We start from the raw sequence: 56391 nt of genomic DNA, 5'->3' as shown, positions 1-56391 counted from the left end.
CGAGGGCTTCCAGGGCCTCTCCCTGCCGTCGGATGCGTTCCCGCAGGCCGAGGTTGCCGCCGGCCAGGCCGATGACACGGTCGATCGTCCAGGAGTCGGACGCCAGGCGGTTGTCGTAGGTCGTGATCGCTCCGGCGGCCACGGACGAGACCGCGGCGATCGTGGCGGCGTTGACCAGCGCCACGTGGGCCAGGATCTGGTCGGCGTTCCACCCGTCGGGCGGCCGGACCGAGGTGCCGGCCACCGTGGCCGCGGCGTCCAGCAGCGTACGGAAGGCATGTCGAAGTTCGCCGGTGTCCGTCATGTTCGTCTCCCTTGTGGCAACCATTTGGTTGCTATAGTATCGCAACCAAGCAGTTGCTACTAGAGGGGAGACCCTGATGCTTGCCCTGGCCACGCTGTTTCTCGGCATGTTCGTGATCGGCAGCACCGAGCTGCTGGTGGTCGGCGTGCTCGATCTGATCGCCACCGATCTCGGGGTGTCGATTCCGGCGGCCGGGTCGCTGGTGACGGCGTACGCGCTGGGGCTGGCGATCGGCGGGCCGATCCTGACCGCGGCGACGATCCGGGCGAACAAGCGCAGCCTCCTGGTCGGCGCGCTCGCCCTGTTCCTGCTGGGCAACCTGGTCGCGGTATTGACCGACAGCTACGGGCTGTTCCTGGTGGCCCGCACCCTCATCGGGGCGATCCAGGGGCTGTTCATCGCGGCGGCGTTCGCGGCCGCCACCGCGATCGTGCCGCCGGAGCGTGCGGGGCGGGCGATGGCGGTGGTCATCTCGGGCACGGCGGTCTCCGGCGCGGTGGGCGTGCCGCTGGGCACGCTGGCCGGTCAGGCGCTGGGCTGGCGCGGCACGTTCATGGCGGCTGCGGTGCTCGCCGCCGTCGCGCTGGTCGCCACGCTGGCGCTGGTGCCGTCCGTGCCGAGCACCGGTGAGGGCGCGGCCGGCCAGGCGCGGTACGCGTTCGCGCCGCGGGTGCTGGCTGTGCTGGGCGTGACCGTGCTGATCTTCGCGTCGGTGTACGCGGCGCTGACCTACATCGTGCCGTTCCTGCAGACCGTCACGGGCATCTCCGGCGGGCTGATCAGCGTGTTCCTCTTCGCCTACTGCGGGGCGGCGGCGGTGGGCTCGTTCGGCGGCGGCCGCTTCGCCGATCTCGACGCCGGGCGCGCCCTCACCATGGGGACCATCGGCCTGGCGGCCAGCCTGCTGGCGCTGTACCTCGTCGGCGCGGTCGCGGTCCTGGTGGCGCTGGCGCTGCTGGCCGTGGGCGGGTTCGCCATGGGGATGGCGCCGTCGATGCAGTACCGGGCGATCACCCTGGCCGGGCCCGGCGGCGCCCTGGCGCAGTCGCTGCCCGCTTCGGCGGCCAACGCGGGCATCGCCCTCGGCTCGTTCGCCGGCGGCGTGGCGGTCGGCGCCTTCACCGTCTCGGCCGCGGTGACCGCCGGACTGGTCATCGCCGTGATCGCGATTCCGGCCGCCTGGGCCACGAGTTTCCTGAAGCCAGTGCCAGCTCCTTGCGCTGCCTGAGTGCCTATTTGGAAAGGAGAACGTCATGAACGCCTAGGTGGACAAGCCGTACGTCTTCGACGGCGCGGACTAGGTGGAGCGGGGAGCAGCCCGGGCTGAGCGCATTTCTCACGGTCGGCGGTCGGATCTTTCACACCTGTTTCTCGTACGGCCGGGGGCTCGACCTTGAACTAGGGTCAGGCCGCGGCCAGGGCGAGCGTCAGGCAGAAGCCGAGGAGCGCTACTCCCTGGAGAGCCGCGCGCAGGTTGATGATCGAGTCCCACCGCTCCTGGAGCCGGCGCGCGTCGGCCGGCACCCGGCCGGACTCGGCCGCCTCGATGAAGACCTTGTTGATCGGCAGCGAGATGCGGTTGAACAGGACCAGCCAGGTCAGCAGCAGGAGCAGGGCGATCGCGGCGGTGACCCCGGCGGCGGAGCGGCCGGTGAGGAACGCCGTGAGAACGGTCACGGCGCCGGCCACGACGCTGAGGATGCCGGGCACCGGCATGCGGGCGTTGCCGTAGCGGTGGGACAGGCCGACCACCCGGGTCATGGTGGCGTCGTCGACGCCGGCGTACGTCGGGCGCATGACCAGCGCGCCCAACGTGTCGGTGCCGAAGATGACGGCCGTGGCCAGCGCGGCGACGATGGCGAGGACGTCCACGAGCACGATCATGATTCCTCCAAGTATCTAGCAGTGCTAGAAATCTAGCACTGCTAGACTGAATTCGTGAAGGCCCCTACGAAAGCGCAATTGGCCCGCGCCGCGCGGCGGGATCGGATCGTCGACGCGGCGCGGGAGATCGCCGAGGCGGACGGGTGGGCGGCGGTGACCGTCCGGCGGCTCGCCGACACGATCGGGTTCAGCCAGCCGGTTCTCTACGGCCACTTCCCCGACGGCCGGGACGGCATCGTCCGGGCGGTCGCCCTCGACGGGTTCGCGCACCTCGCCGAGCACCTGACGGCGGCGGGCGACCTCGGCGGCGTCTGCGGGGCGTATCTCGACTTCGCCCGCTCGCAGCCGGCCACCTACGAGGCGATGTTCTCGATGCCGACCGACCTGGAGTTCGCCCGGCCGGCCACGCCCGAGCCGCTGCGCGCCGCGTTCGGCCCGCTGCTGTCCGCCGCGGGCGACGAAACGCGGGCGGAGGTCTTGTGGAGCGCGCTGCACGGCCTCGCCGACCTGTCCCGGCACGGCCGGCTGCGGCCCGACTACGCGACCGCCCGCGTCGAAACGCTGATCGGCCTGCTGCGGCGCTGACATCGGGGTGAGAGCGGCCTCTCGCCCGGATGTCCCTGGAACCGGGCCCGTAGATTGATAGCCCTGATTGGCGATCGACGGGGCGGGGCGGTGGGGGACGGTCGAGATGCGCGGCGGGAGGCCGCGGTTCGGCGGCTGGTGCGGCTCGGTACGGCCGGGCCATTGCCGGCCTGGCAGGTGGAGCAGGCCGCGCGGGAACTGGGCGTGTCGGCGCGCACGGTGTGGCGGTGGGTGGCGCAGGCGTCGGGGCGCGCTCAACCGGCGGTGCGGCGAAGGTTCACTGTGGACGACGAGGTGCGCCGGCTGCTGGAACTGAGGCGCGGGAACGTGGCGGCGGTGCACCGGGAGCTGGTCGAGGCCGCGGCCGCCGGGGGACCGCCGGCGCCCAGCCTGGCCACGCTGCACCGGGCGGTGGCGCGAGACCTGCCGGCGGAGAAGCGGGAGGCGATCCGCGAGGGCGAGGCGCCACCGGACCCGGGGGCGGCCACCACGCTCGACGAGCTCGTGGAGCAACTGCGACTGCTGAAGGCGTGGGCCGGCGATCCCTCGTACGAGAAAATCAAGAAGCTGGTCAATCGCGAGGCGGGGGAGCTGGCGGGCCGCACGACGGTGGCGGATTGCTTCCGGCTCGGGCGGCGGCGCCTGGACACCGAGCTGGTGGTGGCGGTGGTCCGGGCGCTGCACCCGGACGTGGGCTACGTGGCGCAGTGGCGGCAGGCGCTGCCGGTGGTGGGCGGCCGGAGCAGGGCGGCGGCACAGGTACGGGTGCAGGACGAGCTCCCGCCGGATCTGGCCGGGTTCACCGGGCGAGCGGTCGAGCTGGACCGGCTTCGTCGCGTTGCCACAAGTGGCGCGGTGGCGATCGAGGGTATGGCCGGCGTCGGCAAGACCCAGCTCGCGATCCACGTCGCCCACACGCTCATCGCAGAGGGGCTCTTCGATCGGGTGCTGTTCGTCAACCTCCGCGGCTTCCATCCGGACCCGGCCCAGCCGCCGGCGGATCCGGCCGCCGTTCTGGAGGGCTTTCTGCGCCTGCTCGGCATGCCCGGCCAATCCATACCGTACGACTTGGACGGTCGCGCCGCCGCGTACCGTGACCTGCTCGCCCGCGGCCGTGCGCTGGTGATCCTGGACAACGCGGCCGGCGCCGATCAGGTCCGTTCGCTGCTGCCCGCGACGCCGGGCAACCTCGCGCTGCTCACCAGCCGGCGGCGCCTGACCGGGCTGGGCCCGGCGACGCACCTGGCGGTGGACGTGTTCAGCCCGGCCGAGGCCACGCGATTCCTGACCCGGGCCACGGCGGGAACACCGGTGGGCGACGACCGGGACGCCGCCGCGCGGATCGCCGAGCGCTGCGGCTACCTGCCCCTCGCGCTCGGGCTGGTGGCCGGCCACACGCGGGCCAAGCCGGGCTGGACGCTGACCGACCACGCCGACTGGCTCGACGAGCGCCACCGCGACCGGCGCCTGGACACCGGCGTCGAGCTGGCCCTCGACCTGTCCTATCAGGACCTCCCGGCCGACCGGCAGCGCCTGTTCCGCTTGCTGGCGCTGCATCCGGGGCAGGACCTCGAGCCGTACGCCGCCGCGGCCCTCGCCGGGATCGACCTCGAAACCGCGCGGGACCACCTCGGCCGGCTGCGCTCGGATCACCTGCTGCAGCAGGGCGTTCCGGGCCGGTACGCCTTCCACGACCTGATCCGCGCCTACGCCACGAGCCGCGCGCACGACCAGGATCGCCCGGCCGAGCGCCGGGCCGCGCTGACCCGGCTGTTCGACCACTACCTCGCCGTCGCCGCCACCGCCGTGGAAGCCCTGAACCCCGGCGAGGCCCACCTGCGGCCCGCGGTCTCCCCGGCGGGCGGCCCCGCGCCGGACGTGACCGGGCCGGACGCGGCGGTCGCCTGGCTGGACGCCGAGCGGCCCACGCTGGTGGCGGTCGCCGCGCACACCGCCGCCCACGGCTGGCCGGCCCACACCACGCGACTGTCCCGCACACTGTTCCGCTATCTCCACGGCGGGCACAGCACGGACGCGCTGGCCGTACACCAGCACGCCGTTCAGGCCGCACGTCTCGGCCGTGACCCGGACGCCGAAGCGCACGCCCTCACCGACCTCGGGGTCGTCCATTGGCGGCTGGGCCGGCCGGAGCCGGCCGCCGCCCACTACCGGCAGGCGCTGAGCCTGTTCCGGCTGACGGGCGACCCGGCCGGTCTGGCGCGGACCCTGAACAACCTCGGCAATCTCGAGGCGCAATGCGGTCGCTACCGGCCGGCGCGCGAGCAGTACGAGGAGGCCATGGCCATGTACGGCAAGGCCGGCGACGGCACCGGCGAGGCGCGCACGATGAGCAATCTCGGCTTCATCGACCGGCGGCTGGGCCGCTACGCGTCCGCGATCGACCACTACCTGCGGGCGCTGGAGCTGTTCCGGCGCACCGGCGACCGGGACAGCGAGGCCCACACGCTGAACAACCTCGCCGACGCGGAGATGCGGTCCGGCCGGTACGCCGAAGCGGCCGACCACCACGAGCAGTCGCTGGCCCTGTCCCGCCGGCTCGGCAGCCGCAGCGGCGAGGCCAACGCGCTCGACGGCCTCGGCCTGCTCCACACCCGCCAGGGCCGGCCCGGCCGGGGCGCGGAGTGCCACCGGCGGGCCCTGGCCGTCACGCGGGAGATCGGCGACCGGTACGTCGAGATCTGGGCGCTCAACGGACTCGGCGAGGCCGCGCACGCCGCGGGGCGGCCCGCCGACGCGATCGGCCACCACGCCGAGGCGCACGCGGCCGCCGTCGTCATCGAGTTCCGCGACCAGCAGGCCCGCGCGCACACCGGCCTCGGGCACGCGCACCGCACCCTCGGCGAGCCGGCGCTCGCGCGGGAGCACTATTCGCGGGCCCTCGCCCTCTACACCGAGCTCGACATGCCGGAGGCCGACGAGATCCGCGCGCACCTCGCCGCGCTCGGATCGGGCGCCTGAGCGCGTCCGGATTCGGCCGGGATGCTCCGGGCTCGACCGGCGGCCGTGCCACGGTCCAACTGGTCGGCAGGAGCCGACGGGGGACACGACGAAGGGGTACGGACGATGATCCGAAACTCACGACTCGCGGTGGCGCTTTCCGCGACGCTCGCGGTGGCGGGACTGGCGGTGGCGGCGCCCGCGCAGGCCGCTCCCATCCCGGCGCAGCTGCGCTGGGCCGGCTGCCCGGTCGGCCCGAAGACTTACGACATCGGCTTCGGCGACAGCGGCACCGCCGTCTCCGAGGTGCAATGCCTGCTGAACAAGACGGTCTCGTGGAACGCCTACCCGCATTCGCAGCCGCAGACCGGCTACTACAGCGCGGCCACGGTGGCGGTGGTCCGGGTCTTCCAGACCTGCGCCAACAACCTCGGCGCCGGCATCGCGGTGGACGGGCGCGTCGGCCGGCAGACCCTGCCGCACCTGCGGTGGTGGGGCCAGCACACCGTCGAGACCGGCCAGGTGATCTGCTGACCGCCTGAGCAGTTCAGCCCGGCTCCGGCGCGGCGCCCCGGGCGGCCAGCTCGGGGTGGCCGGCCGGGGTCGTGCCGGGCAGCCACAGCGCGAGCCGGTGCGCGGCGAACAGCTCGTCGACGACCAGGTGCACCGCGCCGGTCAGGCCGGTCGCCTCGTGCAGCGCCGCGGGCTCGATGCGCAGCGTCCGGGTGGCGAGCGGCAGCGACCGGCGCTGCACCGACTCCCGGATGGCCGCGATGACGAAGTCGCCGGTCCGCGACACCTCGCCGCCGAGCACCACCAGCGCCGGGTTGTAGAAGCTGACCAGGGTGGCGAGGGTACCGCCGACGAGCTGCCCGGCCCGGATCAGCAGCGCCTGCGCGGCCGGATCGCCCTCGTGCGCGGCCGCCGTGACGTCGGCGGCGCGCAGCGTCCCCTTCGCCGCCAGGATGGCGGCCATCGCCGGGCTGCCGCCGGTCTCGGCCAGCCAGCGCCCCTCCCGCGCGAGCGCGGCGCCGCCCGCGGCGGCCTCCAGGCATCCGGCGTTGCCGCAGCGGCAGATCACCCCGCCGGTCTCGGCCGCGGCGACGTGGCCGATGTCGCCGGCGCAGCCGTTGGTGCCGCGGTGCAGCCGGCCGCCGGAGATGAGCCCCGCGCCGATGCCGGTGCCGATCTTCACGTAGAGGAAGTCCCGGGCCGCCGCCGCGGACGGGTTGGCGTGCAGCTCGCCGAGGGCGAGCAGGTTCACGTCGTTGTCGACCCAGGTCGCCGCGCCGTACCGCTGGGCGAGCCGGTCGCGGATCGGGTAGCCGTCCCAGCCCGGCATGATCGGCGGGGCGACCGGCAGGCCGGTGGCGAACTCGACCGGGCCGGGCACGCCCACGCCGACGCCCCAGAGCGCGCGTCCCTCCGCGTGCCGCGCCAGCAGCTCGTCGACGACCTTCTCGGCGTGGCCGAGCACGACCTCGGGGCCGTCGGCCACCTCGATCTGCTCCTCGGATCGGGCCAGCAGCCGCCCGGCCAGGTCGGCGACGCCGATCTCCATCCGGGTCGCGCCGATGCCGATGCCGGCGACCAGCCCCGACTCCGCCCGCAGGCGCAACTGCCGGGGCGCGCGCCCGCCGGTGGAGGGGCCGATGCCCGCGGTGGTGACCAGGCCGGCCGCTTCCAGCTCGCTGATCCGGGCCGCGACGACGCTGCGTCCCCAGCCCACCCGCTCGATCAGCGCCGGCTGGGTGATGCCGTGGTTGCCGCGGATGGCCCGCAGCACGGCGGCCAGGCTCTCGGTTCGTTCGATCGCCACGACGGTCCTTTCCCACGCGGTTTCGCCCGGATCACGAAATGCGTCCGTTCCTCCGATGACCGGCGAAAGTTCTGGCGGCAAACGCCCGTGCGCGCCGCCCAGAGGCGCCGGAGACGCATTGAAGATAACCCATTGACCTGGCTTATGTCGGTTATCAGCAAAACTTATGTTGTTTTTCAACGAAACTCATGTGACGCTCAGCACGCAGGACCGGACAGCCATCCGCGTCACACCGAAGGGCTCACCATGACGTTCCCGATCGCACGGCACCGCCGCCCCGCAGCCGCCGTGGCGCTGCCCGTGGTGGCCGGACTCCTCCTCGCCGCCTGTGGTGGTGGCGGCAGCGAATCCGGCGGAGCCGAGTCGCAAACCATCAACTTCTCGTACGCGAGCGCCAACACCACCGAGATGGCGTACGAGACCCTGGCGAAGGACTACATGGCCGCGCACCCCGGCGTCACGATCAAGACCAACCGGGTCGCGCTGAACGCGTACAACAGCACGCTGACCACCCAGATGCAGGCCGGCAACGGCCCCGACGTCATGTACATCACCGCCGGCACCGGGCAGGCCGCCTCGATCGGCCAGCTCGCGAAGGCCGGCCACCTGCTCGAGCTCCCCGACGCCGCCACCGGCATCCCCGAGGCCGAGATGGAGGGCTATTCCTACAACGGCAAGGTGTACGGGGTGCCGAGCGCGACCGCGATCAGCGGCATCGTCTACAACGACGTGCTGGCCAAGCAGAGCGGCGTCACGATCACCGCGACCTCCACCCTGCAGGACGTCATCGGCCAGTGCGGCAAGGCCAAGGCGGCCGGCAAGTCGATCTTCGGGCTGGCCGGCTCGATCCCGGAGAACACCGGCATCCTGGCCATGGAGATCGCGTCGTCCACCGTCTACGGCCCCACGCCCACCTGGAACGCCGACCGGGCCGCCGGCAAGGTCAAGTTCGCCGGCACCCAGGGCTGGAAGGACGCGCTGCAGGCGGTCGCCGACCTCAACGCGGCCGGGTGCTTCCAGGACGGCGCGGCCGGCGCCGGCTTCGACGCGCTGACCAACGGCGCCTCACAGGGCAAACTGTTCGGCTTCTTCGCGCCCAGCGGCGCGACCAAGGACATCATGGACGCCGCGCACGGCGCCGTGAAGCTCGTGGCGCTGCCCTTCCCGGCGCCGACCGGCACCAAGACCTACATGGCGGTCACCTCCGACCTCGGTCTGGCCGGCAACAAGAAGACCAAGAGCCCGAGCCTGGTGCAGGACTTCATCAAGTTCTCGGTGACGCCGGCCGAGGCCAAGAAGTTCGCCGAGGCGCAGGGCAGCATCCCGATCGGCGCGACCGAGGCGTCCGACCTGCTCCCGCAGTACGCGGGCGTCGCCGACCTGCTCTCGAGCGAGCAGTACCGGCCCTACGGCACCGACGGCTGGCCCAACGGCCAGGTCTACGCGGCCCTCGGCCAGGGCGTCACCGGCCTGCTGACCGGCCAGAAGTCGATTGACGACGTGCTCAAGGCGATGGACTCGGCCTGGGGATGAGTCTCATGACCACGATGGAACGAACAGCCAAGCCCGTGATCGCCACCGCCGAAACCAGCAGGAAGAAATATCGGGTCGGTTACGGCCACTGGTGGTGGGCTCTTCCCGCCGTGGTCCTGATGCTCGCGCTGATCTACGCCACGACCGCGGGCGGCGCCTTCTACGCCTTCACCAACTGGACCGGCATCGGCGAGTTCGACTTCACCGGCCTGGAGAACTTCCGCAAGATCTTCCAGGGCGAGGAGCTCACCGGCTCACTGATCAACACGCTGGTGCTGGCGTTCGGCTTCCTGGTGCTCACCAACGTGCTGGGCATGCTGTTCGCGCTCGCCCTCAACCGCGGGCTGAAGAGCCGGTACATCCTGCGGACGCTGCTGTTCATGCCGGTGGTCATCGCGCCGATCGCCGTCTCGTACATCTGGAAGTTCATCTTCGCCTACGAGGGCCCGCTGAATCAGACGCTCGGCGCGGCCGGCCTCGACAGCTGGAAGCACGACTGGCTGGCCAGTCCCAAGCTGGCGCTCGCCTGCGTGCTGGTCGTGATGGTCTGGCAGAACATCGGCTTCGTGATGGTCATCTACCTGGCCGGGCTGGCCACCGTGCCGGTGGAGCTGGAGGAGGCGGCCGCCCTCGACGGCGCGGGCAAATGGCGCCGGTTCCGGGCGATCACGGTGCCGATGATCCAGCCGTCGATCGCGATCGCCACGACGCTGATGCTCATCCAGGGCCTGCGGATCTTCGACCAGGTGCTGGCGCTGACCGGCGGCGGGCCGGCCGGCGCCACCCAGACCCTGGCCACCGAGGTCTATCAGCAGACCTTCGTCTACAGCAATTTCGGATTCGGCGCCGCGCTCGCTCTTGTGCTCAGCGTCATCATCCTCATTTTCACCGTCCTGCAGCAGTACGCCACCCGCGACCGCGCCTAGAGAGAGGAGAAAGTCGTGTTCCGTTATACCAAGAAAACGCTGATCCTCGAGATCTGCACGGTCCTCGCGGCCGTCGTCATGCTGATGCCGTTCTATTTCCTGGTCTCGACGTCGCTGAAATCGGAACAGCAGGTGCTCACCACCTCGACGCTGTCCTTTCCGACCAGCCCGACCTTCCAGAACTTCGTCACCCTGCTCTCGCCGGGCAGCGGCGCCTCCTCGAGCATCTTCCACGGCCTGTTGTCGAGCGTGATCATCACGGCGGGCACGATTCTCGCGCTGATCGCGGTGGGATCGCCGGCCGCGTACGTGCTGACGCGCTCGACCAGCCGCTGGTCCAACCGCACCTACTACCTGTTCCTGATCGCCATTCTGCTCCCGACCCAACTGGGCATCGTGCCGCTGTACGTCGAGGCCCGTACGCTGGGCCTGGTCGGCACGCCGTGGGGCATGGCCGTGGTCTACACCGGCATGCTGATGCCGCTCTCGGTGTTTCTCTACGCCGGTTTCTTCCGCCGGCTGCCCCTCGATTACGAGGAGGCCGCGACCGTCGACGGCGCCTCCCGGACCCGCATCTTCACCCGCGTGGTCTTCCCGTTGATGGGCCCGGCGACCGGCACGGTCGCCATTCTGGCCGGTCTGATCGTCTGGAACGACTTCTTCACCGCGCTGATTTTCCTGAACGGCTCGGACTATCAGACGCTGCCGGTGGTCATGTACAACTACGTCGGTTCCCTGGTCTCCCAATGGAACCTCATTTTCGCCGTCGTGATCGTGTCGATGATTCCGATCCTGGCCTTCTATTTCTTCGCGCAGAAGAAATTCATCCAGGGGTACGCCGGCGGGCTCAAGGGCTGAGGAGAGAGTTCACATGATGCCGGAGCTCATCATCGAGCCGGAAACCTTCAAAATCCACGGCGATCGCGTACGGATGTCCGTGCGCATGCCCTGGTACCGCGCATTGCCGCTGTCGTCGGTCGCCGACGTGCGCTGGACGGTCGACGGCCGTTCGGTGCCACGGGAGTCGATCACCTGGACCGTCGACGGCGAGACCTGCCGCCTCGACGAGCTGCCGCCCCGGCACGACAAGTGGTGGTACGTCCTCGACTCGGCCGTGATCGAGGGCGACCTTGCCGCCGCAAGCGGAACCCACGAGGTCGCGGTGACCCTCGCGCTCTACATCCCCTACATCACCACCGATCACGGCGTGCTGCTGATCGAGGAGAGCGACGTGAAGGAGATGGCCGCATGATCCAGGGCGTCACCCTCTACAGCTTCACCCGGGCCTTCCACCAGCGCCGCTACGGCTTCGCCGATCTCGTACGGGAGGTGGCCCGCCGCAACCTCGGGCCGGGCCTGGAGGTCGTCGGCTTCCAGAGCTTCAAGGGCTTCCCTTCTCTAGACGAAAATCAGATCCACGCGTTCCGAGCCCTCATCGACGAGACCGGGCTGACACCGACCTGCCTGTCCGCGAACGCCGACGCGGGCCTGCGCCGCGACCGCATGCTCACCGACGACGAGCTGGTCGACTACATGCGCCCGCAGATCGCGGCGGCCAAGGAGCTCGGCTTCCCGGTCGTCCGGGTGCAGATCTCGCTCACCCCCGACGACATGGAACGCCTGCTGCCGGTCGCGGAGGAGCACGATGTCCGCCTCGGCTTGGAGATCCACTCGCATCAGCACCCGAAGCATCCCGCGATCCAGGCGCTGCTCGAACGCTACGAGAAGCTCGGCTCGCCGTACCTCGGCTTCGTGCCCGACTGGGGCGCCTCATTGCGCGCCGTCCCGCAAACGCTGCTGCGCAAGTACCGCGCCGCCGGCGTGAGCGAGGAGTTGATCTCCGCGCTGGAGGCCACCTGGCAGGAGCATCACCGCGAAGGGCCGCCGATGACCGAGCAGCAGCACGGCCGCTGGTTCGGGCAGGTCATGCAGCTCGCGCACCGGCACGGCGCCGGCGACCGGGCGATCGAGATGGCCGTCAACTTCACCGGCCTGTTCGGCCACGCGCCGGTCGCGGACTGGGCCGACGTGCTGCCGTGGACGGTTCATACGCACGCCAAGTTCTACGACGTCGACGACGACTCCGTCCCCATCCGGGACCTCGTCTCCCTATGGCACAAGCACGGCTACACCGGTTCCTACTCGAGCGAGTGGGAGGGCTTCCACTGGAACGACTGGGATGACCCGTTCGAGGTCGTGGCGGCCGAGCAGGGACTGATCCGCGAGGCAGAGAGGAACCACTGATGGCCACCGACGACACCATCCTCACCGAGGACAGTTTGCGCGGCCGACCCGACGGCCTGGGCATCGCGGTGAAGATCCCGTGGTACCGCAGCCTGTGGCTGTCCAGCGTCAGCGACATCGCGGTCACCCTCGACGGCGCGCCGATCCCGGCGGAGTCGCTGCGCGCCGAGCTGGGCGACCGCAGCTATCGCATCGAGGAGCTGGCCGAGCAGTCCGAGACCCTCTGGTTCCTGCAGGACCGGCTGGTCATCGTCGTGCCGCAGGACGAGCCACCCGCCGCCGGCGACGAGGTCGACGTCGAGGTCAGCATGACGGTCCGGCTGCCCTACATGCAGATCGCGCCCGGCAAGTACGTGACCAACCACGCCACCAACCGCCGCGCGCTCGCGGTCCGCTGAGGAGAGGCGACCATGACCATCCAACTCGGACTCACCCTGTACTCGCTCACCAGCGAGTGGGCCGCCGGCCGCTACGACCTGCACGGCCTGCTCGACGAGGTGGCCAAGGCCGGCATCGGCCCCGGCATCGAAATCGTTGCCTCCCAGACGATCCGCACCTACCCGGAGGTCACCGCCGGGTTCGTCCGGGAGTGGCGCGACGCCTTCGACCGGCACGGCTTCGTGCCCAGCTCGTTCGGCGCCAACCTCGACATGGGCCGCCGGCGCGACCGCGACATGACCCCCGACGAGGAGTACGAGTTCACCGCCGCCCAGTTCCGCAGCGCCCGCGCCCTCGGCTTCCCGCTGGTGCGCATCCAGAGCGCGAAGCCCGCACTGATCCGGCGGTTGATGCCGCTGGCCGAGGAGCTCGACCTCACCCTCGGCTGGGAGATCCACGCCCCGATGGGGCCCAACTCGGCGCAGGTGCTGGCGATCCGCGAGACCTACGAGGAGATCGGCTCGCCGCGGCTCGGCTTCGTCGCCGACTTCAGCTCGACCATGCACAGCATGTCGCCGACGCTGCTGCGCGGGCTCACCAAGAAGGGCCTGCGCCCCAACGACCTCTCGGTTCTGCAGGAGATCTGGGCCAAGGACACCGGCATCAACGAGCGGCACGGCGAGTTCATCGAATACCTGCGTTCGCAGGGCATCGCGCCGGAGAGCCTCGGCTCGTTCGCCCGGCTCGCCTTCAACATGCACGGCCACGTCGACCCGCGTGAGTGGTCCGACATCATGCCGCAGATCGTCCACGTGCACGCCAAGTTCTACGACATCGACGAGAACGGCGACGAGCCGGCGATCGACTACCCGGCGATCGTCCGGGAGTTCGTGAAGGGTGGCTACTCCGGCTTCATGTCGAGCGAGTGGGAGGGGCACGCCTTCGCCGACCTCGACGAGGCCGACCCGATCGACCTGGTCCGCAAGCAGCACGCGCTGATCCGCCGGTCCATCGAGGAGGCGGCATGAGGCTGTCCCCGAACATCGAGCTGCTTTTCGGTGAGGCCGGGCCGGATCTGGGCGACCGGATCCGGGCCGCATCCAAGGCCGGCTTCGGCGCCGTGGAGCTCTGGAGCCTGCGAGACCTCGAGTCGGTCGAGCGGGCCGTCGAGGAGACCGGCGTCCAGGTCACCGCCGCTCTGGTCGAATACCCGCCGAAGACGAGCTTCACCTTCCCGGGCACCGACCACACGGCGTACTTCGAGATGGTGGACCGCGCGGTGGAGAACGCCCGCCGCATCGGGTGCCCGCGCCTCGTGCTCGCCTCCGGACTCGGCTTCCCGGGCGCCTCGCGGCAGAGGAACCTCGACATCCTCGCCGAGGTCTTCGCGACCGTGGTTTCCCGGACGGCCGGCAGCGGGATCGGCTTCGCGCTGGAACCGGTGAACACGCGCGTCGACCATCCCGGCGCGCTGCTCGACCGGACGGCCGACGCCGTGCGGGTGGCCCGGGCGGTCGGCTCCGATCGGTTCGGCATCCTCTACGACCTCTACCACTCCCTCACCGAGGGGGAGGACCAGGCGACCGAGCTGGCCAACGCCGGCGGCCTCGTCCACTACGTGCAGATCGCCGACGTGCCCGGCCGCGGCGAGCCCGGCAGCGGCGACGTGGATTGGGCTCTTCAGCTCGGTGTCCTGCGCGCGGCCGGCTACACCGGTCCGATCGGGCTCGAGTACTACCCGACCGTCGACTCGGCGGAGTCGGTGCGGCACATCAAGGAGGTGGAGCGGTGACCGACCGCATCCGGGCCGGCATCGTCGGCGTCGGCTTCATGGGCACGGTGCACAGCCGGGCGATCCAGCGCTGCGGCGGGGTGCTGGTGGGCGCCGTGGGCTCGACCCCCACGAAATCCTGGGAAGCGACCGGGCGGCTGGGTGCCGAGCGTCCGATGGAGACGGTCGAGGAGCTGCTCGCGGCGGACCTCGACGTCGTGCACATCTGCACGCCGAACGCGTCGCACGCGCCGCTGGTGCGGGCCGCGATCGCCGCCGGCAAACACGTGATCTGCGAGAAGCCCCTTGCCGTCAGCCGGGCCGAGGCCGAGGAGCTCGTGGCGCTGGCGGCCGAGGCGGGCGTGACCGCCACGGTCCCGTTCGTCTACCGGTTCTACCCGACCGTGCGGGAGGCGCGGAACCGGGTCGTCGCAGGGACGAGCGGGGCGGTCCGGCTGCTGCACGGCTCCTACCTGCAGGACTGGCTGGCCGAGGAGACCGACGACAACTGGCGGGTCGACGCCGCCACCGGCGGGCCGTCCCGGGCGTTCGCCGACATCGGTGTGCACTGGTGCGACCTGGCCGAGTTCGTCAGCGGCCACCGGATCGCCGCGGTCGCCGCCCAGACTATGACCGCCGTCCCGCGTCGCGGCGGCCGGCCGGTGGAGACCGAGGACGCCGCGGTCGTGGTGTTCCGCACCGACCGGGGCGCGGTCGGCAACGTGACGATCAGCCAGATCACGCCCGGCCGGAAGAACCGGCTCTGGGTGTCGGTCGACGGCGAGGCCGAGAGCCTCAGCTTCGACCAGGAGAGCCCCGAAACCCTGTGGATCGGCGGCCGCGAGATGAACCGGCAGCTGCTGCGCGGCACGGCCGAGTCCCGTTACGTCACCGTTCCCGCCGGCCATCCGCAGGGCTACCAGGATTGCTTCGACGCGTTCGTCGCCGACACCTACGCCGCGATCCGGGGTGAAACGCCGGACGGCCTGCCCACCTTCGCCGACGGCCTGCGCGCGGCGACGGTGACCGAGGCGGTCCTCGAGTCGGCCCGCACCAACGCGTGGGTCGAGGTGCCGGCTCTCACCGTCGGCAGCGAGGTGGCGGCATGACGACCATTCTCATCGTCGGCGGCGAGGTGGCGGCATGACTACCGTTCTCATCGTCGGCAGCGGGCCGAACGGCGCCGCCTACGCGCGCACGCTCATCGAACGGACCGGCGCGACCGTCCTGATGGTCGAGGCCGGGCCGGTCATCGACTCGCCGCTCGGGATGAACGTGAAGAACATCCCCGACCCGGCCGGGCAGGCCGCCGCCCGGCTCGCCTCGCAGGGCCGGACGTCCTCCGGCGTCGTCGGCATCCCCGGCGGAGTGGTCGTCGAAGGAACGGTCACCGCGCGGCAGGCTACCCACCTGATCGGCCGGGCCGCCGAGGGCTCGGCCGGGATGCCGGCCGCCGCCGTGGCCACCTGCGTCGGCGGGCAGGGCGCGCACTGGACCTGTGCCACCCCGCGCCCGCAGGGCACCGAGCGGATCCCGTTCCTCGACCCGGCCGAGTGGGACCGGCACGTCGCCGACGCCGAGCGGTTGCTGCACGTCACCAAGACCGCGTTCGGCGGCGCGCCGCAGGCCGAGGCGATCCTGAACGTGGTCGGCGCCGAGTTCGCCGCGGACGGCATCGCGGTGCGCCCGCTGCCGGTGGCCGCCGACCCACGCCCGGACGGCACCTTGCGCTGGTCCGGCACCGACGTGGTGCTCGGCCCGGTGGTGGACGATCCGCGTTTCACCCTGCGAGCCGAGACGCTGTGCGTGCGGCTGCTCCGCGACGGCGATCGGGTGATCGGGGCGGTGTTGCGCGATCTGCGGACCGGTGTCGAGAGTGAGGTGTTCGCGGACACCGTGGTCGTTGCGGCCGACGCGATCCGGACGCCGCAGCTGTTGTGGGCGTCGGGGATCCGGCCGGCGGCGCTGGGTCGGTATCTCACCGAGCATCCGCTGGTCTTCGGGGTGGTCGCGGTGCGTGAAGGCGTGCTGCCGGTGCCGGACAAAGCCGATCCGATCGATCCCATCCGGGCCGTTGTGTCGATTGGGTATGACGAGGAACGGCATCCGTTCCACGCGCAGCTGATGTATTCGCCGATCTGCCCGGCGCCGCTGCCGGCGGACAGCCCTTACCGCGACAGCCCGGGTGGGTATGTGGGCATGGGCTGGGGTGTGCGGAAATGGCCGCGGGCCGAGGACCGGCTCATCTTCGACGAAGCGCTGCCGGACGAGAACGGGATGCCGAGCGTCCGGATCGCCTACGCGCTCACCGACCGCGAGGAGGCCGAGCTCGACCGGGCCCGCAAGTTCCAGGTGCGGGCCGCGGCGGCGCTCGGCGAGTTCGTCGACGGGATGCCCGTGATTATGCCCGCCGGCAGCTCCCTGCACTACATGGGGACCGTCCGAACAGGACCTGTCGATGACGGGTCCAGCGTCTGTGACACGTACGGGAAAGTCTGGGGTCTTGCGGGGTTGATCGTCGCCGGCAATGGGCTGATCCCGACCGCCAACTCGTGCAATCCCACGCTCACCAGCGTCGCGCTCTCCCTGCGGGGCGCCGGGAAATTGGCTGGGGGAAGCCGCTGATCGGGCCGAGTGCTCGGCTCTCCCGAGCGCCTTCGTTGCGACCGCTCTTCGTCGCCCTGGTCGTCGTCACGCTGCTCACCGCGCTCGACGCGACCATCGTGGCCACCGCGCTGCCGTCCATCGTCGCCGACCTCGGCGGCGAGCGGCACATGGCGTGGGTCTTGCAGGACGCGATGCCGGCCGCCGTCGTCGGCACCGCCACCGCCGCGGTCACCCTCCTCCTGCTCGCCCTGCTCGCCTCACTGCTGCTGCCGGACCACCGGCTCAGCGCCACCCGCGAACCGTTGGAGGTCTCGTCATGACCAGGACTTTCCCCGACTCCGTCGACGTGGTCGTCGTCGGCAGCGGGCCGACGGGCGCGGCGTACGCCCGGATCCTCAGCGAGCGGGCGCCGGCCGCCACCATCGCGCTGTTCGAGGCGGGGCCGGCGCTCACCGACCCACCGGGCATGCACGTGAAGAACATCGCCGGCTTCGCCGCCCAGCGAGCCGCCCAGCGGCGGTCGGAGGGGCTGCACCCGCACACCGACGGCGAGCCGGGACAGTACGCCGACCCGGCCCGGCGCATCCTGCGGCCCGGCACCCACCTGCTGCCGGAGGGCTATCAGGCGCCGGGCGAGGACGGGCTGCCCGCCCTCGCGATGTCGACGAACGTCGGCGGGATGGGCGCGCACTGGACCGGCGCCTGCCCGCGGCCCGGCGACGGCGAGCGCATGGGGTTCCTGCCGGACCTCGACGAGCTGCTCGACGAGGCGGAAAGGCTGCTGGAGGTGGACCGGCATCCGTTGGCCGGCGCGCCCTACACCGACCTGGTCCGGTCGCGGCTCGCTGATGCCTTCGACGCCGGGCGCGCGCCGGACCGGCGGGTGCAGCCGATGCCCCTGGCCGTGCACCGGCGGCCGGACGGGGCGCTGGTGTGGACCGGACCTGACATAGTCTTCGGCGACGTCACCCGGAACAACCCCAACTTCACCCTGTACGCCGAGTCGCCGGTACAGCGGGTGCTGGTCGAGGACGGCCGCGCGGTCGGGGTGCTGGTCGCCGGCCAGGAAGTGCGGGCGCGCTTCGTCGTGGTGGCCGCGGACGCGTTGCGTACGCCGCAATTGCTCTTTGCCTCGGGGGTCAGACCGCCGGCGTTGGGACGTTATCTGAACGACCAGCCCCAGACGGTTTTCGCGGTGCGGTTGCGCGACGTCGCCTCGGCCGCCGACGTCACCACCGGGGCGGAGATCATCGGGCAGAGCGGCGTGGGCTGGGTGCCCTACACCGACGAGCATCCCTTCCACGGGCAGGTCATGCAGCTGGACGCGTCACCGATCCCGCTGGTCAGCGAGGACGAGCCCTCGCCCGGGACGATCGTGGGCCTGGGTTGGTTCTGCGGCAAGGATCTGCAGGCCTCCGATCGGATCGCTTTCTCGACTGACGAGGTCGACGACTACGGGATGCCGAAGCCGTCGATCCACTACACGCTCACCGCCCGCGACCGCGCCTCGCTGGCCGCCGCGCGCGAACAGATCCTGCGGGCGGCCCGCGCGCTCGGCGAGTTCATCGGGGACGAGCCGCTCCTGCTCGCGCCCGGCGCCTCGCTGCACTACCAGGGCACCACGCGGATGGGCCCGGCCGACGACGGCACCTCGGTGTGCGGGCCGAACAGCGAAGTCTGGGGCGTGACCGGGCTCTATGTGGCCGGCAACAACGTCATCCCGACGCCGATCGCGTGCAATCCCACCCTCACATCCGTCGCGCTCGCCGTGGCCGGCGCCCGCGACATCGCATCCCAACTTGTTCTGCAGAGCGCGGCCGGCGCCGCCATCGGAGGTGACCATGCTTGACCCACAGATGATTCAGACCCGGGGCTTCCGCAACACCGCGGACGGCTTCGAGGTGCGGCTGCGGCTGCCCTACTACCGCGGCGTGTGGACGAACCTGATCGTCGGCGCGTCGATCACCGTGGACGACGTCGCGGCGCCGGCCGCCGAGATCCGGTGGAGCATCGGCGGCGTGCCCGTTGCCCTCAGCTCGGAGACTGCCCGGTGGCCGGTCGACGTGCCGGCGGTGCTGTCGGTGCCGCGCGCCGAGCCGCTGGCGATCGGGTTCCACACCGTCGCGGCCGAGCTTCGCCTGACCATGTCCTACATCCCGGAAGAGCTCCAGCCGACGGTCTGGACCGAGCAGCGCAGGCTGGTGATCACGCGATGATTTCCTACGGTGTCTCCCTCTACAGCTACACCGGCGAGTACGGCGTCACGATGACCCTGGACGACTGCGTCGAGGATGTCGCCGATCTCGGGGCGACCGGCCTGGAAATCCTGGGAGAGGCGCACGTCGAGAACTACCCCTCGCCGTCGACGGCCTGGATCGACGGCTGGTTCGCCCGGCTCTCTCGGCTGAAGCTGGAGCCCACTTGCTACGGCTCCTGGGTCGACACCCGCCGCGGCGGGCGGCCGATGACCGTCGACGAGGCGGTGTCGCAGCTTTCCACCGACATCCGTCTGGCGGCGCAGCTCGGCTTCAGGTACGTGCGGCCCAAGCTGGGTGTCGTCACCGACGACCTCGAACCGGACCCGGTCTGGGAACCGGCCACCGAGCGGGTGCTCGACCTGGCCGCCGCCAAGGACATCGTCATCTGCCCGGAAATCCATTGGCCGTCGGTGATCCGGTCCAAGGTGGTGGACGACTACCTGGCCTTCATCGAGCGCACGGGAACGGAGCATTTCGGGCTGCTGATGGACACCGGGGTCTTCCAGACCGCGATGCACTTCCGCGGCGGCGGCGTCGCCAGCCGGATGGGCGACGGCGGCGGGCGGCCGCCGGTGGTGCCGGTCGTGCCGGTCTCCGACCTGGAGGACATCCTCGACCACGTCGTGCACGTCCAGGCCAAGTTCTACGAGATCGACGACGACCTGCAAGACCACTACATCCCGTGGTCGTCATTTCTATCGCTGCTGGTCCGCCGGAAGTGGTCGGGGTGCCTGTCCAGCGAGTACGAGGGCGACTACGCGGCGGGCCGGGCCTCCGATCAGCTTCGCCGCCAGCACGCCCTGATCCGCCTTCTGCTGCAGGAGTCGTGATGGCGTGGGAAAGATGGTCCTACATGGACCACTGGGTCACCGAGACGCCGCAGGGGCCGCAGCCACCGTCGTTCAACCGCGCCTACATGGACCGCTACATCAAGCAGCTGTCGGCGCTGGGCTTCAAGGGCTTCGACACGTTCTTCTTCTACCTGCCGATGCTGGCCGGGATGTACGGGTCGCTGCCGGGCTTCGAGTCGTTCCTGCGGGACAACGGCTTCGAGAAGATCACCGGCATCTTCTCGGCGTATCCGTCGGCGACCCGCTTCACCGCGCCGCACGTGCCGGAGACGCACGACCGGATCTTCGCGGACTGCGAGCAGACCGTACGGGCGGTGGACGGGCTGGCGGTGGAGAACTTCATCGTGATGCCGTCGACGACGTACTTCCAGGTCGAACCCGTCACCGACGACAAGATCAAGATCATGGCGGACCTCTGGAACCGGGTCGGGCGGATGACGCTCGCGCACGGCATGAAAACGACCTGCCATTTCGAGTTCTGGGGCGCCATCCGTACGCGTGCGCAGCTTGATCTGTTCTTCGAATACACCGATCCCGAGTACGTGTACTTCTTCTGCGACACGGCACAGCACACGATCGCCGGGGTCGATCCGCTGCAGATGTTCCGCGACTATCGCGACCGCTGCACGGGATTCCACTTCAAGGACACCCATAACGTCGATGTTTTTTCGGCATTTCGGACCCCACCGGACCCGGAATTGCAGGCGCCGCAGGTGTCCCGCTGGTTCTACGAGATGGGGACGCCCGGCGGGCTGGTCGACTTTCCGGCGCTGATGCGCGAGATCGTCGCCAGCGGGTACGACGGCTGGCTGACCGTCGAGCACGACAAGGCCGAGCTCGGCGGCGGTAGCTACGCCGAGGCGACCTGTGTGGCCAAGTGGTACATCGACAACGTGCTGGGGTCGCTGTCATGAAGGACGATCTGCGCTGGGCCTACGCCCTCAACCAGTGGAACTTCCGGCTCGACGTCTTCGTGCGGCACGAGGACCATCGGCGGGCGCTGCAGACGGTCGCCGCGTGCGGCTTCGACCACGTCGAGCTGGCCGCCGGCACCGGGCGCTGGGACAACCTCGGGCGGCCCGAGACCATCGCCCTGAACCACGGCTCGCCGGCGGCCTTCCTCGACTTCGTGCGCTCGTGCGCGGTCGACGGGATCTCCAGCTTCCTCTGGGATCCCGGGCAGCCGGTCGAGGAGGAGGGCTGGGCGTTCCGCTCCACCCGCAACCCCGACGACCACGCGGCCATCGTCGAGTCGGCCAAGCCGTTCATCGACTTCCTGGCCGCGGCCGGCGGTTCGCAGCTGGTGGCGCGCCCGGTCGGCTCGGCCTGGATGGGGCCGCCGCTGGATCCGGCCGCCTTCCACGCGATCGGCGAGGTCTGGAACCGGGTGGGAGCGGTCGCCGCCGCGGCGGGCGTGGGATTGAGCCTGCACTACGACTGCCTCGGCGCCGTGCACACACTCGCGGACCTCGAGCGCCTGCTGGCCTTCACCGACCCGGCCCTGGTCGGCCTGGCGCTGGACACCGCCGAACTCACCGTGGCCGGGATCGACCCGGTGGCCTTCTACCGGTCGCACGCCGACCGGGTGACGCACGTGCACCTCAAGGACACCCGGTACACCGACACCGGCCAGGAATACCGGATGCCGGCCGCCGAGACGACCATGCTGCGCGGCGGGGGCGGCCGGCGGATCGAGCGCTGGTTCTACGAGCTGGGCACCGAGGGCGGGCTCGTGGACGTGCCCGGCTTCGTGGCGGCGTTGCGCGCGTCCGGCTATCCCGGCTGGGTCGTGGTGGAGAGCGACCACGGTGGCAACCCGGCCGAGCTGGCCATGCTGAACAGCTGGTACCTGCAGCACGAGCTGGCGGTGCCACGCCGCTAGGCGGCGCTTTGCAAGCGCTGGGCAGAAGGGGCCGGTGAGCCGTCGGCGAGCCAGATGCGCAGGGACTCGGGGCGCAGCAGGCGGTCGGTGGCGAGCAGCGCGCCGCCGGCCGTGCCCTCGTGGAAGTCGAGCGAGGCCGTCCGGATCGTCAGGTTGCGGGCGGCCAGTTCGATCGTGCCGGCGAGGACGGCGGCCCGGAACTCTTCGAAGAACACCGAGCCGTAGCGGATCACGCCGCCGCCGAGCACCAGCGTGCCCGGGTTGGCGAAATTCACCACGCCGGCGATGGTCCGGCCGGTGAGCCGGGCCGCGTCCGCCGCCGCGGCGTGCACCAGCTCGTCGCCGGCCTCGGCCGCGTAGCCGATGTCGGCCGGGACGATGTGGCCGCGCTCGGCCAGCCGCCGGGCCAGCAGCGGGCTCGCGCCCGACCGGGCGTGCTCGGAGAGCTTGCGCATCATCGCCCAGCCGCTGGCCACCGCCTCGAGGCAGCCGGTCTTGCCGCACCGGCAGACCGCGGCCGGGTCGTCGGTGACCCGCACGTGCCCGATGTCGCCGGCCGCGCCGCTGTCGCCGCGGTGCAGCCGCCCGTTGGTCACCAGCCCCGCCCCGATGCCGGTGGCCACCTTGACGAAGAGCAGGTCGCGCCGCTCCCGGGGCGCGCCGCGCTCCCACTCGCCGAGCGCCATGGCGTTGACCTCGTTCTCCACCCAGACCGGGGCGTCGTAGCGCGCCCGGAAGGGCACCCGCACGTCGTACCCGTTCCAGCCCGGCATGATCGGCGCGGCCACCACCGCGCCGGCCGCGACGTCGACCGGCCCGGGCAGCGCGATCGTGACGCCCCAGACCGGCTTCCCGAGATCGGTCAGCAGGGCGTCGAAGGCGTCCTGGACGGCGGCCAGCACCACCTCGGGCCCGTCCTGGACGTCGATGTCGCCGTCGTGGCGGCGCAGCGGGTTGCCGTCCAGATCGGACACCGCGGCCTGCAGCGAGACGGCGCCCAGCGAGGCCGACAGGATCACCCCGGCCTCGGCCCGGAACCGGACCGACCGCGACGGCCGGCCACGCTGCTGCGGGGAGGGCGCCGCCTCGAGCTCCTTGAGCACACCCAGCTCGAGCCCCTCGCGGATGCGGTCGTTGATCACCGTACGGCCGAGGCCGGTCACGCTCTCCAGGTCGGGGCGGGTCATCGCGGTCTCGGCACGGACGATCTCGATGATCTGCGCGAGCACGAGGATGTCGCGAGCAGAGGGCGGCGCGGGCAAGCGATCTCCTTCTGGGGGCCTATGCTTATGCGGATTCTATGCATAATTGCGTGCGCCAGTGCCGCCAGTGCCGCCAGTGCCGCCAGTGCCGCCAGTGCCGCCGGGACAGGTGACCGTTCAGCTGCTCGGACCGGCGACGGCGGTGAAGAGGTGGGCCTCGGCCGGGAACAGCAGCCCTTCGCCGTCGAGGTGGCCGGCCAGCACCTCGCCGAGGTCTTCGATCATGGCCTGCCGGGTCGCGGTGTCCAGCGGGGCGAGCGCCGCCGCCAGCGGGGACGCCGCGACCTGCCGGGCGAAGAACTCCGGCACGGACGGGAATCGGACCATGAGGACGCGGGTGGTGCGGTCGACGGCGGTGAAGCCGCCGCCCGTCAGCAGCAGGTGGACACGGTCGGCGTCGGGCAGCCGGAACGGCGCTCGCATGAGGTCGCCCGGCGCGCCGTGCCGGTCGAGGACCGTCGCGAGCGCGGCGAAGCCGGGCGCGCGGGAGATGTCGCACCACAGGGCGAGCGCGAGCCGGCCACCCGGCGCGACGACCCGGTGCAGCTCCCGCACCACGGCGGCCGGATCCGGGGTGAACTGCAGGCCCTGCTGGCAGAACGCCACGTCGAAGCTGTGGTCGGCGAACGGCAGCTCGGCCGCGTCACCCGGCACCCACCGCACCCGGGGATCCAGGCGCGCCGCCACCTCGAGCATGGCGGGGCTCTTGTCCAGGGCGGTGACGCCGGCGGCGGTGGCGGCGGCCCGGCGGGCCACGATGCCGGTGCCGCACGCCACGTCGAGAACCCGAAGTCCCCGCACCGGGCCGGCGGCGGCGAGCAGTGCCTCGGCCAGGGGTGCGAACAGGACGGGTACGAGGTAGTCCTCGTACGCGTTGGGGTCCATGAGCCTCGCCTCACCGGCGCGACGCGTACAGCGCGTCCTCGAAGGCAGCGTACGTCCGCAGCACATCCGGGTCGAGGAAGGGCCGGGACTGGGTGTAGACCGCCGCGGTGATCCGGGCGGCCGGGTCGACCCAGAAGAAGGTGTTGAAGATGCCGGCCCAGCCGCCACTTCCGGCGGATCGCCGGCCCGGCTGGTCATGGGTGGTCAGCTGAAGCCCCCAGCCCCACTTCAGGCCCGGACCCGCGGCGTAGTCGCAGCTCGCCACCGGGTCCGCGGTGCGGATCAGGGCGGGAAAGTCGAGCTCACCGATCTGGTTGGTGAACGCCTCCCGTACCGATGCCGGGCTGAGGATCGACGCGCCGCCCAGGGAGCCCTCGCCGAGCAGCATGCGCTGGATCCGCAGGAAATCGCGGGGTGTGCAGTAGAGGCCGTGACCCCCGGAGAAGTAGCTGGGGTGCTGGTCCCAGTCGATGTCGGTGGCGACCCACCCGCCGTCCGGCGTCCGGTCGTGCACGGGCACGCTGCGTCGCCGCTGGTCGTCGGTGCGGAGAAACGTCGTGTCCTTCATGTCGAGCGGCGCGAAGACGTTGTCGGTCAGGTATCCGTCGAGCGGCCGCCCGGCGGCGGCCTCCACCACCTTGCCGAGCCAGTCAGTGCTGATGCCGTACTCGAACCTGGTGCCCGGGTCGGCGACCAGCGGGGTGGCGAAGACGTCGCCGATCCCGGTTTCCCGCTGCCAGCGGTCGATCGTGGCGTTCCAGAATCCGTACGTCAGGCCGGCGGTGTGCGTGACCAGCTGTTTGACGGTGGCCCGGGTGGCCGGCGCCCGCAGGACCGGCTTCCCGTTCTCGAAGCCGTCCAGCACCCGCACGGCGGCGAACTCGGGGCAGTAGTCCTCGACCGGCGCGCCGAAATCCAGGGCGCCGCGTTCGCGCTGCTGGAGGGCGGCCACCGTGCAGACCACCTTGGTCATGGACGCGATCCGGAAGACGGTGCCGGCGGTGACCGGACCGGCGCTCCCCTCGTAGATCACGCCTTCGTCGTCGGCGGCCAGGGCGACGATGTTCGGGACGGAACCGCTGCTCACGGCCGTCGACAGGACGGCATCGATGCTCGTACTCATGGGATCTTCCTCCGGTGGTCGGCTGACACACCCGAGCGTTGCCGCCGGCCACCCCGCGCCGCTTCGGGAGGACCACCCGTCCGGCGGCCCTCCGGCTACGCAGACAACCCGGCCGAATACCCAGCCAACTGGGCGCGCCGCCGGCAACCGGTTTTGGCGAGCAGGCCGGCCACGTGCTTCTCGACCGTCCGGGGCGAGAGGTGCAGGCGAGCGCCGACCTCCTGATTGGTCAGACCCTCGGCGAGCAACGCCAGCACCTCGGCCTCCCGGCTGGTCACGCCGAGCGCCCGGAGCCGCCCCGGCACCCCCGGGTCGTCCCGGCCGGGACGGGGAACCGGGATTCCGGCCCGCCGCAGCAGCTCACGGCAGGTGGCCGCGACGACCTGGTCGCCGCGGGCGGCGAAGTAGGCGGCCGCCTCCCGCAGCCAGAGCGCCGGCTCACCCCAGTCGTCGGCCAGCGCCGCCTCGGCGGCCGAGCGGCGCGCGTACTGCCGGTACCAGGCCACCAGCGGGCCCATCTCCGCGTCGGCGGCGGCGAACGCGGCGGCGGCCTCGGCGGGGCGCCCGGCCCGGCCGAGCAGGACGGCCTCGGCGTAGCCGAGCAGAATCGCCACCACCCGATGCCGGGTCGCGCCGGAATCGCGTACCCGATCGATCTCGGCTTGGGCGGTGTCGTCACCCGCGACCGCGAGCAGCAGCACCCGCAGGCCGAGGAACGGCGGGGCGACCGTAGCCGGGGACCGTTGCAGCAGCCGGGCGCCGGTGGTCATCTCGGCCAGCGCCCGCGTGCGGTCCTCGGCCAGCAACGACGCGGTGGCCCGGCAATGACCCAAGGCGCTGCCCTGCACGTCGAGGTCGTCGGGGGCCAGGGCCAGCGCCTCGCGCAGTCCGGCTTCCATGTCGTCGGCCCGGCCCAGCTGGGCGTACGCGGCGGCTTGCATGATCAGCGCCATCGGCAGCGTGGCCAGGCGAAGCCGGCGCGACATCTCGGCGCTGCCACGGGCGGGTCCCAGGCCGTCCACGGGCCGGAACTGCTTGATCAGCCCGGCCGCGATCTGCAGGTCCAGGGTGGCGACCAGGGCCAGCGCGCCGACCTCGGCCGCCAGCTCCCGCGCCTGCCGCAGCCGGTCGACGCTTTCGGTGCGCTGCTGGTCGACCGTGCCGAGCTCGTGCAGCGCGCGCAGGCGCCACAGCGTCAGGCCGTGGGCGGTCGCCACGGCCAGCTCGCGGGCGAACGCCGCCTCCGCCGCCCGCAGGTCCTGCTGGCGGGCGACCCGGCCGGCCACCTCCAGCGCCTCGCAGGCGACCGCGGGCTGCTCGTCGCGCTCGGCCGCGGCGAGGGCGGCCGCGGCCAGCCGATCCGCCTCGCTCAGCCGGCCCTGCCCGAGGGCGACCTGGGCCGCGAGCGCCTCGACAAGCGCCGTCGTGCCCTCGACCGCCGCGAGATGCTCCTCGGCGACCTCCCAGCGGCCCGCGGCCACGCCGGCCCGGGCCAGCCGCAGGTGAAGATCGCTCCGGACGCCGGGGTCGCGGGAGACCGGATCCAGCCGGGCCAGAAGCAGTTCGCCCAGCTCGAAGGCCCGGTCGACCTGGCCGGCCTGGGCGAGCACGTCGGTGAGCGCGACGCCGATGCGCACCGCCAGCTCCGGCTCGCCGGGCGCGAGCCGCCGGGCCCGGCGCAGCATCTCCTCGGCCGAGGCCAGAGCGCCCGCGGCGGCGGCCCGCAGCCCGGCCGTCAGCCACAGCTGCGACGCCCGAGCGGGGTCGCCGGCCACCTCGGCGAGGTCGGCCGCCAGCTCGCACCACGCCCCGGCCAGCTCGGGACGCGCCCGTTCCAAGGCCAGCAGAGTCCGCGCGGCCAGGCTCGCCCGTTCCGGCGCGACCAGGTCGCCGAGCACCGCCTCGCAGGTCAGGGCGTGCCGGAACTGGAACCCGGCGTCCTCGGCGGTCACCAGCTGTGCGCCGACGGCCTGGCGCAGGGCGCTCACCACCTCGGCGTCGTCCAGGCCGGTGGCGGCGGGCAGCAGCGACCACTCGAAGCTCCGGCCGAGCAGCGCGGCGGCGTGCAGCACGCTGCGGGCGTGCGGCGGCAGGGCGGCCAGGCGCCGGGCGACCGCGTCGGCGAACGTCGGCGGCACCCGCCGGTCCAGCGGGCCGCCGGTCGTCCAGCGCCCGTCCCGCTCCACCAGCGTTCCGCCAACCACCAGCCCGGCCAGCAGCTCCTCGATCAGGAAGGGCAGGCCGTCGGCGCGGGCGCCGAGGAACTCCTCGACCGCCGCCGGCAGGGCCGAGGTGGACAGGCAGGCCCGGGCCAGCCGCAGGGTCGCCTCGTCATCCAGCCGCCCCAGCTCGACCGCCCGCGCTGCCCGGCGCGCGAGCAGCGTCTCGACCAGATCCCGCCCCGTGCCGTCCTCGCCGGTCCGCAGGGTCGCCACGCAGGCGACGCCTTCCGTGGCCAGGTTGTCCGCCAGGTACTCCAGGACCGACAACGACTCGCGGTCGGCCCAGTGCAGGTCCTCGAGGACGAGCAGACAGCCGCGGCCCTGGCCCACGACGCGGAGCAGGCGCAACAGCCCTTCCCCGATCACCACCGGCGACTCCGCGCCCGGGACCGGCTCGTGGGGGAGCCATGAAGGAACCAGCCGGCCGAGCGCGGGCCGGAACGACCCCATCTCCTCGAGATCGGGCCGGCCGGATCGGCGCAGCTCGGCCATCACCGCCTCGGCCAGCGGCCGGAACGGCACCGCCGCCCCGCCGGCGACGGCCCGGCCGGTCAGTACCGGGAGCCCGCGGTCGCCGGCCAGCCGGGACACCTCGCGGACCAGCCGGGACTTGCCGACCCCGGCCTCGCCGAGCACGACGAAGGCGCCACCGTGGCCGCCGGCCGCACGGTCCAGCCCGTCCAGCAGGACCTGGACCTCGTCCTCCCGGCCGACCAGCACAGGGCACAGCACCTGGCGCACCCCGCCATTATCGGCGTGTGCGGTGCGTGCGGAAAAGCCGTCTTTCCCCGTACGGGCCGCCGTGGCAGCGTGGTCGGGAAGGTTCGTACGGCGAAAGGCTCGCCATGACCGCTCAGCGCAAGCAAGCCGGCCCGCGGCCGGCCCGTCGCCTTGCCGCGCTGGTCGCGCTGGCCGCCCCGATCCTCGCGCTCGCCGCGGCCATCGAGATCATGTTCCAGCACCCCGGGAGCCTGCTCGCTCTGGTGCTGTCCACCGCGGTCGTGACGGTGGCGGCCTGGTACGCCCTGACCAGGCGCGGCCTGCTGCGGGTCACCGCGGTGATCGTGGCGGTCCTGGCGGCCACGGCCGTCGTCCTGCTCGGGTTGTCGGTGCTGCTCATGCAGCTGTTGCTGCTGCTGCTGGTCTTCGCGGTGGCCGGCCGCTACGCGCTGGGCCCGGAAGCGGGCGCGCTGTTCTGGAACGCCGCGCCGGCCCACGCGGCCGGGCCGGCCCGCAACGGCGTGCTGCTGATCAACCCGAAGTCCGGCAACGCCACCGCGGTCCGGCTGAACCTGGCCGCCGAGGCGGCCGGGCGGGGCATCCACGTGATCACGCTCGCGCCCGGCGACGACCTGGCTCGGCTCGCCGATCGGGCCGCGGCCGGGGGCGCCGACGTGCTTGGGATGGCCGGCGGCGACGGGTCGCAGGCCATCGTTGCCGCCACGGCGGTGCGCCACGGCATCGCGTACGCGTGTGTGCCCTCGGGCACCCGCAACCATTTCGCCCTCGACCTGGGCCTGGACCGCGGCGACGTGCTCCGCGCCCTGGACGCGTTCACCGACGGGGTCGAGCGCACTGTGGACCTCGGCGAGGTCAACGGCCGGGTGTTCGTGAACAACGCCTCGCTCGGCGTCTACGCCGAGGTCATCCGGGCGGGCGCCTACCGCGGCGCCAAGTTGCGGACGTGGGGCCGCCTGCTGCCGGATCTGATCGGGCCGGCCGCGGAATGCTCCGATCTGGTGTTCCACGGGCCCGACACGCGGTCGTACACCGGCATGTCGCTGGTGCTCGTGTCCAACAACCCGTACCGGCTGAGCCGTCTCGGCCGGGCCGGCGGACGGCCCCGGATGGACACCGGCCGGCTCGGCATCCTGGCCGCCCGGGTGCGCGGCGCGGCCGGCGACCACGGGGCGATGTCGCTGCGCCGGTTCGCCGACGTCCTGGAGTGGTCGCGCGACGATTTCGAGGTGCGCTCCACCGCCCCGGTCCCGGTCGGCCTCGACGGTGAGGCGCTGATGCTGACCCCGCCGCTGCGGTTCACGTCGCTGCCCGGCGCCCTCCGGGTCCGCCTGCCCCGGAAGGGCACCATCCGCATGGCCCGGCGCAACGCGCAGGTGACCCATGGCGACTTGACGGCCCTCGTCCGGATCGCCGCCGGGCGGCCCGGGTTCGCTACGGAGGCGCCATGACGACGCCGGAGTACCGAACCGGCCGGATCGTCCGGGCCCGGCTGGGCCTCGCCGGATCGGTCTTCGCGCTGCTGTTCTTCTGCGCCTCCCTGACCCCGTCGCTGCTGCCCCGGTCCTGGTATCTGCAGGGCATCGTGAGCGGGCTGACCGCGGCGATCGGGTACGGCTTGGGGGCGACCCTCGGCGCGCTGGTGCGCCTGGCCTGGCGGCGCAGGTTTCCCCGGGCGACCCGGGTCGCCTGGTGGGTGCTGCTGGTCGTGGCCCCGCTCGCCGGTCTGCTGATGCTGGCCCTGGGCACGAAGTGGCAGCAGGAACTGCGGGGCCGGCTGGACATGGAACGGATGGCGACGTACGACATCGTCCGGATCGTCGGGGTCGCCCTGCTGACGTTCGTGGTGCTGCTGCTGATCGGCCGCGCGCTGCGGCTGGCCACCCGCAAGCTCGCCCGGCTGCTGCGCCGCTGGGTGCCGCGGCCGGTGGCGTACGCGGCCGGGTTGGCCGTGGTGGCCTATCTGACCATCGGTTTCATCAACGGGTTCCTGCTCGACAACGCGCTCGCGGTGGCCGACCAGACCGCGTCGCTGACCAACGGTGGCACGTCGGAGGGCATCCACATGCCCGGCTCGGCGCTGCGCTCGGGCAGCCCCGCGTCGGCCGCGCCGTGGCGCACTCTCGGCCGGCAGGGCCGCGAGTTCGTCGGCACCGGCCCGACCGTGGCGCAGCTGACGGCGTTCGCCGGGCGGCCCGCGGCCGAGCCGATCCGCCTGTACGCCGGCCTGGAGTCGGCCGGCTCGGCCGAGGAGCGCGCCCAGCTCGTGGTCCGCGAGATGCGCCGCGCCGGCGCCTTCGACCGGGCCGTGATCGGCGTGATCACGCCGACCGGGACCGGCTGGGTGGACCGCAACGTCACCGACTCGCTGGAGTACATGTACGCCGGCGACACCGCCCTGGTGTCCATGCAGTACTCGTACCTGCCCAGCTGGATCTCGTTCCTGGTCGACCAGTCCCGGGTGTCGGAGTCGGCGACCGCGCTGATCCGGGCGGTGCACGCCGAGTGGGTGTCCCGGCCACCGGCGATCCGGCCGCGGCTACTGCTGTTCGGCGAGAGCCTCGGCTCGTTCGGCACCGAGCGGGCCTTCGGCGATCCGGCCGGCCTGAGCGCCGGCGCCGACGGGATCCTGCTGGTCGGGCCGCCGTTCGCCAACCCGATCCGGCGCGACCTGCTCGCCGTCCGCGACCCGGGCAGCCCGGTCTGGGACCCGGTGTTCACGGCCGGCGTCGTGGAGTTCACCCAGCGGCCGGCCGACCTGCGGGGGCGGTCCGGCACCCCGCCGGCCGTGGTCTACCTGCAGAACTCCTCCGACCCGATCGTCTGGTGGAGCCCCGAGCTGATCTTCGAACGCCCGGAGTGGCTCGACGGCCCGCGAGGCCCGGATGTCTCCCCGGACATGCACTGGTACCCGCTGGTGACGTTCTGGCAGACCGCGGTCGACCAGATCTTCGCGAACGGCGTGCCGCCCGGCCACGGGCACGTGTACGGCTCGGGCGTGGTCGACGGCTGGGCCGCGCTGACCGCGCCCCCCGGCTGGACCACCGCCGACACCGTGCGGCTGCGCGAGCTGCTCGACCGCACCAGCTGACCGGCGCGACGAAAGGGAATGTCGATGGAACGTCCGTTGTGGCAGTGGGTCCTCGGCTGGGTCGGCCTCGCCGCGTTGCTGGCCACGCTGGTGCTGTACGCCGCGAGTGGGCTGCTCGCGCCCGGCTGGGCGATCGCCCTGCTCCTGGTCGTCTGGCTGGCGTTGCTGGCGGTGGCCATCTGGCTGCTCCGCTCCCGCCGCCCGCTGGCCGTCCTGCTGGTGCCGGTGGCGGCCGTCCTGATCTGGTTCGGCGCCCTGACCGCCGGCGAGAACCTGCTCGGCTGGACGGGCTGAGCGGCCCGGTGGTAGGGCGCAGTGGGCGTCATCGGGTGAAGAATCGGTCGAGCACGCCGGCGAGCACCTTCGGATCGGCCACATGGGTCTGGCCCTCGACGATCCGGCGCTCCGCCTGGGGAAGCGCCGCCGCGATCGCGTCCGCCGCTGCGTCGAAGAATCCGGGCTGCAGGCCTCCCATGTGCGGGTCCGGGATGCCGCCGGTCGCCACCAGCGTCGGCTGCGTGATGGAGGCGAGCCGCGCGACCGGTGGCCGTCCGTCTCCCAGACAGGCCGCGTCGTAGGCGAGCGTGGGCGCGAGCGCTTCCAGCCCGGGCCAGAACGACGAGGCGCCGAACAGCCGCGCCGGCCCACCGGCCTCGCTGATCAGCGCGTCGATGTCCTCGATCTCACGCTCCACCGCGTACGGAGCGGTGTCGCCGCTGTCACCCCGGCCACGGCGCGCGTAGTTGAAGACAGTGAACCGCCGCGCCAGCTCGGGGACGAGCACCGCGTTCTCCGAACCGTCGTCGAGCCCGCCACCCACCAGGATGACTGCCGGACCAGTGCCGGCGCGTTGGTAGGCGATCGAGGTGCCATCTTTCGACGTCACAAAGGCCATTCGGGCTCCGTTCCAGGGCAGAAAGTTGACCTGAAGGAAATCGTAAGCGCCTCCCGGCAAGGTTCTCCCTGTCCGCAAGACACCGCAACTCACCAGGGAGAACTTCCGATGCGCAAGCTCATCAACTCGACCTACCTCACCCTCGACGGCGTCATCGAGAACCCGGTCTGGACCATGCCCTACTTCGCGGAGGAAGCGGTCGCGGTGGCCACCGAGCTCACCACCGGCGCGGACGCGCTGCTCATGGGGCGGGCCACCTACGACGGGTTCTCGCAGGCCTGGCCGGCCATGGACGAGAACGACCCCAACACGGGCGCGGCGTTCTTCAACAACGTGAAGAAGTACGTGGCGTCGACGACGCTGAAAGACCCCTCGTGGAAGAACTCCGAGGTGCTGGAGGGGGACCTGGTCGAGGCGGTCGCGAAACTCAAGGCCGGGGACGGCAAGAACATCGTCCAGTACGGGTACGGCACGGTCACCGCGCAGCTCATCAACGCCGGGCTGGTCGACGAGGTGAAGTTCTGGATCCACCCGGTCATCGAGGGCAACGCCAGCTTCAGCAGCGCGCTCAGCGATGTGAAGGCGACGTTCGAGCTGATCGACACGCGGGTCTTCAGCAACGGCGTCATCGTCGCCACCTACCGCCCGAAGGCCACCGCCTGATCGAGGGTCAGCTTGGCGCCCTCGGCCACGAGGTCGTCGAAGCGGTCCTGGCCGAGAGCGGCAACGGCCCGTCGCGCCACCCGGTCGAGCTCGTCCTGCTCGGCCGGGGCGGCGGGGGCCGAGCTCTGGTCGCGGGCGGTGGCGGCGGCGCCCAACATGCGGGCCGCCGTTGCCGGCTCGGCGAGGGCGGCCATGCCCTCGACCGCGCCGATGCCGTCGCGGGTGGAGCCGATGGCGGCGCCGAAAGCCTCCCGATGCAGCGCCCAGGCCGCCGCGTGATCGCCCTGGAGCTCGCGCGCGTAGCCCAGCTCGACCAGGATCATCGGCAGGTACGGCGGCGGCTGCGGCTCGACGCGGCCCTGGTCGGCCAGCCGGGTCAGGTGGACGACGGCCTGGTCGAGGCGGCCCGATCGGCGGGCGGCGATGCCGAGGCTCATCTCGGCGAAGACGACCGCGGTGGGCGCGCCCTGTTCGACGGCCAGGCGGTAGGCGCGTTCCGCCAGCTCCCGCGCCTGTTCGTAGTCGCGGCCCTGCACGGCCAGCCACGCCAGCCAGGACAGCTTGCTGCCGACCTCGGGCCACAGCGAAAGCTCGGTCGCCCAGCGCAGCCCTTCCCGGTGCACGGCGGCGGCCCGCTCGTTCCGCCCTTGGAACTCGGCCAGCCCGCCCAGCCAGTCGCTGGCCCGCAACCGTCCCCATTGGTCGCCCAGCTCGGCGAAGAGCTGGTCGCTGCGGGTCGCGGTCGCCTCCAGCGCGGACTGGTCACCGGCCGCATGGGCGAGCATCGCCCGTGACGCCAGCACCGCCGCCTCGGTCCACGAGTCGTCGAACTCCTCCGGCATCAGCGCGGCGGCAAGCTCCAGGTCACCCCGGTCCAGCACGGCATTCGCCACGAACCAGGCCGCCCGGCCGCGAGGATCAAGAGCAAGCACATCCCGTACGTCGGAAGGCACCCGATCTCCTTGCAGCAGAGCGAGACCAAGTCGCCAGGGCGCCGCAAGGCGCTCTTCTTCGGCCGTGCCGGAGAGCGCCAGCGCCGCGCGGGCCTCGCTGAGCCGGCCCCGCAGAACCCAGTACCAGGCGAGCGCGAGCGCCAGCCGCAAACCGCCGCCGTGGGTGAGGGCCGCTTGCAGATTGGCGCGCTCGGCGTCGAGGATCGCGAGCCACTCCCGCTGGCGTGGCCCGCGCAGCTCCGGATCGGCGCGGGCGGCCAGCTCGAGGAAGTAGGCGGCGTGCTGGGCGCGGAGCGTCGCGGCGTCGGTGAGCTGCGCGGCGCCGAACTCCGCGACCGACTCCAGCAGCCGGTAGCGCGACGGCTCGGCCACCACCAGCGACCGCGCCACGAGGCGGTCCACCGCGTCCAAGTCGGCGTGGCACACCTGCTCGGCGGCCTCGGGCGTGCAGCCGTCGCGGAACACCGAGAGCCGGGCCAGCACCGCGCGATCCTCCGGGTCCAGCAGATCCCAGCTCCACGCGATCACGGCGGTCAGCGTGCGCTGCCGCTCGGGCACGTCCCGCTGGCGGGTGGTGAGCAGCCGGAAGCGGTCGTCGAGGCGGTCCACCACGCCCTGGACGCCGAGGGCGCGCACCCGGGTCGCGGCCAGTTCCAACGCCAGGGGCAGGCCGTCGAGCCGGCGGCAGAGCTGCGCCACCGCGGGCGCGGTCTGCTCGTCGAGCCGGAACCCGCGGTGCTGGGCGGCCGCGCGCGCCGCGAAGAGCCGGGCCGCCGCGGAACGCCGTACGGAATCGACGTCGGCCGGATCGGCCGGAAGCGCGAGCGGACCCACCTCCCAGATCTGCTCGCCCGCGAGCAGCAGCGGCTCGCGGCTGGTGGCCAGCACCCGCACCCCCGGCGCGTCGCGGAGCAGCCGGGCGACCAGGGCGGCGGCCGCGCCGATCACGTGCTCGCAGTTGTCGAGCACGAGCAGCATCTCCCGCTGCCGCAGCGCCGCCACCAGCCGGTCGGCCGCCGACCCGGTCGTGCCCGGCGCCTCATGCAGGCCGAGCACACCGAGCACCTGCTCAGCGATCCGCGTGTCGGCCGGTGGCAATGGGGATAGTTCAATGAGATGCACACCGTCCGGCTGGGTCTGCTCGGCCGCGGCCGCCGCGGCCAGGCGGGTCTTGCCCACGCCGCCCGGGCCGACCAGCGTGAGCAGCCGGCCGGCCGGGATCAGCGTGCGCAGCTCGGCGAGGGCCTCGGCCCGGCCGATCAGCTCGTCCAGCTGGGCGGGCAGGCTGTTGCGGACGATCGCGGCCTTGGGCGGCGCGTTGAGGCCCGGGTCCTGGTCGAGGATCTGCCGGTACAGCGCGGCCAGCTCGGGACCCGGGTCGAGGCCCAGCTCGTCGGCGAGCCGCTCGCGCAGCCCGGCGTAGCTTTCCAGGGCCTCGGCCTGGCGGCCCGCCGCGTACAGGGCGCGGATGTGCAGGCCACGCAGGCCCTCCCGCAGCGGATGCCGCTCGACCAGCTCGGCCAGCTCGGCGGCGACCAGGTCGTGCTCGCCGCGGGCCAGCCGGGCCTCGGCGAGCCGCTCGTGCACGACCAGGCGCTGCTCGGTCAGCCGGGTCGTCTCGGCGCGGGCGAACTCCTGGTCGGCCACGTCGGCGTAGGCCTGGCCGCGCCACAGCGCGAGCGCCGCGCCGAGCCGGTCCACGCCGGTGGCGTCGGCGAGCGCGGCGAACCGGTCGGCGTCCACGTCGTCGGCCCGCAGCCGGTAGCCCGGGGGTTGCGACTCGACCAGGTCGCGGGCGCCCGGCTCGGCGTCGTTGAGCGCCTTGCGCAGCTGCGAGACGCGCACCTGCAGGGCGGCGGCCGGGCTGGCGGGCGCGTCGTCGCCCCACAGGTCCTCGATCAGCCGGTCGGCGGAGACCACCGTGTTGCGGTGCGCCAGCAGGTCGGCGAGCAGCATCCGCACCTTGGCGCCGGGCACGACCACCGGCTCGCCGTCGTCGGTGGTGACGGCAAGCGGGCCGAGGATTCCGAAGCGCACAGCCGGACATGGTACGGGCGGTAAGCCAACCGTAAGGGCGGCCGCGCACGCTGGGCGCATGGAGATCTATTTCGAGGACCACGGGGCCGGTTCCGGCCGGCCGCTGATCCTCGTGCCGGCCGCGCTGTCCGGCATCCGTACCTCGTACGGTGTGCTGCTGCCCTTGATCGCGAGAAGGCGGCGCGTGGTCGCGATCGAGCTGCCGGGGCACGGACGGACGGCCGACTGTGAGGGGCCGTACACCGTCGAGGGCTTCGCGGCCGAGGTGATGCACCTGCTGGATCGTCTCGGCCTGCCGGAGGTGGACGTGCTGGGCTGGGGTCTGGGCGCCGCCGTCGCGCTGCGGCTCGGCACCCACCACCCGTCGCGGATCGGCCGGCTCGTGCTCGCCTCGCCGGCGTTCGATCGAGGCGGCCTGCACCCCGGTCTGCTCGAGGACGCCCAAAATCTCAAACCCGAGCATCTGTACGGGTCGGAGCTGCACGACGAGTACGTGCGGACCGCGCCCGACCCGGCCGGCTGGGATCGGCTGGTCACCAAGATGGCGGTGCTGGACGCGCATCCGCTCGAATGGACGGCCGCGCAGATCCGGGCGCTGCACGCCCCCGCCCTGGTCGTCGTGGGCGACGCGGACATCGTCCGTCCGGAGCACGCCGTACGCATGTTCCGGCTGCTCGGCGGCGGGGTCCCCGGCGACGTCTGCGGACTGCCGCGCAGCCGCCTCGCGATCCTGCCCGGCACCACGCATGCCTCGCTGCCGCAGCGGGCCGCGCTGCTGGCCCCGATGGTCGAGGAGTTCCTCGACGAGGGCCGTACGTACGACGCCGTACGCGGAGAGCCGCCCCTCGACGGACGCCGCGAGCGGGCCGGGCGGGCAGGGTCGGCGGTATGGAACCCATCGTCACGCGAGGTTTGACCAAACGGTACGGCGAGCTGTTCGCCGTACGGGATCTCGATCTGACCGTGCGGGCCGGCGAGGTGTACGGCTTCCTCGGCCCCAACGGCGCCGGCAAGACCACCACGCTGCGGATGCTGCTCGGGCTGGTCCGGCCCACGTCGGGGACGGTGGCGCTGAACGCCCGCCCGGTCGGCGCGCTGATCGAAGGTCCCGCGTTCTATCCCTATCTTTCCGGCCGGGACAACCTGAAGGTGCTCGCCCGGCACGCGGGCGTCGCCGCCCGGCGCGTCGACGTCGTCCTCGACCTGGTCGACCTGACCAGTCGGGCCGGCGACCGGTACGCGAAGTACTCCCTGGGCATGAAGCAGCGCCTTGGCGTGGCCGCGGCCCTGCTGAAGGACCCGCGCCTGCTCGTGCTGGACGAGCCGACCAACGGGCTCGACCCGGCCGGGATGGCCGACATGCGGGCGATGATCCGCCGGCTCGGCGCGGCCGGCTGCACCGTGCTGGTCTCCAGCCACATGCTCGGCGAGGTGCAGCAGATCTGCGACCGGGTGGGTGTCATCTTCCGCGGCCGGCTGGTCCGCGAGGGCACCGTCGCCGACCTGCGTGGGGGCGCCGACCTGCGGGTCGTCGCCGCGCCGCTGGACCGGGCGGCCGAGCACGCGCGGCGGATGCTCGGGCCGGACGCGGTGAGCCTGGCCGACGGCGGCCTGAACCTCGCCGTCGGCGCCGACCGGGCCGGCGAGATCAACACGTCGCTGGTGTCGGCGGGCGTGACGGTCAGCGAGCTGCGGACCGTGGAACGCGACCTGGAAGACGCCTTCTTCGAGCTCACCGGGGGTGAGGCACATGTGGGGTAACTTCACGGCCGAGCTGGTCAAGGTCGTCAAACGGCCGGCGAACTGGTTGCTGCTGGCGGTCGCGCTCTCGCTCGGCCTGCTGTTCACGTACGTGATCCCCTACACCGGCTACAAGAGCGGCAGCGCCGGCGGCCTCGACGCCCTCCTGCCGGCACAGCTGGTCGGCAACTCCATCGCCGGCCTGCCGGTGTTCCTCGGCGCGATCATGGTCATCCTGGGTGTGCTGGCGGTCGGCGGCGAGTACGGCTGGGACACCTGGAAGACCGTGCTCGCCCAGGGCCCGTCGCGGCTCGCGGTGTACGGGGGCAAGCTCGCCGCCCTCGCCGTCGCGGTGCTCGTGGTGGTGGGCTCGCTCTTCCTGCTCGGCCTGGGGTCGAGCCTGCTCATCGCCTCGGTCGAGAACCAGTCGACGGCGCTGCCGCCGCTCGGCGACCTCGCGACCGGGCTGGGCGCGGGCTGGCTGATGGCGGCCATGTGGACCGCGTTCGGCGTGCTGCTCGCGGTGCTGCTGCGCGGGGTCGCGCTGGCCATCGGTCTCGGCCTGGTCTGGATGCTGGCGGTGCAGAACCTGCTCTCCGCCCTGGCCGCGCCGCTGCTGGAGTGGGTCGCGCAGGCTCAGAAGGGCCTGCCCGGGCCGAACACGGGCGCGCTGGCCGCGGCGCTCGGCAGCGCCACCGACACGCCGGGCGTCGCGACCCTCGTCGGCGGCGGGCAGGCGGCGCTGGTCGTCGCGGGCTATCTCGCCGGGTTCGTCGCCGTCGGCGCGCTCGTGCTGCGCCGCCGTGACATCGTCTAGCTTCATGGAGGTCACCACGGCCCGTCGCTGGGTGGGCGACGGGCTGCTCGCCGCGGTGCTGCTGGTCTTCGCCATGGTCACCACCCGGTACGCGGCCGAGAACCAGCCCGGCACGATGCCGCTCGACGCGCTGAGCCGGGTCCTGATCGCGGTCGCGGCCGTGTCGCTGGCGGTCCGGCGGCGCTGGCCGGTGGTCACGCTCACCGTCGTCACCGTCGCCGTGTCCGCGTACCTGATCGGCGGCTACGCGTACGGCGGGATCATGATCTGTTTCCTGCTGGCGGTGTACACGGTGGCGGTCGCGCTGCCGCTGCGTCCCGCCGCCGTGGCCGCCGGGGCTGCCCTGGTGGCGATCAGCGTGCACGCGTTCGTGCCGTCCGTCGGCGGTCCCGGCGTCGAAGGACTGGTCCCGGCCGCGGCCTGGGTTGTCGTACCCTTCGCGGTGGGCGTCACGGTGCGGCTCAGCCGGGAGGCGACCGCCCGGGCCCGCGCCGACGCCGCCCGGCGGATCGCCGACGACGAGCGGCTGCGGGTCGCCCAGGAGGTGCACGACGTGGTGGGTCACGGCCTGGCCGCGATCAACATGCAGGCCGAGATCGCGCTGCACCTGTTGCACCGCAAGCCCGAGCAGGCCGAGGCGGCGCTGACCGCGATCAGCCGCACGAGCAAGCAGGGGCTCGATGAGCTGCGGGCGACGCTGATGGCCGTGCGCGGCGACGAGGACCGCGCGCCCATGCCCGGCCTGGGCCAGCTGCCCGCTCTGCGGGACCGGCTCGCGCACGCGGGCCTGCCGGTCAACCTGGCGATCCACGGCGACCGTCCTCTTCCCGATGCGGTCGACCTGGCCGCCTACCGGATCGTGCAGGAGGCTCTGACCAATGTGCTGCGGCACGCCGGATCGACGAGCGCGGAGGTGACCGTCACGTACGCGGCGAACGTGGTCGAGCTGGAAGTGACCGACAGCGGCCTCGGCGGGACGCCGCCGTCGGGGCAGGGCAGCGGTATCGCGGGCATGAAGGAGCGGGCGGCCGCGCTCGGCGGCGAGCTGACCGCCGGGCCGCGCGCCGGGGGCGGCTTCCGGGTCCACGCGGTGCTGCCGGTGACCCGGTCATGATCGACGTTCTGCTCGCCGACGACCAGGATCTCGTACGTCTCGGCCTGAACGCCCTGATCGGCTCCGAGGACGACATGCGCGTGGTCGGTGAGGCCGCCGACGGCTTGGCCGCGGTGGCGCTGGCCCGCGAGACCCACCCCGACGTCATCCTGATGGACGTGCGGATGCCCGGCATCGACGGCATCGAGGCGACGCGCCGGCTCGCCGCCGACGAGACCATGACCGGTACGCGGGTGATCGTGCTGACCACGTTCGAGCTCGACGAGTACGTTTTCGACGCGTTGCGCCACGGCGCCAGCGGCTTCCTCACCAAGGACACCAAGCCGGCCGAGGTGCTGCGGGCCATCCGCCTGGTGGCCGCCGGGGAGGCGTTGCTGTCGCCGTCGGTGACCCGGCGAGTCGTCCGTGAGTTCGCCACCCGCCCGTCCCGCGCCCGCAAGCCGCACCCGCAACTCGACTCGCTCACCGACCGCGAGAAGGAGGTCGTCGGCCTGGTCGGCGAGGGCCTCAGCAACGAGGACATCGCCGAGCGGCTGGTGGTCAGCCCCGCGACCGCCCGCACCCACGTCAGCCGGGCGATGATCAAGCTCGGCGCCCGCGACCGCGCTCAGCTCGTCGTCTTCGCGTACCAGTCCGGCCTGGCTTTCTGAGTACGTCCCGCGACGTAGCGGCGGTGTCGCCCCGCAACGGATGTTCTCGGGACGCCCGACCGGCAGGGTCGAAGCATGAGATCTCTCAGCCGCCCGTGGCGCCGCGTCACGCTGATCACCCACATCGTCTCCGCCGGCGCGTGGATCGGCATCGACGTGATGGTCGCCGTCCTCGTCGGCGTCGGCTGGTTCGGCTCGGACACCGGCGTGCGCGGCCTGGCCTACCAGGCGCTCGGCACCTTCGTCGTGTGGCCGATGCTGACCTCCGGCCTGATCTGCCTGATCACCGGCGTGATCCTGGGCCTGGGCACGAAGTTCGGCCTGCTGCGCTACTGGTGGGTCGCCGTGAAACTCGCCCTGAACCTGCTGCTCTGCACGCTGATCGTGTTCCTGCTGCAGCCCGGCATGGATGAGGTGGCCGCCTACGGCCGCGACCTGCCGCTGGGCACGACGGACCCGTCCACGGTCTCGTCCCTGTTCTTCCCGCCGGCGGTGTCACTGACGACCCTGACGATCGCCACCGTCCTGGCCGTGGTGAAGCCGTGGGGCCGCATCCCGGGGCGCCGGCCCACCCCGGCGGCCTAGGTCCTGTTTCGTAACCCGACCAGGGCTGCGGCGTGGCCCAGGCGCCGCCTGACGGCACCCGCAGAACGGCCACATCCAACACCGGGATGCGACCGCCCTGCGGGCGACGCCAGCCGACCCCTGGGCCTCGCCTCGCACATGGCCGGGTTACGAAACAGGACCTAGTTCACCAGGGGAGTGGCTGGGTGTCGCGGAAGAAGCCGCCGGTAGGCCCGTCGGCCGGCAGGGTGGCGGCCCAGACCACGCCGGGCGCGCTCGCGGCGACCGGGCGGGCGCCCATGCTCTCCGCGCCCGGCCAGGTCGCGGTGAGGCCGGGGCAAACGGCGTTGACCAGGATGGCGGTGCCGGCGAGCTCGTCGGCGAGCGTACTGGTCAGGGCGTTGAGAGCGGCCTTGCTGACGCCGTAGCCGGCAGCAGCGCCGCCCCGGGAGGTCAGGCCGAAGGCGTGGTCGCCGTGCGAGCCGGCGCCGCTGCTGACGTTCACGATGCGGGGAGCGGGACTGCGCCGGAGGAGGTCGAGCAGCGCCTGCGTGAGCCGCCAGGCTCCGAACAGGTTGGTCTCCATGACCTGACGGACGGCGTCCAGGTCGGCGCCGGCCGCGGTCCCGGTCCAATCGACGTACGCGGCGGCGTTGTTGACCAGGACGTCGAGGCGACCCGGTGTCGCGGTCAACGCGGCGGCGGCGGCCCGGACGTCGTCCGGATCGGTGATGTCGAGGCCGACCGGCAGGGCCGCCACGTCCGGCCCCAGACGGTCGGCCGCCGCGGCCGCGGCCGCGGGATCGCGGGCGCTGATGATCACGTGCTGTCCGGCCACCGCCAGCTGCCGGGCGACCTCCAACCCGAGACCGTGTGCCGCCCCGGTGACCAGCGCCACCGGTTTGTCGATCGCCACCATGCGCCTCCTGTACCCGGCTCCACCGCCATCACTCTGTCCTTCGGCGAAAGGCCCGCCCATGGATGCGGGACCTGCTGCTGATCGCCGCGCTGAACGACGGCGGCAGCCTCGACGAGGCTCGGGCCGCGGCCGCGGTGCTGACCGGCGACGAGGTGCCGACCGCCGCGATCCAACCTGCGGTGACGGCCCGGCTGGTGACCGTCGACGAGCGGTTCGAGCTGCGCTTCCGGCATCCGTTGCTCCGCTCGGCGTTGCGTCAGCAGGCGCCGCCCGGCGATCGACGCCGAGCGCACGCGGCGCTCGCCGAGGTGCTGTCCGCGAGCCCGGATCGCAGCCTCCGGCACCGCGCATCGGCCGCGGCCGAGCCGGACGAGGCCTTGGCCATGGAACTCACCGAAGCCGCCGGTCACGCCGCGGAACGGGAAGCTGTCGCCGTCGCGTTCGACGCGGTGGGCCGGGCGATCCAGCTCAGCCAGGACCCGGTCGCACGCGGTGGCCGCCAGGTCTGGGCCTGCGTCCTGGCGCACGAGCAAGGCGACGGCCACACCGTCCGGCGACTCATCGGCGAGGTCGACGTGAACGCGCTTCGCCCGGCCGACCGGGCCCGGAAGACCATCCGCGCCTGACGGCCATCCTCCTGCTGATCGCGCCGGTCCAGTACGGAGCGGCCGGGCTGGACCGGCTGCGCCATCTCGTGCATCGGGTGGATCTGCCTCCGGGCTGGCGCACCGAGCCGGCGGTCGCGGCCTGGGCCATCGGCGCGTTCGACATTGCCGGGACGCTGGCCCTGTCCAGCGCCGCCGACCTGCGCCAACACGGGAGGCTGGGCATCCTGTCGGAGGCGCTCAACGTGGCGGCGGCCGCGTACGCCGGAATGGGCGACGCCCGGGTCGCGCTGCCGCTCGCCGCCGAGTGCATCGCGCTGGCCGAGGAGGTCGGCCAGCCGAACTGGGCGCTGGGCGGCGGCCTGATCGCCGCGCTGGCTGAGGCGCTGCGCGGGGACGTCGCGTCGGCCCGCGGCCGGGCGGACGCCGCCGAGCAGGCGTTCTCGGCCGGCCGCCGGCATCCGATGCTGGCTCTGGTGCAGCGAGCGCGCGGCGTCGCGGCCTTGGCCGAGGGCCACGCGGACGATGGGTTCCGGCAGTTGTTGCGGGTCTACGACGCGGCAGACGACTCCCACCACCCCCACCAGCGGATGCTTCTGCTCGGGCATCTGGCCGAGGCGGCGATGCTGGGTGGCTTCCTGGACGAGCTTCGCCCGGTGGTGTCCGAGATGGAGCCGATCGCCGAGCAGAGCCGTTCACCCGCGCTCCGGGTCGGACTCGGTTACGCCCGTGCCGTGCTCACCGGTGACTATGACACCGCCTTGGCCGACGCGCCCGGGCCGAACTGCGGGCGATCGGCGAGACGCGCCGCAAGCCGATGGACCTGAGGGACGCGCTTACACCCCAGGAGCAGCAGATCGCCCGGCTGGCGGCGCAGGGCCTGAGCAACCGGCAGATCGGCGAGCGGCTGTTCCTGTCGCCGCGGACGGTCGGCACTCATCGCTACCGGATCTACCCGAAGGTGAACGTCCGATCCCGGGCGGAACTGGCCCGCGTTCTCCCGGACGCGACCGGCCCGGATTACGTCGACGACTGGGACGCCCAGATGATGTTCTTCCTCGCCAACGGATACCGGGTCGTCGCCCACGACCGGCGCGGGCACGGCCGCTCCGCGCAAGTGAGCAGTGGCCACGACATGGATCACTACGCCGACGATCTGGCCGCCCTGACCGAGCATCTCGACCTTCGCGAAGCAGTCCACGTCGGTCACTCCGCCGGTGGCGGCGAGGTGGCCCGCTACGTCAGCCGGCACGGCGAGACCCGCGTCGCGAAGGTGGTGCTGATCAGCGCGGTGACGCCATATGTCATGGCAGCTGAGGGCCGGCCCGACGGGTTGCCCACGAGCGTCTTCGACGACTTCCGGTCCCAGCTGGCCGGTCATCGCGCGGATTTCTTCAGGGCCGTGGCCGCGGGTCCTTTCTACGGCTTCAACCGGCCCGGCGCCGAGCCCTCCGAAGCCGTGATCCAGAGCTGGTGGCGGCAGGCGATGACCGGCGCCGCCATCGCGCAGCACGACGAGATCACCGCCTTCTGCGAGGACTTCACCGAGGACTTGCGGAAGATCAGCGTGCCGGTACTGGTCATGCACGGCGAGGACGACCAGGTCGTCAATCCCGCGACCACGGCGCCCCGGGCGGTGGAACTGGTGGCCGACGGCCGGCTCAAGACCTACCCGGGGTTCCCGCACGGGATGCCGACGACGCACGCGGACGTGATCAATGCCGACCTGTTGGATTTCATCCGATCCTGACCGGCGGGGCGGTCGTGGCGCGGACGATCAGCTCGGTGCTCAGGCGGATGTTGTCGGTGGCCAGCGGCTGGCGGGCGATCAGCGACAGCAGGGCCCGGGTGCCGGCGCGGCCCATCTCGTACAGAGGCTGGCGGATCGTGGTCAGCGGTGGGGTGGTGTGTGCGGCCTGGGGCAGGTCGTCGAAGCCGACGATCGACACGTCGCCGGGCACGCTCAGGCCGAGGGTCCGGGCGGCCTCCAGGGTTCCGGCGGCGATCGGGTCGGCGCCGGCCACGATGGCGGTCGGGCGCTGGGTGGTCAGCAGGTGCGTGGCCGCGTGCTCGCCGCCCTGGCGGTTGAAGTTGGACGACGCCACCAGCGCGGGATCCGGCTCGATGCCGGCCAGCCGGAGGGCGTCGGCGTAGCCGCGGTAGCGCTCCTCGGTGCTCTCGTGGTCGTCCTCGCCGCGGATGTAGGCGATCCGGCGGTGGCCGGCGTCGAGCAGGTGCTGGGTGCCGGCCCGGATCCCGTCGTAGTTATCGACCGTCACCCTCGGCAGGTCGACCTGCAGGCGCCGGGGATCGATGACGACCACCGGGAGCTCGCCGGCCTGGATCGCCTGCACCGTCTCGGGCTCGAGGACCGGCGCGATGAGCAGCAGGCCGTCGACGAGACCGTTGGCGAAGAAAGCGATGCGGTCGCGCTCGCGGATGGCGTCGAGCGAGGCGTTCAGCAGGAGCTCGCGCTCGTCGTCGGCGATCTCCTCGGCGATGCCGCGGACGATCTCCAGGCTGTACTCGCCGGTGAGGTCCAGGGTGAGCACGCCGACCAGGCCGGTGGCGCCGCGCTTGCCGTTGCGGGCGCTGGGCGGGGTGTAGCCGAGGCGCTCCACGACCTCCAGGACGCGTTGCCGGGTCGACTCCGACGCGCCCGGGCGGGCGTTGATGACGTTGGACACGGTCATGGCCGACACGCCGGCTTCCGCGGCGACCTGCGCGATCGTGACTCTCGGAGTGGGCATGACCAACGTTCGGCTCGGGCCTTCGGGATCCCTCACCCTACCGTTCGGCCGGCTCATGGGAGCAGGGGAAGGGCGACGGTGGCGAACGCGTGCCGCGGGAGCCGCACGCACAGGACGCCGTCCTCGATCCGCACGTCGTCGAGCGGCCGTGGGCGTACGGTATCGGGGTTTTGCGGGGTGTTGTGGGCGTTGAGGGCATCAGCCGTCAGCACGGCCGCCGTCGGATGGCCCAGCCGGGCGCCGCGCAGGTGGAGCTCGACGGCCAGGCCCTGATCGGCGTCGAGGTTGGTCAGCGAGATCAGCACCTGGCCGTCCCGGCGGCTGGCGGTGGCGTGGAACGTGGCCAGGTCGGTGTGCGCGACCCGGCGTACGGGTGGCGGGGCCGGCAGCCGGACGTCCAGCGAGTCGGCGTCCTGGTGGCCCTTGTTCATCGCGAAGACGTGAAAGCTCGGGGTCCGGACCAGCGCGTCGCCGTCGGTCAGCAGCATGGCCTGCAAAACGTTGACGGTCTGCGCGATGTTGGCCATCACGAGGCGGTCGGCGTGCCGGTGGAAGGCGTCCAGGTGCAGGCCGGCGACCAGCGCGTCGCGCAAGGTGTTCTGCTGGAACAGGAAACCGGGGTGGGTGCCGGGCTCGACCTCGTACCAGGTGCCCCACTCGTCCAGGACCAGCCCGACGGTCCGGCCGGGGTCGTAGGCGTCCATCACCCGGGCGTGCCCGGCCAGGATCTCCTCGATCCGGGCCGCCTTGGCCATCGTCCAGTAGTACTCCTCGACGTCGAACTCGGTGGCGCTGCCCTTGTGCTCCCACGGGCCCGGGACCGTGTAGTGGTGCAGCGAGATCGCCTGGAACGTTCCGGTGCCGTGCCCGGTGACCTCGGTCGAGCCGAGCGTGTGGCCCAGCGCCCGCATCAGCACCTCGGTCCAGCGGTAGTCGTCGCCGGAGGCGCCGGCCGCGATCCGGTACAGACGGTTCCCGCCATGGTCGCGGCTGTAGGTGCCGAAAACCCGGGCCAGATCCGCGTACGCCTCGGCGCGCATCCCGCCACCGCAACCCCACGGCTCGTTGCCCAGCCCCCAGAACCGCACCTGCCACGGCTCGTCGCGGCCGTTCGAGCGCCGCAGCGTCGCCATCGGGCTGTCGCCGGCGCGGGTGAGGTACTCCGCCCACTCGCCGGCCTCGCGGACGGTGCCGCTGCCGACGTTGGTCGCGATGTACGGTTCGGCGCCGAGCAGCTCGCACAGGGCCATGAACTCGTGCGTGCCGAAGCTGTTGTCCTCGACGATGTCGCCCCAATGGCTGTTGACCATCCGCGGGCGCCGGTCGCGGGGCCCGATCCCGTCCCGCCAGTGGTACTCGTCGGCGAAGCAGCCGCCGGGCCAGCGCAGGTTGGGGATCGCGAGCTCGCGCAGGGCTTGCACGACGTCGAGCCGGATGCCGCCCTCGTGGGGGATGGGGGAGTCCTCGCCGACGAAGAACCCGCCGTAGATGCAGCGGCCGAGATGCTCGGCGAAGTGGCCGTAGACGTGCCGGCTGATGCGGTGCCCCGGCAGATCGACGTCGATGACCCCGCGAACGGTGGCCGGGCCAGGGCGTGCTGAGTCGGCTTCGTGCCAGGCGCGTTGCGCTTCGACGCGCACCCCGTCGACGGCGAGCAACTGCCCGGGGCTGGCGCCGGCGCGGGCGGCCGCCTCCGCCGGCAGCTGGACGGGTGAGGCCGCCGACAAGGGCAGGATGTGCAACGTGACCTCCGAGGTGGGGATGCAGCCGGCGTCGCGGAGGCTGACCTGCCAGCGCGAGCCGTCCCAGAAGCGGTCGGTGACCGGGCGGCCGTCGACCCGCAGCTGCGCCACGTCCCCGGCCCAGTCGATGCTCAGCAGGGCGTCGGATTCGGGCCGCTGAGCCCAATCCGGCAGCGTCAGCCGGTAGATGGCCGCCAACTCGTCGAAGGCGGCGGCCGAGGGCGCGGACTGCCGGGAGTCCCGCATGCCGTAGACATCGGGAACGGCGAGGTTCGCCGCCCGCAACGGCATCGCGACCACCTCGGTGGCGGTAAGCGTCGCGTCGCCTTGGAACGACAGCGGCCGGAATGCGCGCCGTGCCGGGTCGTAGACGCGCACCGCGGGCGCGGGACCGGCGGTCGTCGCGACCACCCGGCCGTCCACGCCCCAGCCGAGGCGATCCTCGGACAGGAGCAGGCGGCGGCTCTCGGCGACCCAGACAGCGTCCGCGTCGCCGGCCGGAAGCACGAGGACGTCGAGCACCTGGTCGCCGCCGCGCACCCTGACCGGCTCGTGGCCCGGCGCGACGGTTCGTGGTGGGAGGCCGTGGACGGCGAGCTCGACCGGGATGCCGGGCTCGGCGCAGAGCACCAGCGTCGGGACCGGGCCGGGCAGGACGGTGAGCGCGGACGCGGTGGCCCAGTCGATGCGGACGCCGGCCACGTCGAGGGCGAGCGGCCAGCGGGCGAGGGTTCCGGGCGGGATGTCGACCGGCTCGGAAGGCAGCAGCAGCTCCTCGGTCTCCGACCGTACCCGGAACTGGGCGCCCCGGTAGGTCGCCAGCGGGACGTGCGGCTGGTGCCAGGCCACGAACAGGAAGCTGCCGCGCACCGCCCACCGCAGCGTGGTGGTGTCGTGCACGTTCGCGGGGAGCAGGTCGGGCAGACTGCTGGGCGTCCGCGTCAGGTCGGGGGTGAAGGCCGCGAGGAAGGCGTGCTGCCGCCGGAGCGTGGCGTGGCTCGCCGCGAGGGCGCCGGCCTCGCCGATCGGCGCGTGGAAGTCATAGCCGAGCGGCGGCATGTCGTTGGGATAGCCCGTCGCGTGCGATTCCTGCGTGCCGGGCGGGTTCGTGCCTCCGGCGTACATGTAATAGCCCTGCCAGACCGACCCGCCTCCGATCTTGCAGTGGGCCACGGCCGCGACGTCGAGCGCGGACGGCCACGGCCGCCGGTGATACGCGGTGGCCATGCCGCCGCCCAGCTCGCAGGTGACAGGCGGAAACACCGAGTCCCACTTGTCCGCGAAGAAATACTGCTGCCGGAAAGTGTCGTCCCAGGCATCGGCCCAGAAGCCGTCGCCGTAGCCGCTGTGGACCGGCATGACCTCGTCCGCCGGCAGCTTGGCGCCGTCCCAGGCGGTGGCAGTCCACAGTGGCGCCGACATCCCCGCCGACCGGGCCAGACCCTTGAGCGTGACCAGGTGGTCCGGCTCGTCGTACAGCTCGTTCTCCAGCTGGATGGCCAGCACGGGAGACCGCCCGGCCAGCGCCGCGCCGAGCCGGCCGAACCACTCCCGGACCAGCTCGAGGTAGCCGGGGTCGTCGGTGCGGTGGGCGACCGGCGCCCGCTGCACCCAGTCGGGGAAGCCGCCGTTGCGGATCTCGCCGTGCACCCAGGGCCCGATCCGCAGCACCACCTCCAGGCCGGTGGCGCGGCAGAGGTCCACGAAGGCGGCGACGTCGAGGTTGCCGTCGAAACTCGGCGCACCTCGCTCGGGCACATGGTGGATCCACGGCACATACGTCGACACCACGGTGATGCCGCCCGAGCGCATGAGCCGCAGCCGTTCCGCCCACCGGTCGCGGGGCACGCGGCTGTAGTGCAGCTCCCCGGAGACCGGGATCCACGGCTGCCCGTCCCGGCGAAGGAACCGGTCGGTGAGCGACAGCCCGGGCCGTACGTCCTCGTCATTGGCCATCCGTGGAGCCCGCGGCGGCGCCGGCCAGGGGAGTTGACGAGCGGACAGCGACATGTGGTGCTCCTCGTCATCGGAACAGCAACTTTATAAATCACTTTACGAACGTTGACAAACCTACTTTAGAAGAGCATCTTCAGGAAACACCAAGGGGAAGGGAGTCGATATGCCCGATATCAGTCGCCGGCGCTTCCTGGCCGGATCGGTTCTGGTGGCCGGTGGCGCGGCGGCCGCTCCGCTACTGGCCGCCTGTGATGCGAGCTCCGATGGCGGCGGCAAAGGCGGCCAGACGACGCTCACCGTGATGTACGCGAGCAACGAGCTCACCAAGGACCACATAGCCGATTTCGAGAGCCAGAACCCCGGCCTCAAGATCCAGTTCATCGAGCACGACGAGACCCGGCTCAACGCGATGCTCTCCTCCGGCAGCCCGCCAGACTTCGCCCGCGGTCCCGCGGTGGGCAGCGCCAACAACAACGCCCGGGGCTTGGCCACGCCGCTCGACCCGTACCTGGAAAAGAGCTCGGTCTTGAAAACGGCCGACCTGTTGCCGGTCAACGACAGCTGGCGGTGGGACGGCCACCGGATCGGCGCCGGCCCGTTCTACGGGATCACCAAGGACTGGAGCCAGGACGCCACGCTCTGGTTCAACGGCGCCCTGTTCCAGAAGGCGAAGGTCGACCCGCTCAGCACGACCGAGCCGGTGACCCACGACCAGCTGCTGGAGATCGGCCGCAAGCTCGCCGTGCGCAAGGACGGCAAGACCACCGTGTATGGGCTCGGCATCGAGTGGCAATGGGGACTGTCCGGGCCGCTGTTCCAAATGGTGCTGTCCCAGGGCGGCAGCATCTACAACGCCGACCTGACGCAGACCGACCTCACCACACCGCAGGCGAAGCGGGCCCTGCAGTGGCTCGTCGACCTCGCGCAGTCCGGCGCGGCGCCGTCGTCGCTGAACCCCCTGCCCGACGCGGCCGACCTGTCCACCTTCACCGCCGGGCGGATGGCCATCTCCCAGGACGGCTACTGGTACGGCGGCAACTTCACCAAGTCGCCGGCGGACCTGCAATCCGGCCTGCGCATGGCGCCCGCGCCGCGGATGGGGGACAAGCGGGTCAGCCCCTGCTACGCCGGCATCGGCGCGTGGATCCCGGCCAAGGCCAAGAACAAGGACGCCGCATGGAAGCTCATGGAGTACTTCATGGCCGGGAAGCCGGCGCAGGAGCGGGCCGCGAGCGGCTGGGGGATGCCGGCGTTGAAGTCGCTGCTGCCGAAGATGCCGCAGGTGCTGCCGTACCAGAAACAGGCGTACGCGACGGCGCAGGCCGAGCTGGCGTTCCAGGCGCCGTTGCCCGACTCGCCGTACGTCACCGCCACCAACTGGGTCAACACCCTGAACCTGTACGTCGACCAGGCGGCTCGCCGGAAGATCACCGTCGATGTGGCGGCTCAGAAGATCACCGATGATCTCAACAAGCTCCTCAAGCAGGGCAAGGATCGGATCGGCTAGGTGAAACCGTGGTCGCGGTATCGAGGCCGGACGTTCTATCTGTTCATCTCCCCCTGGGTGGCCGGGTTCCTGCTGCTCACCGCGGTGCCGCTGGCGTACGCGCTCGCGATGAGCCTGACCAATTTCGACGGCAGCTCGTCGCTGTGGCGCTGGGTCGGCCTGAGCAACTACACCGAGCTGCTGCACGACTCGAACGCCTGGGCCGCCCTGGTCCGCACGCTGGCCTTCACCGCGATCGTGGTGCCGCTCAGCGTGGGCGTCTCGTTGTGGCTGGCGGTGCTGCTGAACCGGCGGCTGCGCGCGGTCGGGCTGTTCCGCACCATCTTCTTCCTGCCGTCGGTGGTGCCGGTGGTGGCCACGGCCATCATGTGGAAGCTGGTCTTCAACCGGGACGCCGGGCTGCTCAACGCCATCTTCGAACGACTCGGCGCCGGCACGGTCACCTGGCTGGTGGATCCCACGGCCTTCTACGCGCTGATCGTCCTGATGTTGTGGGGGCTGGGCACCGGCATGGTCATCATGCTGGCCGCGCTGCAGGGCGTGCCGCCCGAGCTGGAGGAGGCGGCGACCGTCGACGGGGCCGGCCGCTGGCGGGTGTTCCGGCATGTGACCGTGCCGATGATCTCGCCGGTGATCTTCTTCCAGATCGTGACCGGTGTGATCGTCTCACTCCAGGTGCTGGTGCAGCCGCTGCTGCTGGCCGAGACCAACAGCATCGGCCGGGTGGACCTCAACGTGCCGGAGAGCACCCACCTCTACATGGTGCAGGTCTACCAGGAGATGTTCGCCAACCAGCGGTTCGGCTACGGCTCGGCGATGCTGTGGGTGTTCTTCGCGATCATCCTGGTCATCACGCTGCTGGTCCAGCGCTCGAGCCGGTTCTGGGTCTACTACGAGGTGGATCGTGAGAACGACTGACCGGGTGAGCGCGGGCCGCTCGTACGTGATGCTCCTGCTCTTGTCCGTGCTTTTTGCCGGCCCTTTTCTGTGGCTGGTGCTCGCCGCGCTGAAGAAGCCGGTGGAATGGGTGGCGACCCCGATCCGTTTCCTGCCGGAGTCGCCGCAGTGGAGCAATTTCACCGAGGCGGTCACCCGGATCAATTTCCTGGCGTACGCCGGGAACTCGCTGTTCCTGTCGACCACCTATGCGGTTCTGATCACCCTCTCCAGCGCGGCGGTGGGCTTCGGTTTCGCGCGGCTGCGGGGACCCGGCCAGCGCTGGCTGTTCACGGTGGTGCTCGCGACCATGATGCTGCCGGCCATCCTCACGCTGATCCCGACGTACGCGATGTTCGTGCAGTTGCATCTGGTCAACACCTATTGGCCGTGGGTGCTGTGGGGACTCGCCGCCTCGCCGTACCTGATCTTCCTGTTCCGGCAGTTCTTCGCCGCGATTCCGAAGGACCTCGAGGACGCCGCCGTCATCGACGGCTGCGGGTACGGGCGGATCTTCTGGCGTATCTTCCTGCCGCTGTCCCGGCCGGTGCTGCTCACCTCGTTGCTGCTGTCGTTCACCTGGACGTGGGGCGACTATCTCGCGCCGGCGCTATTGCTCGACATCGACCACACCACGCTGTCGGTGGCGATCACCCAGACCTACCGCGATCCGCACGGCGACTACATCCCGACGGTGCAGGCCGCGGCGGCCGCGCTCTACGTCGTACCCGTCCTGTTGATCTTCTTGTTCGCCCAGCGCTACTTCGTGCGCAGCGTCGCGACGTCCGGCCTGAAAGGCTGATATTAGCTTATAGCGGTATTTTTCAGGTAAGCGGTTTCCCGGCGGCATCGAGGCTCATACATTGACCTTCTTCAATGGAAGGAGAAGCGTCATGAGACGACGCAGCCTTTTGATCGGATCGGCCGCCGTTGCCCTGGGCGTCGCAGCCGACCCACCCGCGGCGCAAGCGGCGGCCTTCGTCAAGGGCGCCGACGTCAGCTGGCTGCCCCAGATGGAGGCCAAGGGCTACTACTGGAACAACAGCGCCGGCGTACGGCAGGACCTGTTCACCATCCTCAAGGGCTACGGCATCACCGCGATCAGCCTGCGCACCTGGGTGAACCCGTCCAGTGACCCGGCCAACGGCCACTGCGGCATCGAGGAGACCGCGCAACTCGCCCAGCGCGCCAAGAACGCCGGAATGCAGGTGCTCATCGGCTTCCACTTCGGCGACACCTGGAACTCGGTCGGTGTGCAGAACCCGCCGGCAGCCTGGGCCGGGATGAGCTACAGCCAGATGCTGCAGGCGATGTACGACTACGTGTACCACTCCTGCAACGTGATCAAGTACTACGGCGTGACGCCGGCCTGGGTGAAGATCGGCAACGAGACCAACTCCGGCATCTGCAAGCCGACCGGCAGCATCAGCAAGCCCGCCCAGATGACCGGCCTGCTCAACGCCGCGTACGACATGTCCAAGCAGGTCTTCCCGAGCACGCCGGTCCTGGTGCACCTGGCCCAGCCGCAGAACCTCGCGAGCGTCCAGAACTTCCTCAACGCCTATCGCGACAACGGCGGCCGGTGGGACATCACCGGCCTTTCCTCGTACGGGCAGGGCGGCAACGTGGCGCCGATCGTGGCCAACATGAAGACCATCCAGACCTCGTACGGCAAGCCCGTCATGCAGGTCGAGTACGGCGGTCCGGTGGGCAAGCCGACCCAGGTGCGCGACTCGCTAAAGGCGTTCGTCAGCGGGATCAAGGGCTTCGGCGGCCTCGGCACGTTCTTCTGGGAGCCCGAGGGCTACCCGTCGTTCAACAACTACAACAGCTCGGCTTGGGACGAGGCCACCCGCCGCCCGACCGTCGCCATGGACGGTTTCCTATGATCAAGCGCGCTTCTCTGGTCGTCGCCGCTCTGGTCGCGGCGATCACGATCAACCCCATCATCTCGTACGCGGCGGCGGCGTACTACGTGGCGCCCAACGGCAACGACTCCGCGGCGGGCACACAGGCCGCGCCCTGGGCGACGATCGCGAAGGCCCAGTCGGTCGCGAAGGCCGGTGACACCGTCTACTTCCGTGGCGGCACCTACGCCTACACCAGGGCCAATGCCACCTGCCCGAGTCAGACCGGCCGGGTCGACGCGATCACGCTGAACAAGAGCGGCGGCGCCGGCAACCCGATCCGTTACTGGGCGTACCCGGGGGAGAAGCCGGTCTTCGACTTCTCCCGGATGACCGACAACTGCCGCATCAAGGGCATCGACGTGACCGGCAGCTACCTGCACCTCAAGGGACTGGAGATCACCGGCGTACGGCAGAACAACAACCTCAACCACGAGTCCTGGGGCGTGTGGATCTCCGGCAGCAACAACACGTTCGAGCAGCTCAACATCCACCACACTATGGGCGCCGGGCTGTTCATCAACGCCGGAGCCGGCAACCTCGTCCTCAATAGCGACTCGCACGACAACTACGACTCGCTCAGCTCCAACGGCGCCGGCGAGAGCGGCGACGGGTTCGGCGCGCACTACATGACGGCCGGCACCGCGAGCAACGTGTTCCGCGGCGACCGGGCCTGGAACAACTCCGACGACGGCTTCGACCTCATCGACGCGTACTCGCCGGTGCTCATCGAGAGCTCCTGGGCGTGGAAGAACGGCTACATCCCCGGCACGACGACGGCCTCCGGCAACGGCAACGGATTCAAAGCCGGCGGGTACGGCGGCGATTACGACGCCGGCGCGGTGAAGCACACCGTCCGCTTCTCGGTGGCCTTCGCCAACCGGTCGGCCGGCTTCTACGCCAACCACCATCCGGTGGCGAACGACTTCTTCAACAACACCGCCTACAACAACCACCCGGATTTCAACATGCTGGGCGTCGACGCGAGCGGCGCCGCCGTCGGCCGCGGCAACCTGCGCAACAACATCGCGTACGCCGGAAGCCTGACCTCCAACATGACCGGCGCCAGCGCCTCGTACAACTCCTGGAACCTCGGCGTCACCCTGTCGGACGCCCAGTTCCAGAGCGTGTCCACGTCGGGCTGGGACGCGGCCCGCCAGGCCGACGCCAGCCTGCCGGTGCGGCCCAGCCTCCGCCTAGCGCCCGGCAGCACGCTGATCGACAAGGGCGCCAACGTCGGCCTGCCCTACAGCGGCGCGGCCCCCGACCTCGGCGCCTTCGAATACGCGGCCGGACTCGCCACGACGGCCGCCGATGAGGGGACGTTCGAGACCATCACCAACGACACCTTCTGGAACGACACCAACGGCAACCCGATCTACTCCCAGGGCGGCGGCGTCTTCAAATTCGGCGATACCTACTACTGGTACGGCGTGCACTACCTCGGCGCCGAGCACTACCGGGCCAGCCCGACGAAGCAGTACGACAACGAGGTCACGTTCGACTCGATCCCGGTGTACTCCTCGAAGGATCTGGCGCACTGGAAGTTCGAGAACAACGTCGCCACCACGAACACCACACTTCCGAACGGAACCAAACTCGGCGGCTGGGTCGGGCGTCTCGGCGTGGCGTACAACGAGACCACCCGCAAGTACGTGCTGGTCGTGCAGGGCCCGGGCGGGGTGGTCTTCCTGCGCGGCGACTCGCCCACCGGCACGTTCCAGGGCGCCGCCGTCCAGGGGCAGATCACGAACTCGCCCACCGCGGCCACCGGCGACCAGACCGTCTTCACCGACGACGACGGCAAGGACTACCTGGTCTTCTCCAACGCCTCCGGTCGTGCGCGCACGTTCGTCTCGAAGCTTCGCGACTCCGACTCGCTCTACGCGGAACCGGCCGTGCAGATCGGCTACTGCTCGGGCTGCGGCCGCGAGGGCAACGCCATGTTCAAGCTGGACGGCAAGTACTACGCCGCATCGTCGGACCTGCACGGCTGGAACGCCTCGGTCGCGCACGTCATCGAGTCGACCGGCAGCGGCGTTCAGGGCTCCTACTCGAGCGAATACACGCTGGCCGGCACCGAGAAGGACTTCAGCCACGTGACCCAGACCGGGTTCTTCGTGACCGTCAACGGCACCAAGAAGCACACCGTGATCTTTGCCGGCGACCGCTGGTCGGACTTCGCCTGGAACGGCATCGGCTACAACCAGTGGATGCCGGTGGACAAGACCGGCTCGCGGCCGGAGTTCCACTCGCTGAGCCAATGGCAGCTCAACGCCACCACCGGGGAATGGCGGGTGGGTCCGCAGAACAACTACATCCTCAACCCCGATTTCCAGGCCGACCGGGTCATCCAGACGCCGCTGACCGGCTGGACCGGCACGACCGGGGTGACCAACGTCAAGGGCGGCGCGAACGGGAGCCGCTTCGCCCTGCAGATCGTCGCCGGCTCGGAGGGCGTGCGGCAACAGATCACCGTGCCGGCCGGCACCTACACGCTGTCCGCCTTCGCCAAGACCTCCGGCGCCCTCGGCGCCGCCCAGGTGACGGTGACGGACGCGAGCGGGGCGGTACGCACGCTCGTCCTCCCCGCAGCGAGCGGCTGGACGCGCCGCGAGCTCGCCGGCTTCACCCTGGCGGCCGGGACGGCCACCGTCACGATCCGGGCCGGGAGTGGCAGTGGCAATCTCTTCGTCGACGGGTTGGGACTGATCTCCTCGACAACCTAGCTATTGGTCGCTCCTCGTGATCGACTCCACACGAGGCTGCCGGTGTCACTCACGAAGGAGCCGGTGTGGAGTCGACGACGACCAAGTTTCCGTGGCCGGTCACCACGTTCGCGGTGCTCGGCGGCATCGTGGTCACCGTGCTGGGCCTGCGGGAGCTGGCCTGGCTGGTGACGCCGGCGGCGTTCGCGCTGGTGATAGTCATCCTGGTCCATCCGGTCTACGCCGGCCTGGTGCGGCGCGGCGTCCCGGCGATCCTGGCGCTGGCCATGCTGCTGCTGTCGATCTTCGGGGTCATCCTCGGGCTGGTGGCGATCGTCGTGTACGCGATCGCCCGGCTGGCCACCGTCCTGCCCCAGTACTTCGACGAGGCCGCGACGACCACGCGCGAGCTGGCCGACTTCCTGACCGGGCTCGGCGTCGGGCCGGAGCAGATCCGCGAGATCGTACGGAATCTCGACCTGACGATGGTGGCGAGCTGGCTCACCGCGCACATCCCCACGCTGGTGAGCACGGCTGCGAGCCTGGTCCTCGTCTACAGCCTGCTGATGTTCGTCGGCATCGAATCGGCCCAGATCAGTGGCCGTTC

51 protein-coding genes (2 of these 51 running past the window's edge) are annotated in these 56391 nt (G+C 71.6%); 39 read left to right on the top strand and 12 right to left on the bottom strand.

Translation table 11 applies throughout. The features are described from left to right. Positions 1 to 304, bottom strand: partial view of a hypothetical protein gene (locus ACQPZX_RS34330; protein ID WP_433364649.1) — the 5' portion only. It extends 170 nt beyond the left edge of the window; the window shows 304 of its 474 coding nt (coding positions 1-304); the start codon lies at positions 302 to 304; its stop codon lies beyond the left edge, outside the window. A gap of 76 nt (positions 305 to 380) precedes the next feature. Between ACQPZX_RS34330 and ACQPZX_RS34325 the strand changes: the two genes are divergently transcribed. Then, positions 381 to 1532 (top strand): MFS transporter, encoded by a 1152-nt coding sequence (locus ACQPZX_RS34325; protein WP_433364646.1) that lies wholly within the window; start codon positions 381 to 383, stop codon positions 1530 to 1532. Between the two features lie 176 nt (positions 1533 to 1708). Here ACQPZX_RS34325 and ACQPZX_RS34320 read toward each other — a convergent pair whose 3' ends face one another. Further along, positions 1709 to 2188, bottom strand: coding sequence for a DUF1772 domain-containing protein (locus ACQPZX_RS34320; RefSeq protein ID WP_433364643.1), 480 nt, complete (start codon positions 2186 to 2188; stop codon positions 1709 to 1711). Positions 2189 to 2242: 54 nt separating this feature from the next. Here ACQPZX_RS34320 and ACQPZX_RS34315 point away from each other — a divergent pair, with 54 nt between their 5' ends. From ACQPZX_RS34315 to ACQPZX_RS34305, 3 genes are all read left to right on the top strand, one after another. Next, positions 2243 to 2773, top strand: a complete 531-nt coding sequence (locus tag ACQPZX_RS34315) for a TetR/AcrR family transcriptional regulator (protein ID WP_433364640.1) — start codon at positions 2243 to 2245, stop codon at positions 2771 to 2773. A gap of 90 nt (positions 2774 to 2863) precedes the next feature. Next, complete coding sequence (locus ACQPZX_RS34310) at positions 2864 to 5752, top strand: tetratricopeptide repeat protein (protein ID WP_433364637.1); 2889 nt, start codon at positions 2864 to 2866, stop codon at positions 5750 to 5752. A gap of 105 nt (positions 5753 to 5857) precedes the next feature. Next, positions 5858 to 6265 (top strand): peptidoglycan-binding domain-containing protein, encoded by a 408-nt coding sequence (locus ACQPZX_RS34305; RefSeq protein WP_433364634.1) that lies wholly within the window; start codon positions 5858 to 5860, stop codon positions 6263 to 6265. Positions 6266 to 6278: 13 nt separating this feature from the next. Here the strand turns inward: ACQPZX_RS34305 and ACQPZX_RS34300 are convergent, their stop codons facing one another. After that, complete coding sequence (locus ACQPZX_RS34300) at positions 6279 to 7550, bottom strand: ROK family transcriptional regulator (RefSeq protein ID WP_433364631.1); 1272 nt, start codon at positions 7548 to 7550, stop codon at positions 6279 to 6281. Positions 7551 to 7796: 246 nt separating this feature from the next. Here ACQPZX_RS34300 and ACQPZX_RS34295 point away from each other — a divergent pair, with 246 nt between their 5' ends. The 16 genes from ACQPZX_RS34295 to ACQPZX_RS34220 are packed head-to-tail and all read left to right on the top strand — an operon-like array spanning position 7797 to position 22000. Further along, on the top strand, positions 7797 to 9083 hold the full coding sequence (locus tag ACQPZX_RS34295; RefSeq protein ID WP_433364627.1) for an ABC transporter substrate-binding protein: 1287 nt from the start codon (positions 7797 to 7799) through the stop codon (positions 9081 to 9083). Between the two features lie 14 nt (positions 9084 to 9097). Beyond that, entirely contained in the window at positions 9098 to 10009 is a 912-nt protein-coding gene (locus tag ACQPZX_RS34290; protein ID WP_433364624.1) for a carbohydrate ABC transporter permease, read from the top strand. 15 nt (positions 10010 to 10024) lie between these two features. Next, entirely contained in the window at positions 10025 to 10867 is an 843-nt protein-coding gene (locus tag ACQPZX_RS34285) for a carbohydrate ABC transporter permease (protein ID WP_433364621.1), read from the top strand. Positions 10868 to 10880: 13 nt separating this feature from the next. Further along, positions 10881 to 11261 (top strand): C-glycoside deglycosidase beta subunit domain-containing protein, encoded by a 381-nt coding sequence (locus ACQPZX_RS34280; RefSeq protein WP_433364618.1) that lies wholly within the window; start codon positions 10881 to 10883, stop codon positions 11259 to 11261. Beyond that, positions 11258 to 12253, top strand: coding sequence for a sugar phosphate isomerase/epimerase family protein (locus ACQPZX_RS34275; protein ID WP_433364615.1), 996 nt, complete (start codon positions 11258 to 11260; stop codon positions 12251 to 12253). The genes ACQPZX_RS34280 and ACQPZX_RS34275 overlap by 4 nt, the downstream gene beginning before the upstream one ends. Next, positions 12253 to 12651 carry a C-glycoside deglycosidase beta subunit domain-containing protein gene (locus ACQPZX_RS34270; RefSeq protein WP_433364612.1) on the top strand — a complete coding sequence of 133 codons (399 nt, stop codon included), beginning with the start codon at positions 12253 to 12255 and terminating at the stop codon, positions 12649 to 12651. The genes ACQPZX_RS34275 and ACQPZX_RS34270 overlap by 1 nt, the downstream gene beginning before the upstream one ends. A 12-nt stretch (positions 12652 to 12663) precedes the next feature. Further along, positions 12664 to 13659: a sugar phosphate isomerase/epimerase family protein gene (locus tag ACQPZX_RS34265; RefSeq protein ID WP_433364609.1), complete on the top strand. Its 996-nt coding sequence runs from the start codon at positions 12664 to 12666 to the stop codon at positions 13657 to 13659. Beyond that, the gene (locus ACQPZX_RS34260; RefSeq protein WP_433364606.1) at positions 13656 to 14423 is read left to right on the top strand and encodes a TIM barrel protein; all 768 of its coding nucleotides are present in this window, start codon (positions 13656 to 13658) and stop codon (positions 14421 to 14423) included. The genes ACQPZX_RS34265 and ACQPZX_RS34260 overlap by 4 nt, the downstream gene beginning before the upstream one ends. Then, entirely contained in the window at positions 14420 to 15511 is a 1092-nt protein-coding gene (locus ACQPZX_RS34255; RefSeq protein WP_433364603.1) for a Gfo/Idh/MocA family protein, read from the top strand. The genes ACQPZX_RS34260 and ACQPZX_RS34255 overlap by 4 nt, the downstream gene beginning before the upstream one ends. A 34-nt stretch (positions 15512 to 15545) precedes the next feature. Further along, positions 15546 to 17027: a GMC oxidoreductase gene (locus ACQPZX_RS34250; protein ID WP_433364600.1), complete on the top strand. Its 1482-nt coding sequence runs from the start codon at positions 15546 to 15548 to the stop codon at positions 17025 to 17027. A gap of 35 nt (positions 17028 to 17062) precedes the next feature. Continuing rightward, positions 17063 to 17329 carry a hypothetical protein gene (locus ACQPZX_RS34245; protein WP_433364597.1) on the top strand — a complete coding sequence of 89 codons (267 nt, stop codon included), beginning with the start codon at positions 17063 to 17065 and terminating at the stop codon, positions 17327 to 17329. Then, the gene (locus tag ACQPZX_RS34240) at positions 17326 to 18858 is read left to right on the top strand and encodes a GMC oxidoreductase (RefSeq protein ID WP_433364594.1); all 1533 of its coding nucleotides are present in this window, start codon (positions 17326 to 17328) and stop codon (positions 18856 to 18858) included. Before ACQPZX_RS34245 ends, ACQPZX_RS34240 begins: the two co-directional genes overlap by 4 nt. Continuing rightward, entirely contained in the window at positions 18851 to 19225 is a 375-nt protein-coding gene (locus ACQPZX_RS34235; RefSeq protein ID WP_433364591.1) for a C-glycoside deglycosidase beta subunit domain-containing protein, read from the top strand. The genes ACQPZX_RS34240 and ACQPZX_RS34235 overlap by 8 nt, the downstream gene beginning before the upstream one ends. Beyond that, positions 19222 to 20097 (top strand): sugar phosphate isomerase/epimerase family protein, encoded by an 876-nt coding sequence (locus tag ACQPZX_RS34230; protein ID WP_433364588.1) that lies wholly within the window; start codon positions 19222 to 19224, stop codon positions 20095 to 20097. Before ACQPZX_RS34235 ends, ACQPZX_RS34230 begins: the two co-directional genes overlap by 4 nt. Before the next feature lie 23 nt (positions 20098 to 20120). Then, positions 20121 to 21032: a sugar phosphate isomerase/epimerase family protein gene (locus tag ACQPZX_RS34225; RefSeq protein ID WP_433364586.1), complete on the top strand. Its 912-nt coding sequence runs from the start codon at positions 20121 to 20123 to the stop codon at positions 21030 to 21032. Then, positions 21029 to 22000 (top strand): sugar phosphate isomerase/epimerase family protein, encoded by a 972-nt coding sequence (locus tag ACQPZX_RS34220; protein WP_433364583.1) that lies wholly within the window; start codon positions 21029 to 21031, stop codon positions 21998 to 22000. Before ACQPZX_RS34225 ends, ACQPZX_RS34220 begins: the two co-directional genes overlap by 4 nt. Here ACQPZX_RS34220 and ACQPZX_RS34215 read toward each other — a convergent pair. From ACQPZX_RS34215 to ACQPZX_RS34200, 4 genes are all read right to left on the bottom strand, one after another. Beyond that, complete coding sequence (locus ACQPZX_RS34215; protein WP_433364580.1) at positions 21997 to 23262, bottom strand: ROK family protein; 1266 nt, start codon at positions 23260 to 23262, stop codon at positions 21997 to 21999. The two genes, ACQPZX_RS34220 and ACQPZX_RS34215, sit on opposite strands and share 4 nt — an antisense overlap. A gap of 117 nt (positions 23263 to 23379) precedes the next feature. Then, entirely contained in the window at positions 23380 to 24147 is a 768-nt protein-coding gene (locus tag ACQPZX_RS34210) for a class I SAM-dependent methyltransferase (RefSeq protein ID WP_433364577.1), read from the bottom strand. Between the two features lie 10 nt (positions 24148 to 24157). Next, on the bottom strand, positions 24158 to 25270 hold the full coding sequence (locus ACQPZX_RS34205) for a serine hydrolase domain-containing protein (RefSeq protein WP_433364574.1): 1113 nt from the start codon (positions 25268 to 25270) through the stop codon (positions 24158 to 24160). Positions 25271 to 25365: 95 nt separating this feature from the next. Beyond that, a complete protein-coding gene (locus tag ACQPZX_RS34200; RefSeq protein ID WP_433364571.1) occupies positions 25366 to 28233 on the bottom strand; it encodes an ATP-binding protein in 2868 nt (955 codons plus the stop codon). A gap of 104 nt (positions 28234 to 28337) precedes the next feature. Here ACQPZX_RS34200 and ACQPZX_RS34195 point away from each other — a divergent pair, with 104 nt between their 5' ends. Genes ACQPZX_RS34195 through ACQPZX_RS34185 form a run of 3 tightly spaced genes read left to right on the top strand, consistent with a single transcriptional unit; the run spans position 28338 to position 31615 of the window. After that, the gene (locus tag ACQPZX_RS34195; RefSeq protein WP_433364568.1) at positions 28338 to 29681 is read left to right on the top strand and encodes a diacylglycerol/lipid kinase family protein; all 1344 of its coding nucleotides are present in this window, start codon (positions 28338 to 28340) and stop codon (positions 29679 to 29681) included. Then, entirely contained in the window at positions 29678 to 31321 is a 1644-nt protein-coding gene (locus ACQPZX_RS34190; protein ID WP_433364565.1) for an alpha/beta hydrolase, read from the top strand. The genes ACQPZX_RS34195 and ACQPZX_RS34190 overlap by 4 nt, the downstream gene beginning before the upstream one ends. A 24-nt stretch (positions 31322 to 31345) precedes the next feature. Further along, positions 31346 to 31615, top strand: coding sequence for a hypothetical protein (locus ACQPZX_RS34185; RefSeq protein ID WP_433364562.1), 270 nt, complete (start codon positions 31346 to 31348; stop codon positions 31613 to 31615). Between the two features lie 28 nt (positions 31616 to 31643). Here the strand turns inward: ACQPZX_RS34185 and ACQPZX_RS34180 are convergent, their stop codons facing one another. Next, on the bottom strand, positions 31644 to 32276 hold the full coding sequence (locus ACQPZX_RS34180) for an alpha/beta fold hydrolase (protein WP_433364559.1): 633 nt from the start codon (positions 32274 to 32276) through the stop codon (positions 31644 to 31646). Positions 32277 to 32324: 48 nt separating this feature from the next. On the opposite strand from ACQPZX_RS34180, the gene ACQPZX_RS34175 reads away from it, so the two are divergent. Further along, positions 32325 to 32879 (top strand): dihydrofolate reductase family protein, encoded by a 555-nt coding sequence (locus ACQPZX_RS34175; RefSeq protein WP_433364556.1) that lies wholly within the window; start codon positions 32325 to 32327, stop codon positions 32877 to 32879. On the opposite strand, the gene ACQPZX_RS34170 is transcribed toward ACQPZX_RS34175, so the two are convergent. Beyond that, complete coding sequence (locus ACQPZX_RS34170; protein ID WP_433364553.1) at positions 32855 to 35869, bottom strand: BTAD domain-containing putative transcriptional regulator; 3015 nt, start codon at positions 35867 to 35869, stop codon at positions 32855 to 32857. The two genes, ACQPZX_RS34175 and ACQPZX_RS34170, sit on opposite strands and share 25 nt — an antisense overlap. A gap of 58 nt (positions 35870 to 35927) precedes the next feature. On the opposite strand from ACQPZX_RS34170, the gene ACQPZX_RS34165 reads away from it, so the two are divergent. From ACQPZX_RS34165 to ACQPZX_RS34140, 6 genes are all read left to right on the top strand, one after another. Continuing rightward, entirely contained in the window at positions 35928 to 36785 is an 858-nt protein-coding gene (locus tag ACQPZX_RS34165; RefSeq protein WP_433364550.1) for an alpha/beta fold hydrolase, read from the top strand. Next, the gene (locus ACQPZX_RS34160; RefSeq protein ID WP_433364547.1) at positions 36758 to 37630 is read left to right on the top strand and encodes an ABC transporter ATP-binding protein; all 873 of its coding nucleotides are present in this window, start codon (positions 36758 to 36760) and stop codon (positions 37628 to 37630) included. Before ACQPZX_RS34165 ends, ACQPZX_RS34160 begins: the two co-directional genes overlap by 28 nt. After that, positions 37620 to 38426, top strand: a complete 807-nt coding sequence (locus ACQPZX_RS34155) for an ABC transporter permease (RefSeq protein ID WP_433364544.1) — start codon at positions 37620 to 37622, stop codon at positions 38424 to 38426. Before ACQPZX_RS34160 ends, ACQPZX_RS34155 begins: the two co-directional genes overlap by 11 nt. Before the next feature lie 4 nt (positions 38427 to 38430). Further along, complete coding sequence (locus tag ACQPZX_RS34150) at positions 38431 to 39540, top strand: sensor histidine kinase (protein ID WP_433364541.1); 1110 nt, start codon at positions 38431 to 38433, stop codon at positions 39538 to 39540. Then, entirely contained in the window at positions 39537 to 40190 is a 654-nt protein-coding gene (locus ACQPZX_RS34145; protein WP_433364538.1) for a response regulator, read from the top strand. The genes ACQPZX_RS34150 and ACQPZX_RS34145 overlap by 4 nt, the downstream gene beginning before the upstream one ends. A 75-nt stretch (positions 40191 to 40265) precedes the next feature. After that, positions 40266 to 40775, top strand: a complete 510-nt coding sequence (locus tag ACQPZX_RS34140; protein ID WP_433364535.1) for a hypothetical protein — start codon at positions 40266 to 40268, stop codon at positions 40773 to 40775. 166 nt (positions 40776 to 40941) lie between these two features. Here ACQPZX_RS34140 and ACQPZX_RS34135 read toward each other — a convergent pair whose 3' ends face one another. Next, positions 40942 to 41673, bottom strand: a complete 732-nt coding sequence (locus ACQPZX_RS34135) for an SDR family NAD(P)-dependent oxidoreductase (protein WP_433364532.1) — start codon at positions 41671 to 41673, stop codon at positions 40942 to 40944. 62 nt (positions 41674 to 41735) lie between these two features. On the opposite strand from ACQPZX_RS34135, the gene ACQPZX_RS34130 reads away from it, so the two are divergent. From ACQPZX_RS34130 to ACQPZX_RS34120, 3 genes are all read left to right on the top strand, one after another. Further along, positions 41736 to 42299 (top strand): hypothetical protein, encoded by a 564-nt coding sequence (locus ACQPZX_RS34130; RefSeq protein ID WP_433364529.1) that lies wholly within the window; start codon positions 41736 to 41738, stop codon positions 42297 to 42299. A 77-nt stretch (positions 42300 to 42376) separates the two neighbouring features. Next, positions 42377 to 43105: a hypothetical protein gene (locus tag ACQPZX_RS34125; RefSeq protein ID WP_433364526.1), complete on the top strand. Its 729-nt coding sequence runs from the start codon at positions 42377 to 42379 to the stop codon at positions 43103 to 43105. Next, on the top strand, positions 43096 to 44028 hold the full coding sequence (locus tag ACQPZX_RS34120) for an alpha/beta fold hydrolase (RefSeq protein ID WP_433364524.1): 933 nt from the start codon (positions 43096 to 43098) through the stop codon (positions 44026 to 44028). Before ACQPZX_RS34125 ends, ACQPZX_RS34120 begins: the two co-directional genes overlap by 10 nt. Here the strand turns inward: ACQPZX_RS34120 and ACQPZX_RS34115 are convergent. Continuing rightward, positions 44015 to 45028 carry a LacI family DNA-binding transcriptional regulator gene (locus tag ACQPZX_RS34115; RefSeq protein ID WP_433364521.1) on the bottom strand — a complete coding sequence of 338 codons (1014 nt, stop codon included), beginning with the start codon at positions 45026 to 45028 and terminating at the stop codon, positions 44015 to 44017. The genes ACQPZX_RS34120 and ACQPZX_RS34115 overlap by 14 nt on opposite strands. Before the next feature lie 53 nt (positions 45029 to 45081). After that, positions 45082 to 48726, bottom strand: a complete 3645-nt coding sequence (locus ACQPZX_RS34110; protein WP_433364518.1) for a beta-galactosidase — start codon at positions 48724 to 48726, stop codon at positions 45082 to 45084. 163 nt (positions 48727 to 48889) lie between these two features. Here ACQPZX_RS34110 and ACQPZX_RS34105 point away from each other — a divergent pair, with 163 nt between their 5' ends. The 6 genes from ACQPZX_RS34105 to ACQPZX_RS34080 form a co-directional block, all read left to right on the top strand. Next, complete coding sequence (locus tag ACQPZX_RS34105; protein ID WP_433364515.1) at positions 48890 to 50233, top strand: ABC transporter substrate-binding protein; 1344 nt, start codon at positions 48890 to 48892, stop codon at positions 50231 to 50233. Further along, positions 50234 to 51151 (top strand): carbohydrate ABC transporter permease, encoded by a 918-nt coding sequence (locus tag ACQPZX_RS34100; RefSeq protein ID WP_433364512.1) that lies wholly within the window; start codon positions 50234 to 50236, stop codon positions 51149 to 51151. Then, on the top strand, positions 51138 to 51971 hold the full coding sequence (locus ACQPZX_RS34095) for a carbohydrate ABC transporter permease (RefSeq protein ID WP_433364509.1): 834 nt from the start codon (positions 51138 to 51140) through the stop codon (positions 51969 to 51971). Before ACQPZX_RS34100 ends, ACQPZX_RS34095 begins: the two co-directional genes overlap by 14 nt. A gap of 91 nt (positions 51972 to 52062) precedes the next feature. Further along, positions 52063 to 53058 (top strand): glycosyl hydrolase 53 family protein, encoded by a 996-nt coding sequence (locus ACQPZX_RS34090; protein ID WP_433364506.1) that lies wholly within the window; start codon positions 52063 to 52065, stop codon positions 53056 to 53058. After that, on the top strand, positions 53055 to 55805 hold the full coding sequence (locus ACQPZX_RS34085; protein WP_433364503.1) for a right-handed parallel beta-helix repeat-containing protein: 2751 nt from the start codon (positions 53055 to 53057) through the stop codon (positions 55803 to 55805). Before ACQPZX_RS34090 ends, ACQPZX_RS34085 begins: the two co-directional genes overlap by 4 nt. A gap of 65 nt (positions 55806 to 55870) precedes the next feature. Next, positions 55871 to 56391 carry the 5' end (the start) of an AI-2E family transporter gene (locus tag ACQPZX_RS34080; protein ID WP_433364500.1) on the top strand. 547 nt of this gene lie beyond the right edge of the window, so 521 of the gene's 1068 nt are visible here — the first part of the coding sequence; the start codon lies at positions 55871 to 55873; its stop codon lies off the right edge, out of view.

This window comes from Actinoplanes sp. CA-142083, assembly GCF_050942195.1.
Classification (GTDB): domain Bacteria; phylum Actinomycetota; class Actinomycetes; order Mycobacteriales; family Micromonosporaceae; genus Actinoplanes.
The sequence above is the reverse complement of the archived record's forward strand: the minus strand, read 5'-3'. Positions and strand labels throughout refer to the sequence as shown.

What these genes read in the sequence shown, in the direction of transcription:
- ACQPZX_RS34325 (WP_433364646.1), top strand. Translation starts at nt 381, where the DNA reads ATGCTTGCCCTGGCCACGCTGTTTCTCGGCATGTTCGTGATCGGCAGC.
- ACQPZX_RS34320 (WP_433364643.1), bottom strand. Translation starts at nt 2,188, where the DNA reads ATGATCGTGCTCGTGGACGTCCTCGCCATCGTCGCCGCGCTGGCCACG.
- ACQPZX_RS34305 (WP_433364634.1), top strand. Translation starts at nt 5,858, where the DNA reads ATGATCCGAAACTCACGACTCGCGGTGGCGCTTTCCGCGACGCTCGCG.
- ACQPZX_RS34295 (WP_433364627.1), top strand. Translation starts at nt 7,797, where the DNA reads ATGACGTTCCCGATCGCACGGCACCGCCGCCCCGCAGCCGCCGTGGCG.
- ACQPZX_RS34290 (WP_433364624.1), top strand. Translation starts at nt 9,098, where the DNA reads ATGGAACGAACAGCCAAGCCCGTGATCGCCACCGCCGAAACCAGCAGG.
- ACQPZX_RS34280 (WP_433364618.1), top strand. Translation starts at nt 10,881, where the DNA reads ATGATGCCGGAGCTCATCATCGAGCCGGAAACCTTCAAAATCCACGGC.
- ACQPZX_RS34275 (WP_433364615.1), top strand. Translation starts at nt 11,258, where the DNA reads ATGATCCAGGGCGTCACCCTCTACAGCTTCACCCGGGCCTTCCACCAG.
- ACQPZX_RS34270 (WP_433364612.1), top strand. Translation starts at nt 12,253, where the DNA reads ATGGCCACCGACGACACCATCCTCACCGAGGACAGTTTGCGCGGCCGA.
- ACQPZX_RS34265 (WP_433364609.1), top strand. Translation starts at nt 12,664, where the DNA reads ATGACCATCCAACTCGGACTCACCCTGTACTCGCTCACCAGCGAGTGG.
- ACQPZX_RS34260 (WP_433364606.1), top strand. Translation starts at nt 13,656, where the DNA reads ATGAGGCTGTCCCCGAACATCGAGCTGCTTTTCGGTGAGGCCGGGCCG.
- ACQPZX_RS34250 (WP_433364600.1), top strand. Translation starts at nt 15,546, where the DNA reads ATGACTACCGTTCTCATCGTCGGCAGCGGGCCGAACGGCGCCGCCTAC.
- ACQPZX_RS34240 (WP_433364594.1), top strand. Translation starts at nt 17,326, where the DNA reads ATGACCAGGACTTTCCCCGACTCCGTCGACGTGGTCGTCGTCGGCAGC.
- ACQPZX_RS34235 (WP_433364591.1), top strand. Translation starts at nt 18,851, where the DNA reads ATGCTTGACCCACAGATGATTCAGACCCGGGGCTTCCGCAACACCGCG.
- ACQPZX_RS34230 (WP_433364588.1), top strand. Translation starts at nt 19,222, where the DNA reads ATGATTTCCTACGGTGTCTCCCTCTACAGCTACACCGGCGAGTACGGC.
- ACQPZX_RS34225 (WP_433364586.1), top strand. Translation starts at nt 20,121, where the DNA reads ATGGACCACTGGGTCACCGAGACGCCGCAGGGGCCGCAGCCACCGTCG.
- ACQPZX_RS34220 (WP_433364583.1), top strand. Translation starts at nt 21,029, where the DNA reads ATGAAGGACGATCTGCGCTGGGCCTACGCCCTCAACCAGTGGAACTTC.
- ACQPZX_RS34210 (WP_433364577.1), bottom strand. Translation starts at nt 24,147, where the DNA reads ATGGACCCCAACGCGTACGAGGACTACCTCGTACCCGTCCTGTTCGCA.
- ACQPZX_RS34205 (WP_433364574.1), bottom strand. Translation starts at nt 25,270, where the DNA reads ATGAGTACGAGCATCGATGCCGTCCTGTCGACGGCCGTGAGCAGCGGT.
- ACQPZX_RS34195 (WP_433364568.1), top strand. Translation starts at nt 28,338, where the DNA reads ATGACCGCTCAGCGCAAGCAAGCCGGCCCGCGGCCGGCCCGTCGCCTT.
- ACQPZX_RS34190 (WP_433364565.1), top strand. Translation starts at nt 29,678, where the DNA reads ATGACGACGCCGGAGTACCGAACCGGCCGGATCGTCCGGGCCCGGCTG.
- ACQPZX_RS34185 (WP_433364562.1), top strand. Translation starts at nt 31,346, where the DNA reads ATGGAACGTCCGTTGTGGCAGTGGGTCCTCGGCTGGGTCGGCCTCGCC.
- ACQPZX_RS34175 (WP_433364556.1), top strand. Translation starts at nt 32,325, where the DNA reads ATGCGCAAGCTCATCAACTCGACCTACCTCACCCTCGACGGCGTCATC.
- ACQPZX_RS34165 (WP_433364550.1), top strand. Translation starts at nt 35,928, where the DNA reads ATGGAGATCTATTTCGAGGACCACGGGGCCGGTTCCGGCCGGCCGCTG.
- ACQPZX_RS34160 (WP_433364547.1), top strand. Translation starts at nt 36,758, where the DNA reads ATGGAACCCATCGTCACGCGAGGTTTGACCAAACGGTACGGCGAGCTG.
- ACQPZX_RS34155 (WP_433364544.1), top strand. Translation starts at nt 37,620, where the DNA reads ATGTGGGGTAACTTCACGGCCGAGCTGGTCAAGGTCGTCAAACGGCCG.
- ACQPZX_RS34150 (WP_433364541.1), top strand. Translation starts at nt 38,431, where the DNA reads ATGGAGGTCACCACGGCCCGTCGCTGGGTGGGCGACGGGCTGCTCGCC.
- ACQPZX_RS34145 (WP_433364538.1), top strand. Translation starts at nt 39,537, where the DNA reads ATGATCGACGTTCTGCTCGCCGACGACCAGGATCTCGTACGTCTCGGC.
- ACQPZX_RS34140 (WP_433364535.1), top strand. Translation starts at nt 40,266, where the DNA reads ATGAGATCTCTCAGCCGCCCGTGGCGCCGCGTCACGCTGATCACCCAC.
- ACQPZX_RS34135 (WP_433364532.1), bottom strand. Translation starts at nt 41,673, where the DNA reads ATGGTGGCGATCGACAAACCGGTGGCGCTGGTCACCGGGGCGGCACAC.
- ACQPZX_RS34130 (WP_433364529.1), top strand. Translation starts at nt 41,736, where the DNA reads ATGCGGGACCTGCTGCTGATCGCCGCGCTGAACGACGGCGGCAGCCTC.
- ACQPZX_RS34120 (WP_433364524.1), top strand. Translation starts at nt 43,096, where the DNA reads ATGGACCTGAGGGACGCGCTTACACCCCAGGAGCAGCAGATCGCCCGG.
- ACQPZX_RS34115 (WP_433364521.1), bottom strand. Translation starts at nt 45,028, where the DNA reads ATGCCCACTCCGAGAGTCACGATCGCGCAGGTCGCCGCGGAAGCCGGC.
- ACQPZX_RS34110 (WP_433364518.1), bottom strand. Translation starts at nt 48,726, where the DNA reads ATGGCCAATGACGAGGACGTACGGCCCGGGCTGTCGCTCACCGACCGG.
- ACQPZX_RS34105 (WP_433364515.1), top strand. Translation starts at nt 48,890, where the DNA reads ATGCCCGATATCAGTCGCCGGCGCTTCCTGGCCGGATCGGTTCTGGTG.
- ACQPZX_RS34090 (WP_433364506.1), top strand. Translation starts at nt 52,063, where the DNA reads ATGAGACGACGCAGCCTTTTGATCGGATCGGCCGCCGTTGCCCTGGGC.
- ACQPZX_RS34085 (WP_433364503.1), top strand. Translation starts at nt 53,055, where the DNA reads ATGATCAAGCGCGCTTCTCTGGTCGTCGCCGCTCTGGTCGCGGCGATC.